The organism is Promicromonospora iranensis (genome assembly GCF_028994775.1).
In the GTDB taxonomy this organism is placed as follows: Bacteria; Actinomycetota; Actinomycetes; order Actinomycetales; family Cellulomonadaceae; genus Promicromonospora; species Promicromonospora iranensis_A.
This window is the reverse complement of the sequence record NZ_JAJQMN010000002.1, coordinates 1-57,671: the sequence shown is the minus strand read 5'-3', so window position 1 is coordinate 57,671 and position 57,671 is coordinate 1. Positions and strand designations below refer to the sequence as shown.

The 57,671-nt window shown below is 70.5% G+C and carries 48 protein-coding genes (1 of these 48 running past the window's edge); 32 read left to right on the top strand and 16 right to left on the bottom strand.

The annotated features are described in order from the left end of the window. On the bottom strand, positions 1-1,377 hold the 5' portion of the coding sequence (locus LUU90_RS03145) for a phosphoenolpyruvate carboxykinase (GTP) (protein ID WP_275001821.1). Its footprint begins 543 nt before the window's first position; 1,377 of the gene's 1,920 nt are visible here — the first part of the coding sequence; the start codon lies at positions 1,375-1,377; its stop codon lies off the left edge, out of view. A 193-nt stretch (positions 1,378-1,570) separates the two neighbouring features. Here LUU90_RS03145 and LUU90_RS03140 point away from each other — a divergent pair, with 193 nt between their 5' ends. Both LUU90_RS03140 and LUU90_RS03135 read left to right on the top strand, forming a co-directional pair. After that, complete coding sequence (locus LUU90_RS03140; RefSeq protein ID WP_275001820.1) at positions 1,571-3,058, top strand: XRE family transcriptional regulator; 1,488 nt, start codon at positions 1,571-1,573, stop codon at positions 3,056-3,058. Positions 3,059-3,113: 55 nt separating this feature from the next. Then, positions 3,114-3,791 (top strand): hypothetical protein, encoded by a 678-nt coding sequence (locus LUU90_RS03135; RefSeq protein ID WP_275001819.1) that lies wholly within the window; start codon positions 3,114-3,116, stop codon positions 3,789-3,791. A 35-nt stretch (positions 3,792-3,826) separates the two neighbouring features. Here LUU90_RS03135 and LUU90_RS03130 read toward each other — a convergent pair whose 3' ends face one another. Then, positions 3,827-5,122 (bottom strand): alpha/beta fold hydrolase, encoded by a 1,296-nt coding sequence (locus LUU90_RS03130; RefSeq protein ID WP_275001818.1) that lies wholly within the window; start codon positions 5,120-5,122, stop codon positions 3,827-3,829. Between the two features lie 73 nt (positions 5,123-5,195). Between LUU90_RS03130 and LUU90_RS03125 the strand changes: the two genes are divergently transcribed. Beyond that, positions 5,196-5,906 carry a YqeB family protein gene (locus LUU90_RS03125; protein ID WP_275001816.1) on the top strand — a complete coding sequence of 237 codons (711 nt, stop codon included), beginning with the start codon at positions 5,196-5,198 and terminating at the stop codon, positions 5,904-5,906. Continuing rightward, positions 5,890-6,483 (top strand): TetR/AcrR family transcriptional regulator, encoded by a 594-nt coding sequence (locus LUU90_RS03120; RefSeq protein WP_275001815.1) that lies wholly within the window; start codon positions 5,890-5,892, stop codon positions 6,481-6,483. Before LUU90_RS03125 ends, LUU90_RS03120 begins: the two co-directional genes overlap by 17 nt. A gap of 238 nt (positions 6,484-6,721) precedes the next feature. Here LUU90_RS03120 and glpK read toward each other — a convergent pair whose 3' ends face one another. From glpK to LUU90_RS03105, 3 genes are all read right to left on the bottom strand, one after another. Next, the gene (glpK, locus tag LUU90_RS03115) at positions 6,722-8,236 is read right to left on the bottom strand and encodes a glycerol kinase GlpK (RefSeq protein WP_275001813.1); all 1,515 of its coding nucleotides are present in this window, start codon (positions 8,234-8,236) and stop codon (positions 6,722-6,724) included. A gap of 75 nt (positions 8,237-8,311) precedes the next feature. Continuing rightward, entirely contained in the window at positions 8,312-9,043 is a 732-nt protein-coding gene (locus LUU90_RS03110; protein WP_275001812.1) for an MIP/aquaporin family protein, read from the bottom strand. Between the two features lie 108 nt (positions 9,044-9,151). Then, entirely contained in the window at positions 9,152-10,897 is a 1,746-nt protein-coding gene (locus LUU90_RS03105) for an FAD-dependent oxidoreductase (RefSeq protein WP_425596168.1), read from the bottom strand. Between the two features lie 195 nt (positions 10,898-11,092). Between LUU90_RS03105 and LUU90_RS03100 the strand changes: the two genes are divergently transcribed. Then, positions 11,093-11,626, top strand: a complete 534-nt coding sequence (locus LUU90_RS03100) for an amino-acid N-acetyltransferase (RefSeq protein WP_275001811.1) — start codon at positions 11,093-11,095, stop codon at positions 11,624-11,626. A gap of 16 nt (positions 11,627-11,642) precedes the next feature. Here the strand turns inward: LUU90_RS03100 and LUU90_RS03095 are convergent, their stop codons facing one another. Next, positions 11,643-12,539, bottom strand: coding sequence for an A/G-specific adenine glycosylase (locus tag LUU90_RS03095; RefSeq protein ID WP_275001810.1), 897 nt, complete (start codon positions 12,537-12,539; stop codon positions 11,643-11,645). A 215-nt stretch (positions 12,540-12,754) separates the two neighbouring features. Here LUU90_RS03095 and LUU90_RS03090 point away from each other — a divergent pair, with 215 nt between their 5' ends. Further along, positions 12,755-13,555: a hypothetical protein gene (locus tag LUU90_RS03090; protein WP_275001809.1), complete on the top strand. Its 801-nt coding sequence runs from the start codon at positions 12,755-12,757 to the stop codon at positions 13,553-13,555. A gap of 144 nt (positions 13,556-13,699) precedes the next feature. Here LUU90_RS03090 and disA read toward each other — a convergent pair whose 3' ends face one another. Continuing rightward, positions 13,700-14,782 carry a DNA integrity scanning diadenylate cyclase DisA gene (gene disA, locus LUU90_RS03085; RefSeq protein ID WP_275001808.1) on the bottom strand — a complete coding sequence of 361 codons (1,083 nt, stop codon included), beginning with the start codon at positions 14,780-14,782 and terminating at the stop codon, positions 13,700-13,702. A gap of 53 nt (positions 14,783-14,835) precedes the next feature. Then, complete coding sequence (gene radA, locus LUU90_RS03080; RefSeq protein ID WP_275001807.1) at positions 14,836-16,269, bottom strand: DNA repair protein RadA; 1,434 nt, start codon at positions 16,267-16,269, stop codon at positions 14,836-14,838. Between the two features lie 103 nt (positions 16,270-16,372). On the opposite strand from radA, the gene LUU90_RS03075 reads away from it, so the two are divergent. The 12 genes from LUU90_RS03075 (at position 16,373) to araA (ending at position 29,962) form a co-directional block, all read left to right on the top strand. Then, a complete protein-coding gene (locus tag LUU90_RS03075) occupies positions 16,373-17,368 on the top strand; it encodes a phosphatase PAP2 family protein (protein ID WP_275001806.1) in 996 nt (331 codons plus the stop codon). A 57-nt stretch (positions 17,369-17,425) separates the two neighbouring features. Further along, positions 17,426-18,079: a hypothetical protein gene (locus LUU90_RS03070; RefSeq protein WP_275001804.1), complete on the top strand. Its 654-nt coding sequence runs from the start codon at positions 17,426-17,428 to the stop codon at positions 18,077-18,079. Positions 18,080-18,137: 58 nt separating this feature from the next. Further along, entirely contained in the window at positions 18,138-18,905 is a 768-nt protein-coding gene (gene proC / locus LUU90_RS03065) for a pyrroline-5-carboxylate reductase (protein ID WP_425596191.1), read from the top strand. Positions 18,906-18,951: 46 nt separating this feature from the next. After that, positions 18,952-19,953, top strand: coding sequence for a LacI family DNA-binding transcriptional regulator (locus tag LUU90_RS03060; protein WP_275002282.1), 1,002 nt, complete (start codon positions 18,952-18,954; stop codon positions 19,951-19,953). 113 nt (positions 19,954-20,066) lie between these two features. Next, positions 20,067-20,873, top strand: coding sequence for a CPBP family intramembrane glutamic endopeptidase (locus LUU90_RS03055; RefSeq protein WP_275001802.1), 807 nt, complete (start codon positions 20,067-20,069; stop codon positions 20,871-20,873). Between the two features lie 293 nt (positions 20,874-21,166). Beyond that, entirely contained in the window at positions 21,167-21,970 is an 804-nt protein-coding gene (locus LUU90_RS03050) for a carbohydrate ABC transporter permease (protein WP_275002280.1), read from the top strand. Further along, positions 21,970-22,833 carry a carbohydrate ABC transporter permease gene (locus LUU90_RS03045; RefSeq protein WP_275001801.1) on the top strand — a complete coding sequence of 288 codons (864 nt, stop codon included), beginning with the start codon at positions 21,970-21,972 and terminating at the stop codon, positions 22,831-22,833. Before LUU90_RS03050 ends, LUU90_RS03045 begins: the two co-directional genes overlap by 1 nt. 58 nt (positions 22,834-22,891) lie before the next feature. Next, entirely contained in the window at positions 22,892-24,238 is a 1,347-nt protein-coding gene (locus LUU90_RS03040; protein WP_275001800.1) for an ABC transporter substrate-binding protein, read from the top strand. A 139-nt stretch (positions 24,239-24,377) separates the two neighbouring features. Further along, entirely contained in the window at positions 24,378-25,781 is a 1,404-nt protein-coding gene (locus tag LUU90_RS03035) for an RICIN domain-containing protein (protein ID WP_275001799.1), read from the top strand. Between the two features lie 241 nt (positions 25,782-26,022). Continuing rightward, positions 26,023-27,690 carry a xylulokinase gene (locus tag LUU90_RS03030; protein ID WP_275001798.1) on the top strand — a complete coding sequence of 556 codons (1,668 nt, stop codon included), beginning with the start codon at positions 26,023-26,025 and terminating at the stop codon, positions 27,688-27,690. Then, positions 27,687-28,451, top strand: coding sequence for an L-ribulose-5-phosphate 4-epimerase (locus LUU90_RS03025; protein WP_275001797.1), 765 nt, complete (start codon positions 27,687-27,689; stop codon positions 28,449-28,451). Before LUU90_RS03030 ends, LUU90_RS03025 begins: the two co-directional genes overlap by 4 nt. Further along, positions 28,448-29,962 (top strand): L-arabinose isomerase, encoded by a 1,515-nt coding sequence (gene araA / locus LUU90_RS03020; protein WP_275001796.1) that lies wholly within the window; start codon positions 28,448-28,450, stop codon positions 29,960-29,962. Before LUU90_RS03025 ends, araA begins: the two co-directional genes overlap by 4 nt. Before the next feature lie 81 nt (positions 29,963-30,043). On the opposite strand, the gene LUU90_RS03015 is transcribed toward araA, so the two are convergent. Further along, on the bottom strand, positions 30,044-30,733 hold the full coding sequence (locus LUU90_RS03015) for a GOLPH3/VPS74 family protein (protein WP_275001795.1): 690 nt from the start codon (positions 30,731-30,733) through the stop codon (positions 30,044-30,046). Between the two features lie 149 nt (positions 30,734-30,882). After that, positions 30,883-32,013 (bottom strand): arabinan endo-1,5-alpha-L-arabinosidase, encoded by a 1,131-nt coding sequence (locus LUU90_RS03010; RefSeq protein WP_275001794.1) that lies wholly within the window; start codon positions 32,011-32,013, stop codon positions 30,883-30,885. A gap of 98 nt (positions 32,014-32,111) precedes the next feature. Between LUU90_RS03010 and LUU90_RS03005 the strand changes: the two genes are divergently transcribed. Then, positions 32,112-33,215 (top strand): LacI family DNA-binding transcriptional regulator, encoded by a 1,104-nt coding sequence (locus LUU90_RS03005; protein WP_275001793.1) that lies wholly within the window; start codon positions 32,112-32,114, stop codon positions 33,213-33,215. On the opposite strand, the gene LUU90_RS03000 is transcribed toward LUU90_RS03005, so the two are convergent. The 5 genes from LUU90_RS03000 to LUU90_RS02980 all read right to left on the bottom strand — a co-directional run bounded on the left by LUU90_RS03000 (position 33,175) and on the right by LUU90_RS02980 (position 38,629). Further along, positions 33,175-33,861 carry a YesL family protein gene (locus LUU90_RS03000; RefSeq protein ID WP_275001791.1) on the bottom strand — a complete coding sequence of 229 codons (687 nt, stop codon included), beginning with the start codon at positions 33,859-33,861 and terminating at the stop codon, positions 33,175-33,177. The genes LUU90_RS03005 and LUU90_RS03000 overlap by 41 nt on opposite strands. Further along, a complete protein-coding gene (locus LUU90_RS02995) occupies positions 33,858-35,237 on the bottom strand; it encodes an arabinan endo-1,5-alpha-L-arabinosidase (RefSeq protein WP_275001790.1) in 1,380 nt (459 codons plus the stop codon). The genes LUU90_RS03000 and LUU90_RS02995 overlap by 4 nt, the downstream gene beginning before the upstream one ends. A gap of 1 nt (position 35,238) precedes the next feature. After that, entirely contained in the window at positions 35,239-36,174 is a 936-nt protein-coding gene (locus tag LUU90_RS02990; protein WP_275001789.1) for a carbohydrate ABC transporter permease, read from the bottom strand. Positions 36,175-36,277: 103 nt separating this feature from the next. Beyond that, positions 36,278-37,171: a carbohydrate ABC transporter permease gene (locus tag LUU90_RS02985; RefSeq protein WP_275001788.1), complete on the bottom strand. Its 894-nt coding sequence runs from the start codon at positions 37,169-37,171 to the stop codon at positions 36,278-36,280. Positions 37,172-37,279: 108 nt separating this feature from the next. Next, positions 37,280-38,629, bottom strand: coding sequence for an ABC transporter substrate-binding protein (locus LUU90_RS02980; protein WP_275001787.1), 1,350 nt, complete (start codon positions 38,627-38,629; stop codon positions 37,280-37,282). A 196-nt stretch (positions 38,630-38,825) separates the two neighbouring features. Between LUU90_RS02980 and LUU90_RS02975 the strand changes: the two genes are divergently transcribed. From LUU90_RS02975 to LUU90_RS02940, 8 genes are all read left to right on the top strand, one after another. Then, the gene (locus LUU90_RS02975; protein ID WP_275001786.1) at positions 38,826-40,337 is read left to right on the top strand and encodes an alpha-N-arabinofuranosidase; all 1,512 of its coding nucleotides are present in this window, start codon (positions 38,826-38,828) and stop codon (positions 40,335-40,337) included. After that, entirely contained in the window at positions 40,334-41,365 is a 1,032-nt protein-coding gene (locus tag LUU90_RS02970) for an arabinan endo-1,5-alpha-L-arabinosidase (protein ID WP_275001785.1), read from the top strand. The genes LUU90_RS02975 and LUU90_RS02970 overlap by 4 nt, the downstream gene beginning before the upstream one ends. Before the next feature lie 177 nt (positions 41,366-41,542). Next, entirely contained in the window at positions 41,543-42,553 is a 1,011-nt protein-coding gene (locus tag LUU90_RS02965; RefSeq protein ID WP_275001784.1) for an ABC transporter substrate-binding protein, read from the top strand. A 126-nt stretch (positions 42,554-42,679) separates the two neighbouring features. Next, positions 42,680-44,206 (top strand): sugar ABC transporter ATP-binding protein, encoded by a 1,527-nt coding sequence (locus LUU90_RS02960; protein ID WP_275001783.1) that lies wholly within the window; start codon positions 42,680-42,682, stop codon positions 44,204-44,206. Further along, positions 44,203-45,270 carry an ABC transporter permease gene (locus LUU90_RS02955; RefSeq protein WP_275001782.1) on the top strand — a complete coding sequence of 356 codons (1,068 nt, stop codon included), beginning with the start codon at positions 44,203-44,205 and terminating at the stop codon, positions 45,268-45,270. Before LUU90_RS02960 ends, LUU90_RS02955 begins: the two co-directional genes overlap by 4 nt. Continuing rightward, positions 45,267-46,265 carry a galactofuranose ABC transporter, permease protein YjfF gene (gene yjfF / locus LUU90_RS02950; protein ID WP_275001781.1) on the top strand — a complete coding sequence of 333 codons (999 nt, stop codon included), beginning with the start codon at positions 45,267-45,269 and terminating at the stop codon, positions 46,263-46,265. The genes LUU90_RS02955 and yjfF overlap by 4 nt, the downstream gene beginning before the upstream one ends. A 109-nt stretch (positions 46,266-46,374) precedes the next feature. Then, positions 46,375-49,989, top strand: a complete 3,615-nt coding sequence (locus LUU90_RS02945) for an alpha-L-arabinofuranosidase C-terminal domain-containing protein (protein ID WP_275001780.1) — start codon at positions 46,375-46,377, stop codon at positions 49,987-49,989. 128 nt (positions 49,990-50,117) lie between these two features. Then, positions 50,118-50,897: a GTP pyrophosphokinase gene (locus LUU90_RS02940; protein ID WP_275001778.1), complete on the top strand. Its 780-nt coding sequence runs from the start codon at positions 50,118-50,120 to the stop codon at positions 50,895-50,897. Positions 50,898-50,976: 79 nt separating this feature from the next. Here LUU90_RS02940 and LUU90_RS02935 read toward each other — a convergent pair whose 3' ends face one another. Next, entirely contained in the window at positions 50,977-52,506 is a 1,530-nt protein-coding gene (locus tag LUU90_RS02935) for an alpha-N-arabinofuranosidase (RefSeq protein WP_275001777.1), read from the bottom strand. A 117-nt stretch (positions 52,507-52,623) separates the two neighbouring features. Between LUU90_RS02935 and LUU90_RS02930 the strand changes: the two genes are divergently transcribed. The 5 genes from LUU90_RS02930 to LUU90_RS02910 all read left to right on the top strand — a co-directional run bounded on the left by LUU90_RS02930 (position 52,624) and on the right by LUU90_RS02910 (position 57,495). After that, positions 52,624-53,709, top strand: coding sequence for a LacI family DNA-binding transcriptional regulator (locus LUU90_RS02930; protein WP_275001776.1), 1,086 nt, complete (start codon positions 52,624-52,626; stop codon positions 53,707-53,709). Positions 53,710-53,715: 6 nt separating this feature from the next. After that, positions 53,716-54,096 carry a hypothetical protein gene (locus tag LUU90_RS02925; RefSeq protein WP_275001775.1) on the top strand — a complete coding sequence of 127 codons (381 nt, stop codon included), beginning with the start codon at positions 53,716-53,718 and terminating at the stop codon, positions 54,094-54,096. 161 nt (positions 54,097-54,257) lie between these two features. After that, positions 54,258-55,610, top strand: a complete 1,353-nt coding sequence (locus tag LUU90_RS02920; protein WP_275001774.1) for an ABC transporter substrate-binding protein — start codon at positions 54,258-54,260, stop codon at positions 55,608-55,610. 20 nt (positions 55,611-55,630) lie between these two features. Then, positions 55,631-56,578, top strand: coding sequence for a carbohydrate ABC transporter permease (locus LUU90_RS02915; protein ID WP_275001772.1), 948 nt, complete (start codon positions 55,631-55,633; stop codon positions 56,576-56,578). Then, entirely contained in the window at positions 56,578-57,495 is a 918-nt protein-coding gene (locus LUU90_RS02910) for a carbohydrate ABC transporter permease (protein WP_275001771.1), read from the top strand. The genes LUU90_RS02915 and LUU90_RS02910 overlap by 1 nt, the downstream gene beginning before the upstream one ends. Positions 57,496-57,671 lie beyond the last annotated feature (176 nt).

Sequence of the window (57,671 nt, the reverse complement as noted above, 5' to 3'; positions counted from 1 at the left end):
GAACGACTGCGCCACGAGCGGCACGTTCGTGGCGCGGCGCCCGCCGAAGACGATGGCGTCGACCGGCACGCCGGCCGGGTCCTCCCACGTGTCCGCGATGGTGGGGCACTGGGCCGCCGACACCGTGAAGCGCGAGTTCGGGTGGGCCGCGGGGCGCTCGTCGGCGTCGGCGGGCGTCCAGTCGTTGCCCTGCCAGTCGATCAGGTGCTCCGGCGGCTCGGGCGTCAGGCCTTCCCACCAGACGTCGCCGTCGTCGGTCAGCGCGACGTTCGTGAAGATGGTGTCGCGGTCGAAGGTCGCGACGGCGGTCGGGTTGGTGTCGATGCCGGTACCCGGCGCGACGCCGAAGAAGCCGGCCTCCGGGTTGATGGCGCGCAGTGTGCCGTCGGGGCCGGGGCGCATCCACACGATGTCGTCACCGAGGGTCTCGACCTTCCAGCCCGGGATGGTGGGCTGCAGCATCGCCAGGTTCGTCTTGCCGCACGCGCTCGGGAAGGCGGCGGCCAGGTGGTACTGGCGCTGCTCGGGCGAGGTGATGCGGATGAGCAGCATGTGCTCGGCGAGCCAGCCCTCGTCGCGCGCCATCGCCGAGGCGATCCGCAGCGCGAAGCACTTCTTGCCGAGCAGGGCGTTGCCGCCGTAGCCGGAGCCGTACGACCAGATCTCCCGGGTCTCCGGGAACTGCACGATGTACTTGGTGTCGTTGCACGGCCAGGCGACGTCCGCCTCGCCGTCCGCCAGCGGGGCCCCCACCGAGTGCACTGCCGGGACCCACTGCTGCCCGGCGTCGATGAGGTCCAGGATCTCGGCGGACACGCGCGTCATGACGTGCATCGAGACGACGACGTACGGCGAGTCGGTGATCTCGATGCCCACCTGTGAGATGGGGCCGCCGACGGGGCCCATCGAGAACGGCACCACGTACATGGTGCGGCCCTTCATCGAGCCCTCGAAGACGCCCTTCAGCTCGGCGCGCATCTCGTCCGGGGCCACCCAGTTGTTGGTGGGGCCGGCATCCTCCTCGTCCTGCGAGCAGATGAACGTGCGCGACTCGACGCGGGCGACGTCGGCGGGGTTGGAGCGCGCCAGGTACGAACCCGGACGCTTCTCCTGATTCAGCTCGACGAGGGTGCCCGCTGCCAGCATCTGGTCGATGAGGCGTTGCTTCTCCTCCGCGGAGCCGTCGCACCAGACGATCTCGTCCGGCTGGGTGAGCTCGGCGACGTTCGTCACCCAGGCGCGCACGTCCTGGTCTCCGACGGGCGGCACAGCGCGCAGCGGAGCCTGGGAGGACGTGCTGGAGCCCTGGCCGGTCGTCATCTCGGAGACGAGCTCGGCGACGAGCCGGGTTCGGCGGGGGTTCGCGAGGACGGACATGTGCGCTCCGATCGTCGTACGGCTGGCCACGTTGGCGGGCTTGTTTCCACTCTTGTGTGTTGATCCGTCCGAATTCCAGTCTCTGGGCTGTCAAGAATCGCCGATCTTCACGTAGTGTGAAGGAGTAGGTTCCTGTTGGCCTGTCCCGGGTGTCTCCGGGTGACGGCCGTCACACGATGGGACGGAGGACGACGTGCCCAGCTCGAACGAGGCGCCGTCGCGCGGCGAGACCGACCTGATCACGCTGGGGCGCCGTATCCGGCACCTGCGCACGGCGCAAGGCCTCACCCTCGACGCGCTCGGCGAGAAGGTGGGTTCGGCGCCCAGCCTCCTGTCGCTCGTGGAGAACGGGCGGCGCGAACCGCGTCTCGGGCTGCTGCGGTCGATCGCGGAAGCGCTCGGCGTGCCGATGAGCGAGCTGCTCAGCGCGGAGCCGCCGTCCCGCCGCGCGGCCCTGGAGATCGCGCTCGACCGCGCGCAGCGCGGCCCGCTGTTCACCACGCTCGGTGTACCCGCCGTCAAGCCCAGCCAGAAGCTGCCGATACCCGTGCTCGAGCAGCTCGTCGGCCTGCACGACGAGCTGGCGCGACGCGAGCAGCTCGCCATCGCGACCCCTGAGGAGGCGCGCCGGGCCAACACCGAGCTACGCCTCGAGCGGGAGGCCCGCGACAACCACTACCCGCAGTTCGAGGCGGTGGCGGAGCAGCTGGTCAGGGCCGCCGGGTACACCGGCGGCGCGCTGACGCACCGCACCGTGGCCCGGATGGCGGAGCAGATGGGCTTCACGCTGCTGCACGTGGACGATCTGCCGCGGTCCGCCCGCTCCGTGACCGACCTGCGCAACGGGCGGATCTACCTGCCTCCCGCGTCGACGCCCGGTGGTCACGGGCTGCGGTCGCTCGCCCTGCAGGCGCTCGCGCACCGCGTGCTCGAGCACGACCGGCCGCGCTCCTACGGCGAGTTCCTGCGCCAGCGCGTCGAGATCACCTACTTCGCCGCGGCGTGCCTCGCGCCGCAGTTCGTGGCCGTGCCGTTCCTGGAGGCGCGCAAGCGGGAGCGCGACCTCGCCGTCGAGGACTTCCGCGACGCCTTCGGCATCACGCACGAGGCCGCCGCGATGCGGCTCACCAACCTCGCGACGCACCACCTCGGTATCCCGCTGCACTTCTTGCGGGTCGGGGCCGACGGCGCGCTGTTCCGGGGCTACGCGAACGACGGCCTGCCCTTTCCACAGGACGTCACGGGCGCGATCGAGGGGCAGCTCATCTGCCGGCGCTGGGCGGCGCGCGAGGCGTTCGAGCGGCGCGACCGGGCCACCGAGTTCTACCAGTACACCGACACGCCCGCCGGCACCTTCTGGTGCTCCACCCAAACCGGCTCCATGTCGCCGTCGGGCGGGCCCGACGGCGGGTCCGGTGCGTTCTCCATCACAGTGGGCGTGCCCTACGCGCACGCCAAGTGGTTCCGCGGGCGTGACACGCAGGTGCGGCGCACCTCGACGTGCCCGGATCCCGCGTGCTGCCAGCGTCCGGCGCCGGAGCTCACCGCACGCTGGTCGGGCGAGGCCTGGCCGTCCGGGCGCATGCACCAGCAGATCCTTGCCGCACTGCCGCGCGGCGCGTTCCCGGGCGTCGACGATGCCGAGGTGTACGCGTTCCTGGACAAGCACGCGCCCGAATGACGGTTTCACGGTGTATCGCGCGTTCCGGGCAGCTGCCGGGTTAGCGTAGGCAACCGTGGCATCGAACCTGGCTTGCATCGGACTGGACGTCTGGCGACGTAGCGACTTTCGCGACATGGTGGCGGCGGCCCGCTCCGAGGCGGAGACCATCGCCAAGGACGGCGAGGTCGGCGTCCACATCTGGACCGACGCGTCGGGTGCCCGCCTGATCATCACCACTGAGGGCGACCTGGTCCGGGTGGTCACGCCCACGTTCTACGCGGCACCCGGCGCCATCATCTCCGAGCCGCAGGCCGTCGACGGCGGTCTGGTGCTCGCCGAGCTCGTGAATCAGGACGACGAGGTCATCACCGAGATCGCCTGCCAGCTCGAGGAGCTCGCGCTGCTCGGCTCGGCCGCACCACCCGTCGAGGGTCCGGTGTCCATCGTCGTGCTGGGCAACTCGGTCCAGGTGCTCGGCCGTGCCGACGCCGGCCCGTCCGACTTCGTCTTCGAACCCACCGGGGCGTACGCCCTGTCGACCGACGCCGTCGCGCACCTGACGGGCGTCGTCCTCGCGATCCAGCAGCGTGCCGTCAGCCGCACCGGTCAGACCTTCACCGCCGCGCGTGTGCAGACCGATGGCTTCCAGGTCACCCTCTGCGTCCCGGCGGGCAAGCCGGACCTGACCGCCGGCGACGTCGTCGAGGTGACCGGCTACGTGGTCGCCTCGATCCCGGCCCTCCGCGGCTGAGCGTCCAGCCGGGGTAGCTCTCTTCGAAGAAGGGGCTATCGGAGCGGGCCACCCCGGGCGTCCAGGCGGTCCAGCAGCCGGGACAGGACGTCGCCCAGGCGCAGGCCGTCGTGCTCGAACTCGTTGGTGACCCAGGGCTCGACGTTGCCCACGTGCGCCGCCGTCTCGAGCGAGAGGGCGGAGTCCACGAACATGTCGTCGAAGTACACGGCGGCCTCGACCGGGACCTCGTTCTCGGCGAGGCGGTGCAGGTCGTACAGGTCGCGCCAGTGCTGCCGCTGCGCGAGGGCGTGCGCGGCCGCCTCGAACGGACGCAGGGCGTTGATCTCGGCGAACATCCAGGGGTAGATCATCTCGCCGGTCATCAGCAGCGGGCGGGCGTCCTCGGCGAAGGCGGGGTCGGCGTCGCGCACGGACTGGGCGGCCCACGCGGTCGGGCCGGTGTGGGACTGGGCGTAGATCGACTCGTGCAGCACCGCGTACAGCGGGTTGGTCGCGAACGACGTCTCGGCCGCGACGGTGGCGAGGAACGTGTCGCTCAGCGCTCCGCCGTGAGGGGAGTCGAACGCCTCGTCGACGGCCCAGTGCACCCGTTCGAACCCGGGCTGCATGCCGAAGTCCATGCCGAGCGTCTGGAACCGGCGAGTGGTGAGCGTGTCGCCGTCGGGTGCGGCCACCTCGCCGGTGGCGAGGCGGTCGGCGATGCGGCCGAGCGTCGTCACGGCGTGCGGGTAGCGCGCGCGGAACCGCGCGTTCTTGGCGACCACCCGCGGCTGGGTGCGCTCGTAGACCTCGCGGGCCGACGCCGTGAGGCCGGGCAGGCCACCGGTGACCAGGCTCGCGTTCAGGCCCTCGGGCGCGAACGACAGGTAGGTCATGGTGATGAACCCGCCGTACGACTGGCCCAGGGAGGTCCAGCGCCGGCCATCGAACAGCGTCTTCCGGACGTGCTCGGCGTCGCGCACGATGTTGTCGGCGCGGAAGTGGCTGAGGTACTCCGCCTGCTCCTCCGGCGTGCCGACCGCGGCGAGCGAGGCCGCCCGGACCGCGCTGGAGCGCCCGGTGCCGCGCTGGTCCAGCAGCACCACGCGGAAGCGCTTGAGCGCGGTGCCGACCCAGCCGTCCGGGCCGGTCGGGCGCGGGCCCTTGCCGCCGGGGCCGCCCTGCAGGAACACGAGGAGCGGCAGGTCCTCGGTGCGACGGGCGGGATCCACGAGCTCGCGGGCGAACACGGAGAGGGTCGGGGAACCGTCGGGCTGGGACCAGTCGAGCGGGACGTCGACGGAGTGGTCGGTGATGTGGACGCCGGGAAGGGTGTAGCTGATGGGCACGGGCTCACGTTATCGCTGCCCGGACGACGATGGACCGTTGCATTGATGGAGTGACTGCTCTAATAATTGGGATATGACGACGACAGAGGTGCGGCAGGCACCGGCGCTACCCGTCCTGCTCGGCCTGGGCGTGCTCGTGATCGGCCTCGTCCTCGGCTGGTTCGCCGCCCCTCTGGCCGGCGGCCTGGCCGGCCTCATCGAGGCGTCGCCGCTGCCCGTTCCCGGGGTGCTCCAGCTCGTCGAGACGCTGCCGCCGGCCTGGACTCTCGGCATCCTGGGCGGGCTCGGGCTGCTCGGCGGCGGCTTCATCGCCTTCATGACCGTGGGTGAGGCGCCCGCCCTGACCGTCGCCGACGACCACCTCGAGCACCGGCAGGAGGAGCGCGAGGCGTGGATCGAGCGGTCCGACGTCGGCACCGCGTTCCGCGACACGAGGTACCTGGTGCTCCTGCGAGCGGACGGCGGACTCCGCGCCCGGCTCGACGCCGACACCCTGTCCTGGGCCAAGGTCCAGGCTGCCCTGGAGCAGCACCGCTGGCCGTGGCGGGACGCGGATCCCTACGAGGAGCGGTTCGAGCGCTGGCTCGACGGCCGCCCCAGCTTCACCGCCGCCGAGCACGAGGCGCTCCGCCGTCGGCTCGAGGAGCGCAAGGACGCCGCCGCCGCTCGCAAGGCGGACGACGACCTGGCCGCGCTCGGACTGGTGGCGCGCATCCGGGACGACCGGATCCAGGTGCGTCGGACGGCGTCGGCCGGCGAAGGCCCGCGTGGCACGGACCGTTGACCCGGCGCGCCATGAGGCGCGCAGGCTCGTCATCATCGACGCCGCACTCACCGTCTTCGCCGAGCGTGGGTACGACGGTGCCACGACTGCCGAGATCTGCCGGCGGGCACGTATCGGGTCGGGCACGTTCTTCCACTACTTCCCGACCAAGCTGGACCTGCTCCTCGCGATCCTGCGACTCGGCACGGACGAGACGCGCGAGCAGACGGAGCGGTATGCGGGGCGCACGGACGCCCTCGGTGTCCTGCTCGACATGGTGGCGAACGGCGCCGACGAAGCGGCGGAGCCCCGGATGCCCGGCTTCGTCCAGGCAGTGGCCGGCGTCATGCACCTGCCCGAGGTCGCCGCGGCCCTCGAGGAGGACACCCGGGCGCAGCGTGACGTGCTCCTGCCCTGGGTGCGGCTGGGCCAGCGGACGGGCGAGATCAGGACCGACCTCCCCCCGGCCCGGATCACCTCGTGGCTCTACCTGCTGACCGACGGCTTCCTCGGCCGCATCGCGACCGAGGAGGACTTCACGGCCCAGGAGGAGAAGGCGACCCTGATCGACACGGCCCGCCGCTTCCTGACCCCCTGACCCCCGCCACCCCAGCCAACCCCGCCACCCCAGCCAACCCCGCCCCAGCCAACCCACTTCAACGACTGGTGGACGCACCCCACGCCCAAGGCGACACGACAGACGAGCGGAGGGCGAGGAAGGCCTTGTCCGGCAGTAAGACGTTCCCGAAGTGGAGCGCCCCCTGGGGCGCGTGAACGCTGCCGGACAAGGCCTTCCTCGCCCTCCGCGGACGCAACACGAGCGCCCGAACAAGGACCTACGACACGTCCGAGTCCACCCAGTCGAACGTCTTCGTCACGGCCTTCTTCCAGCTCCGGTACTGCCGGTCGCGCTCGGCCTCCTCCATGGAGGGCTCCCACCGCCGGTCCTCGGCCCAGTTCGCGGTCACGTCCGCCTCCCCGTTCCAGAAGCCGACGGCGATGCCCGCCGCGTACGCCGCACCCAGCGCGGTGGTCTCCGCGACGACGGGCCGGATGACGGGAACCCCGAGCTGGTCGGCCTGGAACTGCATGAGCAGCTCGTTGGCGACCATGCCGCCGTCGACCTTGAGCTCGGTGAGGTCCACGCCGGAGTCGGCGTTCATGGCGTCCATGACCTCGCGGGTCTGGAACGCCGTGGCCTCCAGCGCGGCCCGTGCGATGTGGTTCCGGTTGACGTACCGGGTGAGGCCGACGAGCGCACCGCGGGCGTCGGGCCGCCAGTACGGCGCGAACAGGCCGGAGAACGCCGGCACGAAGTAGGCGCCACCGTTGTCCTCGACCTTGCGGGCATACCACTCGACGTCGGGCGCGTCGTGGAACAGGCCCAGGTTGTCGCGGAGCCACTGGACCAGGGATCCCGTGACGGCGATGGAGCCCTCGAGCGCGTAGATCGGAGCCGCGTCGCCGATCTTGTAGCAGACGGTGGTGAGCAGGCCGTTCTCGGACGGCACCTTCTCGGTGCCCGTGTTGAGCAGCATGAAGTTGCCGGTGCCGTAGGTGTTCTTCGCGGTGCCGACCTCGAAGCACGCCTGCCCGAACGTGGCCGCCTGCTGGTCGCCGAGGATGCCGGAGATCGGCACACCGGGCACCATCCCGCGCGGACGGCCCTTGCCGTACACCTCGGACGAGGAGCGGATCTCCGGCAGCATCGAGAGCGGGATGCCCATGTCCGCCGCGATGTCCTCGCGCCAGGAGAGCGTGTCCAGGTCCATGAGCATGGTGCGCGACGCGTTCGTCACGTCGGTGACGTGCACGCCGCCGTCGGGCCCGCCCGTCATGTTCCACAGGACCCAGGCGTCCGTGTTGCCGAACAGCAGGTCGCCGCGCTCGGCCGCCTCGCGTGCACCCTCGACGTTGTCGAGGATCCACTTCACCTTGGGGCCGGAGAAGTAGGTGGCGAGCGGCAGGCCGACGATCGACTTGTACTTGTCCGCGCCCTCGGACCCGCCCAGCTCGTCGACGATCGCCTGCGTGCGCGTGTCCTGCCACACGATGGCGTTGTAGACCGGCTTGCCGGTCGTCTTGTCCCACACGACGGTCGTCTCGCGCTGGTTCGTGATGCCGACGGCGGCGAGGTCGCTGTGGTTGAGGTTCGCCCTGGTCAGCGCGAGCCCGACAACCTGGCGGGTGTTGTCCCAGATCTGGTCGGGCTTGTGCTCCACCCAGCCGGCCTTCGGGAAGATCTGGTCGTGCTCGAGCTGGCCGGTGGACACGATGGTCCCGGAGTGGTTGAAGACGATCGCCCTGGTGCTCGTGGTGCCCTGGTCGATCGCGAGTACGTAGTCAGCCATCGGTGTTGACTCCCTTTGTCTGTGTCACTCTGCTTGTCTGTCGCCTGAGTCTGCGGCTCCGCCGCCGGCTCCGGCTCAGGCGACGGCCGCCGCGACCAGGCCACCGAGCGCGCCGCCCACCAGCGGCCCGACCACCGGCACCCACGAGTACGCCCAGTCGCTGGAGCCCTTGCCCGGGATGGGCAGGAGGAAGTGCGCGATGCGCGGGCCGAAGTCACGTGCCGGGTTGATGGCGTACCCCGTGGGGCCACCGAGGCTCGCGCCGATACCGACAACGAGGAGGGCTGCGGCGAGCGGGCCCAGGTCCACCGGCGAGTTGCCGAACGACAGGATCACGAAGACCAGCATGAACGTGGCGATGACCTCGGTGACGAAGTTCCACGTGTACGAGCGGATCTCCGGGCCCGTGGAGAAGACGCCGAGCTTGACGGCCGGCTCGGCCTCCAGGTCGAAGTGCTGCTTGTGCGCCAGGTACGCGAGGACGGCGCCCACGAAGGCACCGACGAGCTGCGCGACCCAGTAGAGGAGCATGTTGACGAAGTTGGCAGGGACGCCCTCGGCGAACTCCTCGGCCCCGCTGGACAGGATGCCGAGCGTCACGGCGGGGTTGATGTGCGCCCCGGACTTCATCGAGACGAACACACCGGCGAAGACCGCGAGGCCCCAGCCGAAGTTGATCAGCAACCAGCCGCCGTTGAACCCCTTGGTCCTGGGGAGGATGACGTTGGCCACCACGCCGGCGCCGCCGAGGATCAGGATCATCGTGCCGAGGAACTCCGGCACCATGATGTCCGTGAATGCGTTCATCGCTGACTCGCTTTCTGCCGACCACTCTGTCGGCGTACGGGGGTATACCCGGCGGCTCCTCTGGGGCAGGCCGTCGGCGGTCGCGTAGTAGTCGTTACCTCGGGGTTCTCAGCTACGGAGCGGCTGCATGGCCGCCACGTCGGGGGTGGTCAGGCGCGCCTGCTCGGCGGCCTCGTCGTCGGGTGCTTCCTCGGCATGGCGCTCGGCCTCTATCCGCTCCTGCCAGGCGCGGACCTCGCGCTCCGCGTCGGAGGCGTCCCAGTCGAGCAGTGGTGCGACGACGGACGCGACCTCCTCCGCCGCCGCCGTGCCCCGGTCCGCGATCTCGTAGACGAGGCGTGTGCGGTGGGCCAGCACGTCCTCCAGATGGAGGGCGCCCTCGTGGCTGACCGCGTAGTGCGCCTCGGCGCGGAGGTAGGCAGGGGCGTGCTCGAGCGGCTGCGCGAGCGTGGGATCGGCGTCGCACAGCTCGACGATCTCGGCGAGGTTGGCGCCGTACCGGTGCAGCAGGTGGTCCAGCATCGGGGGAGTCCAGCCGAACCGCTTGCCCCACGTGCGTGCCTGGCGCTGCACGGCCCGCAGCCCGACCGCGCCCGTGAGCGGGATCTGGTGCGTGATGGAGGGCAGGGCGGCCGAGCGCTGCCCGATCGCGAAGTCGACGGCGTCCTTGGCCATGACCCGGTAGGTCGTCAGCTTGCCGCCCGCGATCACGGTGAGGCCCGGCGTCGGCGAGGCGACGGTGTGCTCGCGGCTGACCTTCGCGCTGCTCGTGCCCGCCTTGGTGCCGGGCTGGAGCAGCGGGCGCAGGCCCGCGTAGGTGCCGATGATGTCTTCCCTGGTCAGGGGGTGTGCCAGGACGGCGTTGGCGTGATCGAGCACATAGTCGATGTCGGCGCTCGTGGCGACGGGATGAGTGGGGTCGAGGTTCCACGGGGTGTCGGTGGTCCCGATGATCCAGTACCTGCTCCACGGGATGACGAACAGCACGGACTTCTCCGTCTGCAGGATCAGCCCGGCGTGGCCGCGGATGCGTTCCCGCGGGACGACGAGATGCACACCCTTGCTGGCGAGCACCCGCAGCCCGCCCTCGGAGCCGGCGAGGGCCTCGGTGTCCTCGGTCCACACGCCGGTCGCGTTGATGACCGAACGAGCCCGGACGGTGATCTCCTTGCCGGTCTCCAGGTCGACGACCACCGCGCCGTTCACCGCGCCCGTCGCGCCCTGCGTCAGGTCCACCACCTGGGTGCGGCTCGCGGCGTGCGCCCCGTAGCTCGCGGCGGTGCGGATCAGGGTCGCGACCAGGCGGGCGTCGTCGACCGACGCGTCCCAGTACTGGACCGCGCCCACGGCGGCGTCGTGCGCCAGGTCGGGGAACTTGGCCTCCATCTGGTTCTTGCTCAGGTGCCGGTGGAACGGCATGGGGCGGCGGCCCGGCGTGAGCGTCGCGAGCACGTCGTACATCGCGATGCCCGCGCCCACGTAGGCGCGCTCCCAGACCCGGTGCTCCAGCGGATACAGGAACGGGACCGGTCGCACCAGGTGCGGTGCGAGGTCCCGTAGCAGCAGGTCCCGTTCGGTGAGGGCCTCGTGGACCAGCTCGAAGTCGAGCATCTGGAGGTACCGGAGTCCGCCGTGGACCAGCTTGCTGCTGCGGCTGGAGGTCCCTTGTGCCCAGTCCTGCGCCTCGACCACGGCGGTGGACAACCCGCGCGTGACCGCGTCCAGCGCTATGCCGGCGCCGGTGACGCCGCCCCCGATCACCAGTACGTCGAGCTCGGCCGAGGGACTGACACTGGCTTCGAGTGCGGCCAGTGCTTGCGTCCTCGCGTCTGCGGTCAGGCGAGTGGATGCCATGCGCCAAACTCACCACGCATTCCGCCACTTGGCAAGACCTTTGCCCTGTTGGTCGGGGTGTGTTGGGAGGTTCTCTTGCTCACATTCCGATTCGCCCTTCGATTCGTCTCGTCTGCCCGGCTGGAGTCTGTGTCTGGTATGCCCGTCTGGCGTTCGCTCCGGGCGTGCTCCCGGCCCCGGTCGTAGTGTGTCGGCGTGACGACACCCGAGGCGCGGCCGGCGCCCGTGATCCGCCCCGCCCTCCCCTCCGACGTGCGCACCATCCGCGACCTCGTCGAGCCGCTCAGCCAGGAGCGCATCCTCCGGCCGTACGAGATGGTGGGGTACTTCGAGGCGGTCCAGGAGTTCCTGGTGGCGACCGACCCCGCCGGTGCCGCGGGCGACACCGCCGTCGGCTGTGGGGCGCTCCACGTGATGTGGGACGACCTCGCCGAGGTGCGCACCCTGGCCGTGCACCGCGACTGGCGCGGCCGCCGGGTGGGGCACGCCCTGCTGGAGGCGCTGATCGAGCGGGCCCGCGCGCTGGGTCTGCGGCGCGTGTTCTGCCTGACCTTCGAGGTCGACTTCTTCGCCGCGCACGGGTTCCGGGAGATCGACGGTACGCCGGTCACGCCCGAGGTGTACGCGGAGCTGCTGCGCTCCTACGACGAGGGTGTGGCCGAGTTCCTCGACCTGGCGCGCGTGAAGCCCAACACCCTGGGCAACTCCCGCATGCTCCTGGAACTCTGACTACCTCGCCTGATGTCTACCTCGGCAGGTGGAGGCGGCCGACGTCGTCCTGCTCGGCCAGACCGTCCTCGACCAGGCCGGCGATGGCGCGGTCGAGCTGTTGCGGGTCGTGCCACACGCTCGCGAGCAGGGCGCGGTCCACGGGTTCGGTCGCCCGGCGGAGCTCCGCCATGACCCGGCCGCGCGCCTGCCGGTCGGTGCCCGCCCAGGCCTGGGCGCGGCGGCGGTCGGCGTGCGCGTCCGGCGGCGAGCCCGCCCGTCGCCACGCGCACAGCCCGGCGACGGGGCAGGCGCCGCACTTCGGTGCCTTCGCGGTGCAGACGAGCGCGCCCAGCTCCATCGACGCGGCGGCCCAGCGTGCGGCCTCGCTGTCGTCGGCCGGAGCGAGAGCCGTCGCCAGGGCCCGTTCGGCCGCCGTGTACGACGGCGCCGGGAGCGCCGTCCCGCCGACGGCTCGCGCCAGCACCCGGCGCACGTTGGTGTCGACCACCACCGACCGCTTCCCGTAGGCGAACGCCAGCACCGCGGCGGCCGTGTACTCGCCGACGCCGGGCAGGGCGCGCAGCTCGTCCTCGGTGCGCGGCACGACGCCGTCGTGCCGGTCGACGATCGCCCTGGCGCACTCCTGGAGCCGCAGCGCGCGGCGCGGATACCCGAGCCGGCCCCAGGCGCGCAGCACGTCAGCCGTGGGCGCCTTCGCGAGATGGGCGGGCGTGGGCCACTGCTCCAGCCAGGCGTACCAGGCCGGCTCCACGCGCACGACGGGAGTCTGCTGCAGCATGACCTCGCTGACGAGCACGCCCCACGGCGTCCGGTCGGGTGCGCGCCAGGGCAGGTCGCGCGCGGCGCCGTCGAACCACTGGACGACGCCGGAGCGCACCTCGGTGCGTCGTGTCGTTTCCCCTGCTGTCACAGGGACCCATCCTGCCGCACCGCCGCGGCCCCGCCGAAGCCGCGGGGACGCGGCGCCGCGAGCGACCACCGCACCGCGCGCGGCCCGTGAAGTAGGACACGTGACCGACTCGGCGGCGCGGCTGCCGCTGTGGTGCTCTGCGTCGTCGTATTTTGGTGGCGCGGGGTGTTGCCGCACGTCAGGCCATGTCCGAGGTTCAGCAGGGGGTTCAGCAGGTGGTCAGTGCGTCGGAGAAGGGCGAGCGGCCCCACGCGCGGGACGCGCAGGAGGAGCCCGTCGCGAGGCGCCCGCGTCGGTTCGGACGCGCGATCGCGGTGCTGACCGTCGTGGCGGTCAGCGGCGTGGGCGTGGCTGTCACATGGCCCCGGGCCGACCCGCCGATCGCGTCGGCGAAGGCGGACCCACCGGCTCCCGTCGACCCGAACGCCGCGGCCTCGCCGTGTACGCCCGAGGACCTCGACCTCACACTCGCCACGGACCGGGTCTCCGTGACGCCCGGTGTACCGGTCGGGTTCACTGTCTCGCTGCGGAACGAGGGCGACGTGCAGTGCCTCGTCGACGCCCCCCGGAGCGCCCTCGCCGTGACCGTGTACGAGGGCGAGGTGGGCGAGCCGGGTGCGGAGCGGGCGTGGTCGTCGGCGGACTGCGCCGACGAGGACGAGGAGCGGCTGCTCCTCCTCGGGTCCGGTGACGTCGACGTCACGGAGACGACCTGGTCCGACTCGCGGTCGATGCCCGGCTGCACGCCGGGCCAGCCCAGGCCCGCCGCCGGCGAGTACACGGCGCAGGCCACGCTCGCGGGCGTCGAGGGCCTGTCCAGCGACGTGGTGCGGCTGACGTACACGGTCCCGGAGCCGAGCGGTTCGCCGTCGCCGTCGGGCAGTCCGTCGGGTGACTCGTCCGCCGGACCGGGCAAGGGTTCGTCGGCAAGCCCGTCCGCGGACCCGAGCGCGTCGGGGGACGCGTCGGACGACGCGTCAGGAGACGCCTCGGACAAGGCGAGCAAGAAGCCCTGAACCGGCTCGGTGCCGGATGCGCGGATCGCCCGGGCGGCCCGGACGTCCGCCCGGTGGGGCCAGGTGTGCCGTGGCGTCGGCCGTACGACCGGGTCAGCCGTACAGCCGGGTCTGCCGTACGGTCGCGTCAGCCGTACCTCAGCGTCAGACGTACCGCTCGAGGATGCTCGACTCCGCCAGCCGGGAGAGGCCCTCGCGGATGGTCCGGGCGCGCTGCTCGCCGACACCGTCGACGGACATGAGGTCGTCCACGCTCGCGGCGAGGAGCTTCTGCAGGCTGCTGAAGTGGCCGACGAGCTGCTCGATGGTGGTGTTCGGCAGGCGAGGCACCTTGGACAGGAGCCGGTAGCCGTGCGGCGCGACGGCGGCGTCGAGCGCGTCCCCGCCGCCGGGCAGGTCCAGGATCCGGCCGATCTGGCTCATGTCGAGCAGCTCCTGCGACGTGAGCGCGGAGAGCTCGGCCTGCACGTCGGCGAGCGTGCGGTCCTTGCGGCCCAGCACGTAGTCGCGGATCACGAACTCGCGGTCCGAGCCGACGTCGCCGATCAGCTCGTCGAGCTGGAGCGCGAGCAGGCGCCCGTCGACCCCGAGCTCGATCACGTAGCCGGCGATCTCGTCGGAGATGCGGCCGACCATCTCGAGGCGCTGCACGACCGAGCACACGTCGCGCACCGTGACCAGGTCCTCGATCTCCAGCGCTGACAGCGTGCCCGACACCTCGTCGAGGCGCGCGCGGTACCGCTCGAGCGTCGCGAGGGCCTGGTTGGCGCGGCCGAGGATCGTGTCCGAGTCCTCCAGCACGTGCCGCTGCCCGCCCACATAGAGGGCGACGATCCGCATGGACTGGCTCACGGAGATGATGGGGAACCCGGTCTGCTTGGCGACCCGCTCCGCCGTGCGGTGCCGGGTCCCGGACTCCGTGGTCTCGATGGTCGGGTCGGGCAGCAGCTGCACCGCTGCCTTTCGGATGCGGGTGGCGGCCCGGTCGAGCACCACCGCGCCGTCCATCTTGGACAGCTCGCGCAGGCGCGTGGCGGAGAAGTCGACGTCGAGCGAGAACCCGCCCGAGCAGATCTGTTCGACGGTCGCGTCGAGACCGAGCACGATGAGCGCGCCGGTGCGACCGCGGAGGATGCGCTCGAGCCCGTCGCGGAGTTCGGTCCCGGGCGCGACAGCGGCCAGGGTCTCCCGGAGCAGCTCGTCAGGGTGCGAGGAGGTCGTGGCCACGAAGAAATCCTACGCTGTGCTCTGGGTCACAAGCAGTTCGTTTCACGAAGCGGTCATTCGTCGTCCACCGCACGGAGCGGTCTGCCGCCCGCCGACTGCGCCCACTCCACCGCATCGCGGATGTGCGCGGCCTCCACCAGCTGCAGCCCTTCGGGCGCCTTGACCCCCGTCCCGTGCGGCACGACGGCGCGTGCGAAGCCCAGACGAGCGGCCTCGCCCAGGCGTCGGTCCAGGCCTGTCACCGGACGGATGTCTCCGGCCAGGCCCACCTCGCCGATGGCGACGGTGGCCCCGGGGAGCGGCCGCCCGGTGCGAGCGGACACGAGCGCGAGCGCGGCCGCGAGGTCCGAGGCCGGCTCGGTGATCCGGGCGCCGCCCACCGTCGAGGCGTATACGTCCTGGTCGGCGAGGCGCAGACCGCCGTGCCGCTGCAGCACGGCGAGGATCATGGCGAGCCTGCTGGAGTCGACGCCGCTCGTGGCGCGGCGCGGGTTGTTCAGCGGGCTCGGCGCCACGAGCCCCTGCACCTCCACGGCGAGCGGACGCCGTCCTTCCAGCGTGACCGTGATGCACGACCCGGCGACCCCCGCGCCGGCGTGCGACAGGAACAGGCCGGACGGGTCGGCCAGCCCGACGATCCCGTTCTCGGACAGGTCGAAGCAGCCCACCTCGTCCGTGGGGCCGTACCGGTTCTTCACCGCACGGATCATGCGCAGGCGCGAGTGCCGGTCACCCTCGAACTGGCACACCACGTCGACCAGGTGCTCCAGCGTGCGGGGGCCGGCGACGGAGCCGTCCTTGGTCACGTGGCCCACGAGGATCGTGGGGATCTGCCGCTCCTTGGCCACGGCGATCAGCGCTGCGGCGACCTCCCGCACCTGCGAGACGCCGCCCGGCGCGCCGTCCACCTGACCGCTCGCGATGGTCTGCACCGAGTCCACGATGAGCATGTCGGGCTGGTTCACCTCCAGGTGGCCGAGCACCGTGCCGAGGTCGGTCTCCGCGGCGAGCAGGAGGGTGGCGGACAACGCCCCGATGCGCTCGGCCCGGAGCCGGACCTGGGCGGCGGACTCCTCGCCCGTCACGTACAGCACGGTGCGGGGCGACTCGAACCCGTCGGGCCCGAGGGCGCCGTCGGCCACGTTGCTCGCGACGGCGAGCAGCAGGGTCGACTTGCCCACGCCCGGCTCACCGGCGAGCAGGATGACCGCACCCGGGACCAGACCCCCGCCGAGCACCCGGTCGAACTCGCCGACGCCGGTCGGGTTGGCGCGCGCCGACTCGACGTCGATGTCGGCGATGGGCCGCGCGGGCTCACGCGCCGGCGAGACGGTCGCCGTGCGTGGCCCCGACGACGCCGGTCCGTCCTCGCTCACCGTGCCCCACGCCTGGCACTCCCCGCAGCGGCCGACCCACTTGACGGTGGTCCAGCCGCACTCGGCACAGCGGTATGCGGGCCGGGCCCGCTTGGAGGTCGATGAGGTCACGAGCGCCACCGTACGTGCCGCCACCGACACGCAGCCGAAGATCACCCGGGCCGTGTCCCGCTGCCGGCCGCTCCGGGCATCCCGAGCCAGGTATTTTTCGACCATGCCGACCTCCGGAGGGCGTGTGGCGCGCCACGACGGATCGCGTACCGGTCCCGACCACCGAACCTTCGTGTCCCGGCCCCGCCCTTCGCCGGCGCGACCGGCCGGCCTGGCCGTCGCCCTCGCGGCTGCGCTGGGCACCTGGCTCGTGTGGTGGGCGATGGTCACCACATGGCCCGGGCAGCGTGTCGAGGAGAGTGTCTTCGAGACGGCCGACAGGTTCCAGGACGTGGTGAACCACCTGGTCGAGCCGGTGCTGCTCCTCGGCTCGCCGCCCTGGCTCGCGGCCGGGCTCCTGGCGGTGTGCGGGATCGGGGTGCTGCGCCGGAGATGGGCTGCCGCGGCGCTGGCCGCCGCCGTGATCCTGGGTTCGAACGTGACCACTCAGCTGATCAAGGACGGGGTGTTCCACCGCACGGGTCTCGTCGGCGAGTGGAACCGGGACATCAACACCCTCCCGAGCGGCCACGTCACGGTGGTGGCCGCGGCCTGGGCAGCACTGCTCCTCGTCGTTCCACGGGGCTGGCGGCCGGCGACGGCGGTCGCGGGAGCCGCCGTGACCTGCGCCATGAGCCTCGCGACGGTCGCGGACCGCTGGCACCGCCCGTCCGATGTCGTCGCGGCGGTCCTCGTCGTGGTGTCGTGGACGGCGCTGGTCTGCGCCGTCGCCCCGGCCGGGTGGGCAGGCCCGGACGACGGTCCGGCACGGCGCGGCGACGCCGGGACACGCCTGGTCGTGGTGTCCCTCGGTGCGGTGGCCGTGCCGGCGGCCGTGCTCTCCGTCCTGGCCGCCGCCGCGACCGAGGAGCACGCCTGGGCGGTGCTGCCGTGGGCCGGCGGGCTGACGGCGTACGCGGGCGGTCTCCTCGCCGGGTGCGCGATCTCGGCGGCGGCCTTCGCCGTGCTGCTCGCGGTCTGCCAGGCGACCGCCCGAGCGGGTCGGACGCTTGTCCAGCACCGGGCGTGCCTCCGTCCGAATGTCAGTGCTCCGACATAAGGTCTTGGCTGAGCCACCGTGACGCATCCGGTGGACAGAGCACGGGGGAGCCAGGACATGACCGACCAGCGCGTGAACTCACCGCGCACCGGCGCGACCGCGTCGGTGGCCGCGAAGAAGGCATCGCCCGCCGTGTACCGCCGGCGACGGCTCGCGGCGGTCGTCGGTCTGCTCGTCGTCGTGCTCGCCCTGGTGCTCGTGACCGGTTTCGTGTGGCCGGGCTTCTGGCGCAGCGAGGCGACTCCGCAGCCCGTCCCCACGGTGACGGTGACCGCCCCGGTACCGACACCCACGGTCAAGGCGATGGAGCGGGCCGACGACGAGACCGCCTTCCAGAAGGCCCTCCCGTCCGCCGTGCTGCAGTTCGCGCTCGGCTCGCTGGCCGAGGCGAAGGAGCCCAAGGGTGAGGGTGCGCTGGAGGCCTGGAACGCCGAGTACTCCGACGGCGGCTCCGGTGAGGTGGCGGTCCTGGCCGGTCAGTGGGCGACGTCGGACGAGGCGGCCACCGCTGCCGCGGCCTGGACCAGTTCCGCCGGCGAGGCTGATCGCGAGGGCGACGTGAAGGTCGGCAAGAAGGTGGTGGGGCAGTACGCGATAGTCCCCGCCAAGGGCGGCAAGGCCGTCGTCGTCTGGCAGAACGGGACCGCGGTGATGCAGGCGACCGGCCCGGTCGACACGATGGAGGACTTCTACGCGGCGTTCCCGCTGTGAGCTCGCAGGGGAGAATGGCACCGTGAACCAGCGACTTGCAGTGCTCGGGGCCGGGAACATGGGCGAGGCGGTGCTCGCGGGCGCGCTCTCGGCGGGTTGGCAGGCGTCCGACGTCGTGGCCACCGTGCGGACCGAGGCCAAGGCCCAGCATCTCCGCGAGGCCTACCAGGTGGCCACCACCAGCGACAACGTGGCGGCGGTCCGCGGGGCGGGCCTCGTCCTCGTGGGTGTCAAGCCCAAGGACGTCGGTGCTCTGCTCGACGAGATAGCGCCCGGGATCGAGCCCGGCGCCGTCGTGGTGACGGTCGCGGCCGGCCACCCGACCTCGTTCTACGAGGAGCGGCTGCCCGCAGGCACCGCGGTGGTCCGGACGGTGCCGAACACGCCCGCGGCGATCGGTGCGGGCATCACGGCTATCGCGCCGGGTGCCGCCGCCACGGAGGCCCACCTGGAGGCCGTCGAGCACCTCCTCGCAGGCACGGGCGCCGTGGTGCGCGCAGCCGAGAAGGACCTGAACGCCGTGTCGGCCATCTCGGGCTCCGGCCCCGCCTACGTCTTCTACGTCGCCGACGCCCTGGCCGAGGCGGGTGTCCTGCTCGGCCTGACGCGCGACGTGGCACGCCGCCTCGCGGTCCAGACCCTGCTCGGCGCGTCGCGCCTCATGGACGAGTCGGGGGAGCACCCGGTTCTCCTGCGCGAGAAGGTCACCTCGCCGGGTGGCACCACCGCGGCGGCGCTGCGGGCACTGGACGACGGCGGCGTACGTGCCTCCTTCCTCGCCGCTGCGGCCGCGGCACGTGACCGCGCCCACGAGCTGGGTGGATGATCCTCCCGTGACGATCTCTCGACCCGCGATGACGCGGCCGCCGGCCATGGCCGACGTCGCCGCACTCGCCGGTGTGTCCCACCAGACCGTGTCCCGTGTGCTCAACGGGCATCGGAGCGTGCGCCCGGCGACACGGGAGAAGGTGCTGGAGGCGATCGCCACGCTCGGGTACCGCCGCAACAGCGCGGCGCGGGCCCTGGTCACCGCGCGGTCGGACACCGTCGGTGTGGTGACCACCGGGTCCCCGCTGTTCGGCCCGTCGAGCACGCTGATCGCCGTCGAGGAGGCCGCGCGCGAGCAGGGCTGGTACGTCAGCGTCGCGACGCTACGCCGGTACGACGCCGCCACCATGCACAACGCCATGGAGCACTTCATGGACCAGGCGGTCGAGGGCATCGTCGTCATCGCGCCGCACACCGACGTCGCCGACGCCGTGGAGTCGTTCCGGGCCCCGGTGCCGGTGGTCATCATCGCGGCCCGGGAGCTGCACCCCGATGTGCCGACCATCCCCCTCGCGGTGGACCAGCGTGCCGGCGCGCGGATGGCCGTCGAGCACCTGATCGAGCTGGGGCACCAGCGGATCCTGCACGTCGCGGGCCCGCCGGACTGGCTGGACGCCGTCGAGCGTGAGGAGGCATGGCGTGCCGTCCTCATCGAGCACGGCCTGCCCGTGCCCGAGCCGGTGGTCGCGGGCTGGAGCGCGGACCGGGGCTACATGGTGGGCCTGGACCTGGCGCAGCGGGTCAAGGCGGGTTCAGGCCCGACGGCGGTCTTCGCCGCCAACGACCAGCTCGCCCTCGGCCTGCTGCGGGCGTTCTGGGAGTGCGGCGTCTCCGTGCCCGACGACGTCTCGGTGGTGGGCTTCGACGACGTCGACGGCTCCGGCCACTTCATCCCACCGCTGACGACGGTGCGCCAGCCGTTCGTCGACCTGGGCCGGCGGAGCGTCGCGCTGCTGCTCGCGGCGGTCGACGGGGGCAAGCCCGCCGCGGAACTGATCGCACCCGAGCTGGTAGTGCGCCGGAGCGCGGCCGCGCCGCGCCGCTGAGACGAAGGAACCTGACCATCAGAAGCCTGCCGCGGAACGCCTCCCTCCAGATCGGTCCCGTCGACACCTGGCGCTGGCTCGGACCGGTCCTGCTGGTCCTGGCCGCTGCCACGGTGCTGGTGGGGGTGCTCGCCGGCCCGGCGGCCGTGCTGCGGGCCGGCGGCATCAGCCTGGCTGACGCCGCGCTCACGGTCGTCGCCGTCGGCCCGCTGCTGGCCATAGCGCTGTGGCGCCGGCCGGGCGCACTGCGGGTCGTGGCGGTCCTGGCCGTCCTGATCGCATGCAGCCGGTGGGCGCACAGCCTGCCCAGGGTCTTCGGGGTCGAGCTCGAGTACAACTGGCAGGGCAAGACGATGGAGCTGCTCTGGCTCGTCGCGCTCTTCCTGGCTCTCTGGCCGTGGGCGCGCGAGGAGGCGGGCCTCGGCCTGCGGCTGAAGCCGGGCTGGCGACCGGCCGGCTGGGTGGTGGTGGGGCTGTTCGTCGGGTTCACCCTCCTCTTCCTGTGGAACTATGCCGACGCCGGGGCGCCCCCCGACCCGATGGACACCGAACGCCTCCTGTTCGACGCGGCGCATCCCAACCTCGTCGAGGAGCTGCTCGTGCACGGAGCGATGCTCGCCGTGCTCGACCGGGCCTGTGGCACACCGTGGCGGTTCCTCGGCGCGGACGTCGGCTGGGGACTCGTGCTGACGTCCCTGTGGTTCGGCCTCTGGCACGGGCTGGTGCTCACCGCCGACGGGCTGGTCGTGGAGCCCGTGGCGATCCTCAGCACCGGGCTCGTCGGCCTGCTGCTGGGGTGGGTGCGGCTCCGCAGCGGGTCGGTCTGGCTCGCGTACGCGGGGCACTGCACGATCGAGCTGGGGCAGGACGCCGCGACGATGGTCTGGGCGATGCTGGGCGGAAACGTGCCGCTGGGCTGAGCGCAAGGGCGGCAGCGAGCCTCCCCGGCATGACCTGTTCCTGCCCTTGGCGAGGGGCGTTGACAGCCTTCTGCGGGGGTGGCAGAGTCACGGCGCACAGGGATGTTGACGTTCACATTCCGTCGCCGGGCAATGGTGTCCGGCGTGTTCCAGGACATTGAAGTCCAGGTGAATCCGGACACTGCCGTCCGGGGAAAGGGGTGCCGCCCGTGCCAGGCCGCCGCCCACCGAGCCTCCGCGTGTCCGCGGCAGGCTGGAGCTTCGTGACACCGTTCCTCGTGGTGTTCGCGCTGATGATCATCACTCCGCTGGTCTACTCGATGTACCTGAGCCTGTTCCGCAACCAGCTCATGGGCGGGACCACCTTCGCCGGGTTCGCCAACTACGTGACCGCGTTCAGCGACCCCAAGCTCTGGGACGGTGCCGGTCGCGTCGGCCTGTTCCTGCTGGTGCAGGTGCCGATCATGCTGGGCCTGGCGCTGATCGCCGCGCTCGCGATCGACAGCGGACGGCTGCACGGCAAGAGCTTCTTCCGAGTGGCGCTGTTCCTGCCGTACGCGGTGCCCGGCGTCGTAGCGGTCCTCATGTGGGGCTTCATGTACGACGACCGGCTGGGTCTCACCGGGAGCCTCAACGACCTGGTCGGCTTCGCGCTCGTCGACCCGTACACGAAGAAGTGGATCCTCACGGCGATCGGCAACATCGTGACCTGGGAGTTCGTGGGCTACAACATGCTGATCCTGTACTCGGCGCTGAAGACGGTGCCGAACGAGATCTACGAGGCGGCCGCCATCGACGGTGCCAACCAGTTCCGCATCGTCCGGTCCATCAAGCTTCCCGCCGTCCGCGGGGCACTGGTGATCGCGACGATCTTCTCGATCCTGGGCAGCTTCCAGCTCTTCAACGAGCCGAACATCCTCAAGGAGATCCAACCGGCCCTGATCTCGTCGTACTACACACCCAACATCTACGCCTACAACCTGACCTTCGTGGGTAACCAGGTGAGCTACGCGGCCACCGTCGCGATCGTGATGGGTCTGATCACCGCTGTCATCGCCTACGTGGTGCAGCTTCGTGGAACCCGGAGGGACGCGTGATGGCGGGCTACTCGTACCTCAGGCCACGCAAGTCGATCACGCTGACGGTCCTGCTGGGCGCCCTGATCGTCTACTCGATCCTGCCCCTGACCTGGATGCTCTTCAGTATCACCAAGACGCAGAGCGAACTGCTCAGCTCGTTCGGCCTGTGGTTCTCGGGTCCGTTCGCCCTGTTCGACAACCTGCAGCAGGTGGTGACGCACGACGACGGCATCTTCGTGCGCTGGTTCGCCAACACGATGCTCTACGTGGTGGTGGGCGCCGGAGGTGCCACGATCCTTGCGACCGCTGCCGGCTACGGACTGGCCAAGTATCGGTTCCGGGGCCGCAACGCGGTGTTCGCGACCATCCTCGGGGCGATCGCCGTGCCCGGTACGGCGCTGGCCGTGCCCACGTTCCTCCTGTTCAGCCAGGTGGGCCTCACCAACACGATCTGGGCGATCATCCTGCCGTCGCTGGTGTCGCCGTTCGGCCTGTATCTCATGTGGGTGTTCTCGGCGGAGGCCGTCCCCACGGAGATCCTGGAGGCAGCACGGGTCGACGGCGCGGGGGAGTGGCGCACCTTCTTCACGATCTCGCTGCGCCTGCTGGCGCCCGGCATCGTGACCGTGGCGCTGTTCGCGATCGTCGCCACGTGGAACAACTACTTCCTGCCACTGATCATGCTCAACGACCCGGACCTGTATCCGCTCACCCTCGGTCTGTACCAGTGGCTGGCGGACGCGTCCGGCATCGGAGCGCAACCGGTGTTCAACCTGGTCATCACCGGTTCGTTCCTGACGATCGTGCCGATCGTCATCGCGTTCCTGCTGCTCCAGCGGTACTGGCAGTCAGGCCTGAGCGCGGGCGGTGTGAAGGCATGACCGAGGCAGCGAGAACATCGGAAGACCTGAACTACGACGACGTGGAAGAAGGAAGACCATGACCATCACCCGCAACCGACGCGTAGCGCTCGGGGCTATGGCCGCGCTGCTGGCCGCATCTCTCACCGCCTGCTCGGGCGACGACGGGGGCGGCGGTGGAGGCGGTGGCGAAGGAGCGAGCGCTGAGGAGATCGAGGCCGCCCTCGAAGAGGGCGGCAGCATCACCTACTGGACGTGGACCCCGCAGGCCGAGAAGCAGATCGAGGAGTTCGAGAAGGCGTACCCGAACGTCGACGTGACGCTCGTGGACACCGTCGGAGCCGGCGAGGGCAACACCAAGCTGCAGAACGCCATCGCGGCGGGCGACGGCGTGCCCGACGTGGTGCAGATCGAGTACCAGTCCATCCCGCAGTTCCAGCTCCAGGGCCAGCTGACCGACCTCACGGAGTACGGGTTCGACGAGCTGGAGAGCCTCTACACGGCGTCGACCTGGGGCTCGGTGTCGCAGAACGGCGGCATCTGGGGCCTTCCGCAGGACTCGGGCCCGATGGCGTTCTTCTACAACCAGGAGGTGTTCGACGAGGTCGGCGTGGAGGTGCCGACCACGTGGGACGAGTACATCGAGGTCGCGCGTGCGATCAAGGAGGACAACCCTGACAGGTGCCTCGCCAACGACTCGGGCGACCCCGGCTTCACCACCAGCATGATCTGGCAGGCCGGCGGCACCCCGTTCCAGAACGACGGCGAGGCGGTCACCATCGACCTCGCCGACGAGGGCACCACCCGGTTCGCCGAGATGTACCAGCCGCTCATCGACGACGAGCTGATCTGCCAGCTCCCGGGCTGGAGCGACGAGTGGTACCAGGCTTTGGGCGACGGCACCATCGCGTCGGTCGCGCTCGGCGCATGGATGCCTGGCATCCTCGAGGACGGTGTGCCGGACGGCAAGGGCAAGTGGCGCGTGGCGCCGATGCCGACGTACGACGGCACCCCGACGAACGCCGAGAACGGCGGCAGCACGGAGTCGATCCCCGAGGCCGCGGAGAACAAGCTCCTCGCGGCGGGCTTCCTGAAGTGGCTCAACTCGAGCGACGAGTCGATCCAGGCCTTCATGGAGACCGGTGGGTTCCCGGCGACCGTCGAGCACCTCGAGTCCGAGGAGTTCCTGGGCTACGAGTCCGAGTACTTCGGCGGGCAGAAGATCAACGAGGTGCTCGGCGCCGGCGCGGCCGACGTCAACGAGGGCTGGCAGTACCTGCCGTGGCAGTCGTACGCGAACAGCATCTTCGCGGACACGGTGGGCCAGGCCTGGCTCGACAAGTCGTCGCTCCTGGAGGGGCTCGCCGCCTGGCAGGAGGAGAACGTCTCCTACGGCTCCGGCCAGGGCTTCACGGTGAACGGCTGACGCCCCGGCGTCGGCCCGCCGAAGTTGTGGGCGAGCGGGGCTCCCGAGGAACGGGACCCCGCTCGCCCCGCACCACCCGCACCACTCGCACCGCCCTGCACTGCCCCGATCCTGCACCGCGATGAAGGAGTGTGGTCCCGTGAGGCGTCTTCATGCTGCCCTCGCTGCCCTGGCCTGCGTACTGGCGACCGCCGTCGGCGCGGTCTCCGCGCAGGCCCAGCCCGAGACGGTGGTCAACGCCACCCAGTTCACCGATACGTCGGGCAACCCGCTGCACGCCCACGGCGGCGGCGTGGTCAAGGTGGGTCAGTACTACTACTGGTTCGGCGAGAACCGGAACGCCGACAACACGTTCCGCTACGTCTCGGCCTACCGGTCCACCGACCTCGTGCACTGGGAGTTCCGCAACCACGTGCTCACCGAGGCCAGCCACCCGGAGCTCGGCGTGGCCAACATCGAGCGGCCCAAGGTCATGTACAACCAGGCCACCGGCAAGTTCGTGATGTGGATGCACAAGGAGAACGGCAGCGACTACTCCGAGGCCCGCGTGGCGGTCGCCGTCAGCGACACCGTCGACGGCAACTACACCTACCAGCGCAGCTTCCGGCCGTTCGGACACATGTCGCGCGACATCGGCGTGTTCGTCGACACGGACGGCACCGGCTACATGTACTCGTCCGCCCGCGAGAACTACGACCTGCACATCTACCGGCTCACCAGCGATTACACGGATGTGGCCGCCCTGGTCGCCAACCCGTGGCCCGGTGGGCACCGCGAGGCACCCGCACTCTTCAAGCGGGGCAGCACGTACTTCATGCTGACCTCGGGCGCCACGGGCTGGAACCCCAACCAGCAGCAGTACGCGACGACCAGCAACCTGGCGTCCGGCTGGTCGACGATGCGGAACGTCGGCGACGCGACCGGCTACGGCTCGCAGACCACCTTCGTGCTGCCGGTGCAGGGCACGTCCGGCACGTCCTACCTGTACATGGGTGACCGGTGGGGCAACTCCATCGGTACCAACGTCAACGGCTCGCGCTACGTGTGGGCGCCGATCACGTTCCCGACGTCGACCTCCATGTCCTTCGCCTACTACCCGGAGCTCTCGATCGATGCGGCGGCGGGCACGATCACCGGGCGCGGCGGGCCGTTCGAGTCGCTCACCGCGCGGCACTCCGGCAGGTGCGCCGACGTGACCAGCCAGTCCGCCGCCGCGGGCGCCCAGATCAAGCAGTACGACTGCAACGGCGGCGGAAACCAGCGCTTCTGGTTCCGGAGCACGGGCACCGGCCACTACAACCTCGTGGCCCGGCACAGCGCGCTCTGCGTGCAGGAGAACGCCACGACGGTGACCCAGGAGGGCTGCGGCACGGGAACGAACCAGCAGTGGGCGGTCGTCGCGGCGTCGGGCAGCTTCGTGACCGTCCGGTCGCGCGCGACCGGTGAGTGCCTCGATGTCAACGGCGGCTCGACCGCGAACGGCGCGGCCCTGATCACCTACGCCTGCAACGGTGCGACCAACCAGCAGTGGACGCGCGGCTGAGATTCTGACGGTCCGCTCTGATCACGTCGTCGGGCATGGTTCCAGCTCCGGAACCGTGCCCGACGGTGTGATGGGGGCGGACCTTTCCCATGCTCGCGGGGTTGGGAAAGCCGCCTGTCGTAACGTATCGTGTGAGCGCTAACATCGCCGTGGACGGACTGTCGACGGCTTACCGTGACCAGCGACCGACGGTGACACGACGACGCCTCGCGACGATGCGGGCAGGACGGAGCGGCCCACGATGGTGGAGCGGCAGGATGAAGGAGCGGGACGGCTCGCGGGCCTCCGGGAGGCGATCGAGCAGGGGCGGACCGCTCTCGGCATCGAGCTCGGCTCCACCCGGATCAAGGCGTGTCTCGTCGGACCGGACAACGCGCCGCTGGCGAGCGGCAGCCACGACTGGGAGAACCAGCTCGTCGACAACGTGTGGACCTACTCGCTGGACGCCGTCTGGTCCGGGCTGCAGGAGTCGGTGACAGCGCTGTTGGCCGACGTCGAGCGCCAGTACGGCGTGCGGCCCACCACTGTCGGTGCGATCGGCGTCTCGGCGATGATGCACGGCTACCTGGCGTTCGACGAGGCGGACGAGCTGCTCGTGCCCTTCCGCACCTGGCGCAACACCAGCACCGAGCGCGCCGCGACCGAGCTGACCGGCCTCTTCCGGTACAACATCCCGCTGCGCTGGTCCGTCGCCCACCTGTACCAGGCGATCGTCGACGACGAGCCCCACGTGCCCCGGGTGCGGCACGTCACCACCCTGGCCGGCTACGTGCACTGGCGCCTGACCGGGCAGCAGGTGCTCGGTGTCGGCGACGCCTCCGGCATGTTCCCGATCGACCCGGCGACGAAGGACTACGACCGGCGGATGCTGGCCCAGCTCGACGAGCTGCTGGCTGACCGCGGCCCCGGCCGCGCTGTCGTGGACCTGCTGCCGCGTGTCCTCCCGGCCGGCGCCGACGCCGGTGCGCTGACCGCGGAGGGGGCGGCGCTGCTGGACCCGACCGGCACGCTCCGCCCGGGCATCCCGCTGTGCCCGCCCGAGGGCGACGCGGGGACCGGCATGGTCGCCACCAATTCCGTGGCGCCCCGCACCGGCAATGTCAGCGCGGGGACCAGCATCTTCGCGATGGTCGTCCTGGAGAAGCCGCTGGAGCGCGTGCACGAGGAGCTGGACCTCGTCACGACCCCGGCCGGCGACCTCGTCGCGATGGTGCACTGCAACAACGGGGCCAGCGAGCTGGGTGCCTGGGCCGAGATGTTCGGCCAGTTCGCCGCGGCGCTGGGCCGCCCGGCCGCGCCGGGCGCGGTCTTCGAGGCGCTCCTTCGGTCCGCCCTGGACGGCGACGCCGACGGCGGCGGCCTCCTCGCCTACAACTACCTGTCCGGGGAGCCCATCACCGGACTCGAGGCCGGGCGCCCGCTGTTCACCCGCACGCCCGACAGCCGGCTCACCCTGGGCAACTTCGCGCGGACCCAGGTCTACAGCGTGTTCGGCACCCTGAGCCTCGGTATGCGGGTGCTGGCCGAGGAGCAGGTCGAGCTCGACGCCATGTTCGCGCACGGCGGCCTGTTCAAGACCGAGGGTGTGGCCCAGCGCCTGCTGGCCGCCGCGCTCGGCGCGCCGGTGGCAGTGGGCCGGACGGCGGGGGAGGGTGGCGCCTGGGGCATCGCGGTGCTCGCCGCCTACCGGGCTTCCGCACGCGGTGCGGAAGCCCCCGAGCAGGACCTGGGCGCCTACCTGGGCGCCGAGGTGTTCTCCGACGCCGCGCTCGACGTCGTCGAGCCGGACGCCGAGGACGTGGCGGGATTCTCCGCCTTCCTGGAGCGGTACAGCGCGGGGCTCGCGATCGAGCGTGCCGCCGTCGAGACGCTCCGGACCCGAGACACGACGCAGGAGGCAGCACGATGACCACGAAAGCCCTGACCGACTACTCGCGGGCGGTCCAGGACGAGGTGGCGCGCGTCCGCGTCGTCGTCTCGGACCTGCATGCCGAGCTGCCGCGCTGGGACCTGGTGGTCTGGACGGCGGGCAACGTCTCGCAGCGCGTGCCGAACCCCGACGTGCCGGACGGCAGTGCCGACCTCTTCGTCATCAAGCCGTCGGGTGTCTCGTACGACGACCTGACCCCCGAGGGCATGGTCGTCTGCGACCTGGACGGCAACCTCGTGGACGGCACGCGGTCCCCGTCGTCGGACACGGCCGCGGCCGCGTACGTGTACCGGCACATGCCGGAGGTGGGCGGTGTCGTCCACACGCACTCCACCTACGCGACCGCCTGGGCCGCGCGCGGCGAGGAGGTGCCCTGCGTGCTCACGATGATGGCCGACGAGTTCGGTGGACCCGTCCCGGTGGGTCCGTTCGCGATCATCGGCGACGACTCGATCGGCCGGGGCATCGTCGAGACCCTGAGCGGCCACCGCAGCCCCGCCGTGCTGATGCGCAACCACGGCCCGTTCACCATCGGCAAGGACGCGCGCGCCGCCGTGAAGGCGGCGGTGATGGTCGAGGAGGTCGCACGCACCGTGCACATCTCCCGCCAGCTCGGCGAGCCCGTCCCGATCGAGCAGCAGCACATCGACTCCCTCTACGACCGCTATCAGAACGTCTACGGCCAGCCCGCGACGACGCCGTCGGGCACGGCCGGACAGAACACGGAAGGACAGGCATGAGCACCAAGCCCTACGCGGACCGTGAGGTCTGGTTCCTCACCGGGAGCCAGGACCTCTACGGCGAGGAGACCCTTGCCCAGGTCGCGGAGCAGTCCCAGGAGGTCGCCCGCGCGCTGGACGCGTCGTCGGACGTGCCGGTCAAGGTGGTGTGGAAGCCCGTCCTCAAGGACTCGGCGGCGATCCGCCGCGCGATGCTGGACGCGAACAGCGACGACAAGGTGCTGGGCGTCGTCACCTGGATGCACACCTTCAGCCCCGCCAAGATGTGGATCGCAGGCCTGGACGCGCTGCGCAAGCCGCTGCTGCACCTGCACACGCAGGCCAATGTCGAGCTCCCCTGGGACGACATCGACATGGACTTCATGAACCTCAACCAGGCGGCGCACGGCGACCGCGAGTACGCGTACATCGCCACGCGGCTCGGCGTCGCGCGCACCACCGTGGTGGGGCACGTCTCCAACCCGGCCGTCACGCGGCGGGTGGGCACCTGGGTGCGCGGCGCGGCCGGCTGGGCGGCGACGCACGAGCTCAAGCTGGTCCGCTTCGGCGACAACATGCGTAACGTCGCGGTCACCGAGGGCGACAAGACCGAGGCTGAGCTGCGGTTCGGCGTCTCGGTGAACACCTGGGGCGTGAACGACCTGGTCGCGGCCGTCGACGCCGTCGAGGAGCCCGCCATCGACACGCTGGTGGCGGAGTACGAGGAGAAGTACGACGTCGCCCCCGAGCTCCGGGCCGGTGGCGAGCGGCACGACTCCCTGCGCTACGCGGCGCGTCAGGAGATCGCGCTGGAGGCCTTCCTCGAGGCGGTCGGCGCCAAGGCGTTCACCACCAACTTCGAGGACCTCGGCGCGCTGCGCCAGCTCCCCGGCCTGGCGGTCCAGCGCCTCATGGAGAAGGGCTACGGCTTCGGCGCCGAGGGCGACTGGAAGACGGCGGTGCTCGTCCGCGCGGCCAAGGTCATGGGCGAGGGGCTGCCGGGCGGCGCCTCCCTGATGGAGGACTACACCTACGACCTCACCCCCGGCTCCGAGCTGATCCTCGGCGCGCACATGCTCGAGGTCTGCCCGTCGCTCACCACGTCGACGCCGCGCATCGAGGTCCACCCGCTCGGCATCGGTGGCAAGGAGGACCCGGTCCGCATGGTGTTCTCCGCGGACGCCGTCGAGGGTGCCGTGGTGGTCTCGCTCGCCGACATGCGGGACCGGTTCCGCCTCACGGCCAACGTGGTCGACGTCGTCACCCCGCCGCACGACCTGCCGAAGCTGCCGGTCGCCCGCGCGATGTGGGCGCCGCGGCCGTCGTTCGAGGTCTCCGCCGAGTCGTGGCTGACGGCGGGCGGCGCCCACCACACGGTCATGTCGACCGCTGCGGGCATCGAGGCGTTCGAGGTCTTCGCGAACATCGCGCGCACGGAGCTGCTCGTCATCGACGAGGACACGACGCGCCGCGGTTTCGCCGACCAGGTCCGCTGGAACCAGGTCTACTACCGCGTGGCCCAGGGCCTCTGACCCGCCCCTGGTTCGTTGAGTGCTGGCTATTTGCGGCCTGAAGGCCCTCCTGGCCGCAAATAGCCCGCACTCAACGAGGGGTTAGCTGCCGCCCGCCGTGGCTGCGCTCGTGGCCGCTACCGTCGCTGCGACCATCGCCGCGTTGACCTCGTCGATCGCACGCTTCACCGCGGCGCCGGACCACTCCGACTCGGCGATCTCCTTCGCCCTGCGCTTCAGCGCGCGTCGGTCCTGGTCGGGGAAGACCTTGCGGGTCAGGTCGGTCGCGAGCAGCAGGGAGACCAGGGCCGCCGTCCGCTCGTCCGCGTCGGCGCGCCCGGTCAGGGCTGCCAGAACACGCTCGCGGACGGCGGCCTCCGGCGTCGGATCGTGCGCCGGCCACGTGGTGCTGGGGAACAGCCCGAGAATCCTGACCTGCTCTTCGCGCAGCACGCCCCGCGCCCCCAGGCCCTGGTGCAGCGCGTCGCGCAGGTTCCGGGCGAAGCCGCCCTGCCCCACCTTCCGGATCGCGTCCTTGGGCCTGCGCTCGTGCATCAGCTCGAGGATCTCGCGCTGCATCGGGTCCGACGGCGTCGCCCGGCCGGTCACGCGGAACCGGCCTGCGCGGCCGCCGTCCGCGCCGGCGGACACCTCGAGCGCACCGCGCAGGGTGAGGTCCGCGACCGATGCCCCGGCCAGGGCGAACTGCAGGTGCTGCCCGCTGAGCAGCGGCCGGCCCGAGACGTCGTCGAGGGCGAGGAGCAGGTACTCCTCGGCGAGGGTGAGTTCCATGTCGGCTCCTCCAGGACGGTTGCGATGCCGGAACCAGCAGACCACGACCACCCGCCGAGGAGATCCACCCCAAGACGGATCCTCCCCTCTTTCGTTGAGTGCTGGCTATTTGCGGCCTGGAGGCCTTCCAGGCCGCAAATATCCCGCACTCAACGGGGGTTGATCACTGGCCAGCCCGCCTTCCAGCCCAGCCGGTACAGGCCGAGCGTGGGGAAGTACGGGTTCTGCTCGTTGGCGCCGTCGTAGTAGTGGTAGGCCAGAACGCCGTCGTGCACCGACTGGCCGCCCGGGCCGACCACCGGGCCGTTCGACTCCAGGAGCACCGTGCCCCCGCCGCCCACCATGTCGCGGCCCTCCTTGTCGAGGTACGGACCGGTCACCGCGCGCGACCGCCCGACGGCCACCTTGTAGGTGCTGTCCGCCCCGGCGCAGCAGGCGTCGAACGAGACGTACAGGTAGTACCAGCCGCCCCGCTTCTCGATGTACGGGGCCTCCACCCGGTTGCCGGGGGCGAAGCGGTCGACCAGGTGGACGGCGTTCTCCAGGGCGCCGGCCACGGGCTTGCCGCTGGGCCACGAGATCTCGACCAGGAAGATGCCGTACCAGTGCGAGCCGATCGCCATGTACGGCGTGCCGTCCTTGCCGGTGACGATGCCGGCGTCGATCGCGTTGAACTCCTTGCCGTCCTCGATCGGGGCGGGGGAGCTGATGACCGGCCCCTGGTCCACCCACTCGTAGTCCGGGTCGTCCGGGTCGAGGGTGGTGTTCGTGGCGAGCGCCGTGACCGAGTTGTTGGTCTCGAAGCGGGACGCCGAGTAGTACAGGTAGTACGTGCCGTCGTGCTCGTAGATCTCGGGAGCCCACAGGTTCTCCGGCAGGGCGCCGTCCGAGAAGTGCTCGTCGATCCAGGCGGGGATCTCGTCCCACACCGTGCCCTCGTAGGCCCAGGTGGCACCGCGGTCGTGCGACGACCAGATCTGCACCGTCCCGCCGTTCTCGCGGTTCACGAGGCCGGTCGAGTAGACCCACCAGGTGCCGTCGTCGTCGACGGTGAGGGCGGGGTCGTGGATCGGGGCGATGTCGCCGGCGACCTCGATCGCCCCGGGCGGGCCACCCTTCGCGCCGGACGGGCTGCCGACTGCCGCGCCGGCGGCGCCGGCCGTGCCGGACGCCGTCGCGCCCGGTGCTCCGGCCGCCGCGCCCGACGCCGGGGCGCCGATCGCGAGGGCCGCGGTGATCGCGAGCGCACCGAGCGCCGCGAGTGGTCTGCGTGGTGACATCTTTGTCCTCCGAGTTGGTCCGACCGTACTTCTACAACGATGTAGAGTATACGGGAGCGCTCGCGCCGAGCCACCATCCGTCGAAAGGGCGCGCACCCATGCCGGTGAGGATGCAGGACGTCGCGCAGCGCGCCGGCGTCTCGGTCAAGACCGTCTCGAACGTGGTGAACGGGTACCCCCACGTCCGCGAGTCCACCCGTCGCCGTGTCGAGGAGGCGATCGACGAGCTCGGCTACCGGATGAACGTCTCGGCCCGCAACCTGCGCACCCGACGCACCGGCATGATCACCCTCAACGTGCCGGAGCTGTCGCTGCCGTACTTCGCGGAGCTCGCCGACTCGGTGATCCGGGCCGCCGACGAGCGGGGCTGGTCGGTGCTCATCGAGCAGACCGGGGCCGAGCGGCAGCGGGAGCTCGAGGTGCTCGCGGGCCGTCGTCGCCACCGAGGCGACGGTGTGCTCTTCTCGCCCCTCGCGCTCGGCCAGGACGACCTCGACCAGTTCGACGTCGACTTCCCGCTCGTGGTCCTCGGCGAGCGCGTGTTCGGGGCGCGGGCCGACCACGTGACCATGAACAACGTGGAGGCCGCGCGGGCCGCCACCGCGCACCTCATCAGCACGGGCCGACGGCGCATCGCGGTGGTCGGCGCGCACGCGGGCGAGGTCATCGGCTCGGCGGCGCTGCGGCTCGCCGGTTACGAGCGGGCGCTCGCCGACGCCGGGATCCCGTTCGACCCGGCGCTCGTGGGGGAGGCGGGCCTCTGGCACCGGGCCACCGGTGCGGAGACGATGGGCCGCCTGCTCGACTCCGGGATCGGTATCGACGCGGTGTTCGCCCTGAACGACGCCATGGCGCTCGGCGCCCTCCACGCGCTGCACGAGCGGCGCATCGACCTCCCCGGCGACATCGCCCTCATCGGGTTCGACGACGTCGACGACGTCCGCTACTCCGTACCGACCATCTCGTCGGTCGACCCGGGCCGCGACGAGATCGCCCGGACCGCCGTCGACCTGCTGGTGCAGCGGATCGGCGGCACCACCGAGCCGTTCCGCCGCGTGGTCCCCGACGCACGGGTGGTCGGCCGTCAGTCGACGGGCGACGTGCGGGGGGACGGCGAGCAGGTGGTCGCGGTGATGCCGGGCAGGGTCGAGGACACCGAGGTCAGCCCGCTGCCGGTCGGCTGGCCTCGTCCGGTCGGCTGACCTCGTCGATGCGGTTCAGGCGGTCGTCGACCATCAACCCGCTGAGCCACAGCGGCACCGCGATCCCGGCGAGCAGTCCGAGCAGGGGGACCACGTACGCCACCAGGCCGCACGCGCCGAGCACCACCACGGCGCCCGCCGCCGTTCCGGGACCCAGCGGAGGGCTCAGCAGCAGGAAGCGCCACGTCTCGAACGCGGGCCGGTCGTAGCGCAGCACCACACGCGGCCAGTAGGCCAGCACGACGGCGGTCCACACCCCGACCAGGACGAGCCCGGCCTGCAGGGCCGCCCGCGCCGGACCGTCCAGCTGCCCGAGGACGAGGGAGTCCAGGGCCAGCGCCGCGCCCACCGCGGTCAGCGGAGCGCCGAGCAGGTTGGTCCGGCGCCAGTCGTCCCGCCACGCCCGCCAGAACGGCCGCCAGGGCGACTCGGCCGGGTCGGCGTCGAGCAGCAGCGCACTGGCTGCCCGGACCGCCGGCCACACGCCCAGCACGATGCCCCCGGCGAGCGCTCCCAGCAGGACCAGGACGTTGACCTCGACCAGGCGGGTGACCCGCCGGAGCACTCGCATCACCCCGCCGGTCCAGCCGAGCTCGTCCTCGGCCGAGGTGTCGCGCACCGGCCTGTCCGGCCTGAGCTCGGTCATCGGTCGTCCACCCTCGTGCCCGTCACCGTTCGGCCTGCGTCGTCCGTCGCCGCCAGGCACAGCGTGGCACGGTCGCGCACGGCGTCCCAGCCGGGAAAGACGACGGCGGTCCACCTGCGGCCGGCGGACGCCTCGTCGCCGGGACCCCAGGCAAAGCGTCCTGCGCCGAGCGGGCGTGCCGCGCCGACGCCGGCGAGCGCACCGTCCAGCACCTCGCCGAGCGGCCCGCTCTCGCCGTCGGTGACCTTGGCGGGCGCGGCGCCCACGTCGAGCACCTCCCAGGTGCCGTCGAGCGCGCCGGGTTCGGCGGGCCAGCCGCCGGTGTCGTCGTCCTCCCGGTCCGCTCCGGCCCAGGGCTGCGGCGAGACCACCGGCCAGCCGTCGTGGGTCCACACGAGCCGGCGCACCTGGACGCGGTGCTCGGTCGGTGCGTCGGCGTCGCGCACGTGGTGGACCAGGAGCTGGCGGCCCGGCTCGGTGAGCACGGAGGCGTGACCCGGCGCGAGGATGCCCGGACCGCCGGCCAGGCGGTGGCTCGCCAGGACCGGCACCCCGACCTGCCACGGGTCGACGCCGGACGCCGCCTCCTCGGTCCCGGCCGCGCCGTCGGTCATCAGCCGCCCGGCCCGGTCCCGGAACGGCCCCATGACGTCGTCCCCCACGGCTGCACGCAGGTGGTACGTCCCGGCCAGCGAGTCGTACGAGACCAGCAGTGCCCAGCCACCGTCGGGCCGGGGGAGGACGAACGCACCCTCGACGGCGCCGTCGGCGAGCCGCGAGCGGCGGGCCAGCAGCGTTCCCGGAGCGTCGCGTAGCGCGCCAGGTGCGGGTGCGTCGACGACGAACCCGGTGGCCGGATCGACCGGCAGCGCGTAGATGCCGCCGAAGAACGAGCCGTAGACCAGCCACTGGCGCCCGCCGGGCCGCTCGGTGACGAGGTTCGCGTCGATCGCGTTGGGGTGGCCGAGACCGGGCGGCCCGTCCACGTGGTCGCTCGCGACGACGATGCCGCGGTCGGTCCACGGACCCGACGGGTGCGGTGCGACCGCGAGCCCGATCGCGGACCGGCGTGACCCGAACGTCGACGCGGAGTAGTACATGCGCCACTCGGTGTCCCCGGGCGCACCCGCCCGGACGACGTCGGGTGCCCACAGGCCCTGTGCCCCGGACCAGTCAGCGGCCGGACCGGGAACGCCGTCGAGCGCCCAGCCGTGGAACGTCCAGCGCACCAGGTCCCGCGAGGTGCGCACCTGGACGCCGGCACGTACCGGCCCGTCCGACCGCGCGTCCGTGGAGAACATCCAGTAGGTGCCGTCGTCGTCACGGACGACGGTGGGGTCGTGGACGTGCCGGCCGCCCCAGGTGGAGGTGTCCATGTCAGCCCTTGGTCCCGGTGAGGGCGACCGACTCGATGATCTGCCGCTGGAAGATCAGGAAGACCGCGAGGATGGGCAGCAGCGCGACGAAGGACGCGGCCATGATCAGCGGGTAGTCCCGCTGGGTCGCGTACTGCACGTTCATGTTGGCGATGACCACCTGGAGCGTCTGCCGCTCCGGCGTGTTCAGGTACAGGATCGGCGCGAGGTAGTCGTTCCAGACCATCATGAACCAGAGGATGAACTGGGCGGCCACCGCCGGGCGGATGATCGGGAAGATCAGCCGCCAGAAGATCTGCCAGAAGGTGGCGCCGTCGATCTTGGCCGCCTCGATGATCGAGTTCGGCACGTTCTCGAGGTACTGCCGCAGGAAGAAGATCACGAGGATGTTGCCGAAGATCGCCGGGACGATCAGCGGCAGGAGCGTGTCCACCCAGCCGATCCGCGAGAACATCACGAACTGCGGGATCATCAGGGTCGGGTACGGGATCATGATCCCGGTCAGCATGCCGATGAAGATGAGGTTGCGGAACGGCAGGCGCATCTTCGCGATGGCGAACGCCGCCATCGAGCACGTGATCATGCCCAGCACCGTGACGGACGCCGCCACGATGAAGCTGTTCTGGAAGCCGGTCAGGATGTTGGAGTCCTGCCACATCCGCACGTAGGTGTCCCACTGCGGTACCTCGGGGATCCACACGGGCGGTAGGGCGAAGACCTCGTTCTTCGTCTTCAGGGACGTCGAGAGCATCCAGACCAGCGGTGCGATCATCACGATCGCTCCGGCGGAGAGCAGGACGAAGACCAGCCAGTCGCCGATCCGGGTGCTCGTGGTGCGGCTCATCGGGGTGCGGCTAGGGGCCTTGCGGCCGAGCGGGACACCGCCGAGAGGGGTGCCGTTCAGGGGGTCGCGGCTCTGTGCCGTGGTGAGACTCATGGTTCCTCCGCCTTTAGTCTCTGTTGGTGGTCGACTGAGCCTGCGGTTTCGCTTCGGGCGCGTGCCTCGTTCCTCGGCTCGCACCCTGCGCTGCACCTCCGGCTCAGTCGATGACGAAGCTGTTGCGCCGGTTCAGGCGGAACTGGATCAGGGTGACGACGAGGATCAGCAGGCCGAGCACGATCGCCATGGCCGTGGCGTACCCCATCTGCTGGTACTTGAACGCCTGTCGCCAGATGTGCCAGACGGCGGACGCGGTGCTGTACTCGGGCCCGCCGGTGGGCGTCATGATGTTGATCTCGGTGAACAGCTGCGCGCCGCCGATCACGTTGGTCACGACCAGGAAGAACGTCACCGGGCGGACCATGGGCAGCGTGATGGTGCGGAACCGCTGCCAGCCGTTCGCGCCATCGAGCTGCGCGGCCTCGTAGAGCGAGCGCGGGACCGACTGGATGGCGGCCAGGTACAGGATCATCGAGAACCCGAGGCCCTTCCAGATGGCCATCAGGATGATCGCGGGCTTGGCCCAGAACGTGCTCGCCAGCCAGTTGGGGCCGTCGATGCCGACGAGGGCCAGGGCCTGGTTGACCAGGCCGAAGTCACCGTTGTACGCCCACTGCCACAGGATGGCGATCGCCGCGAGGGACGAGATGACCGGCACGTAGTAGATGGTGCGGAACGCGGTAAGACCCACGATCTTGCGGTTCATCGCGACGGCCAGGGCCAGAGACACGGCCAGGCCGATCGGGATGCCGATCATGTAGAAGAACGTGTTGTAGAGCGACTCGAGAAAGTTCGCGTCGCTGAAGAGCCGGACGTAGTTGTCCAGGCCGACGAACCGCATGATCCCGAGGCCGTTCCAGTTCGTCAGTGACGCGTAGACCGCGAAGCCCACGGGATACAGCGTGAACAGCAGGTAGCCGATCACCGGGGCCGCGACGAAGGCGAGAGCCCAGCGATGCTCGGACCGGTGCAGGCGCGAAGCCGAGCCAGTCATGAGGTTCCTCTCTGCAGTGGCCGTGGGGTCGGGACCCGGTGGTCGGGCCGGCCGAGACCAGGCAGGTCCCGACCAGCTCGACCACCGGGTCCCGACCCCAGGGGAGGGCTAGTTGCCGGCGCTCGCGGCCGCGGCCTGCTCGGCCTGGGCGTTGGACTCGTCGAGCAGGGCCTGCATCCGCGGCTCCACCTCGGCCAGGTACTCGTCGGCGCTCTGCTGACCGTCCAGGACGGGCTGGATGTTGGTCCACATCTCGTCGTACCAGGCGGCGCCGTAGGTCATCGCGGCGGGCATGGGGCGGCCGTAGTTCTCGACGATGTCGAGGAACTCCTGGCGGTTGGCCGGGCTCGCGCCCTCCTCGGCCGCCCACTCGGCGGCCATGTCCTTGAGGTTCGGCACCTGGATACCGGCGTCGACCAGGGTCTGCTGGGCCGTCTCGTCCGCGGAGAGGTAGGTCACCAGCTCGGCGGCCTCCTCCGGCATGGCCGTGGTCGCCGAGACGCCGATGCCGAGCGAGCCGATCCATGTGGCGGGCTCACCGGTGGAACCCGCGGGGAACGGGATGAGGTCGTACTCGAAGTCGAGCTCGTTGTACGTGCTCACGTCCCAGGGGCCTACGGGGAAGAAGGCGATCTGGCCCTCCATCCACCGCTGGTACGTGTCCAGCGTGGCCGCCTGCTCGGCGTTCGGGGTGACCGCGTCCACCGTGGTCATGTCGGCGATGTACTGCAGCGCCTCGGCCATTTCGGGGGTGTCCACGGTGACCTCGGTGCGGTCCTCGTTGGTCCAGTCGGCGCCGTTGCTCCAGGCGAAGCCCTGCATGTTCCACTGGACGTTCAGGCCGGTGCCCCACTGGTCGATCTTCTTGTCGCCGTCGGTGTCCTTGGTGACCTGCTTGAGCACCTCGAGCCAGTCGTCCCAGGTGTAGGGCTCGTCGGGGCTCGGCAGCTCGATGCCCTCGGCCTCGAGCATCGTCTTGTTGTAGCCCATGGCGAACGGGCCGACGTCCTTCGGCAGACCGTAGAGCGCGCCCTCGGGCGTGCCCTGGAGCGTGCCGTCGTAGCGGTAGGAGTCGACGCCGTACTCCCACAGGTTGTCCAGGTCGACGCCGGAGGCCGCGACGTGGTCGGTGATGTCGAGCAGCACGCCCGACGTCACGTAGGACTGCAGGTTGGCCTGCTCGATGTAGAACACGTCGGGCACGTTGTTGCCCGAGATCGCTGCCTGGAGCTTGGTGGCGTACTGGTCGGCGTCGGTGACGATGACCTCGACCTCGACGCCGCTCTCCTCGGAGAACCTGTCGATGGCCTCCTGGTAGGCGGCCTTCTCGTCCTCGCCCCCGCGGAACATGAAGGTGAGCTTGCCGTCGTCGTCAGTTCCCGAACCAGCGCCGCAGGCGGCGGTGGAGGCCAGGACCAGGCCGGCGACGATGCCGGTGGTCAGGCGTGACTTCTTCATCACGGTTCCTCTCGTGAGCCGGGCTGCTGGGTGCGGGCCGTGCCGCCGGAAGTGGCGGGCACAACGTGTCGCGGAGCGTGCCGGTTATCTCTTCGACCTTGAAGTTACATCGATGGAGAATCGATGCGGCACACGGTAGCATCACTTCTACAACGATGTATACACGCGGCATCGCTGCCGCCACGAGAGGAACTCCATGCACTCCGTCACCGTCTCCCTCGACCCTGCTTTTGTCGTCGGACCCGTGCGTCGGCGCACCTTCGGCTCGTTCGTCGAGCACCTCGGGCGCTGCGTGTACACGGGCATCCACGACCCGGGGCACCCCACCGCCGACGCCGACGGCTTCCGTGGCGACGTCATCGAGCTCGCGCGAGAGCTCGGCGTCTCGACGGTCCGTTATCCGGGCGGCAACTTCGTCTCCGGCTACCGGTGGGAGGACGCGGTGGGGCCGGTCGAGCAGCGCACGCCGCGGCTGGACCTGGCCTGGCACTCGACCGAGCCGAATCTCGTGGGCGTCGACGAGTTCATGCGCTGGGCCGCCAAGGCCGACGTCGAGCCGATGATGGCCGTCAACCTGGGTACCCGCGGCGTGCAGGAGGCGCTCGACCTGCTCGAGTACTGCAACGTCCCCGGCGGCTCCTTCTGGGCGGACCAGCGCCGGGCCAACGGTGCCGAGGACCCGTACCGGATCAAGATGTGGTGCCTGGGCAACGAGATGGACGGCCCGTGGCAGATCGGCAGCAAGACGCCGCAGGAGTACGGCCGCCTCGCCGCGGAGACGGCCCGGGCCATGCGGATGATCGACCCTGGCCTGGAGCTCGTCGTGTGCGGGTCGTCCGGGTCGCAGATGCCCACGTTCGGCGAGTGGGAGCGCGTGGTCCTGACCGAGGCGTACGAGCACGTGGACTACATCTCCGCGCACGCCTACTACTGGGAGGAGGACGGCGACCTGGCGTCGTTCCTGGCCTCCGTGGTGGACATGGACCACTTCGTGGAGGCGGTCGCCGACACCGCCGACGCCGTGCGTGCCGCCCGCAAGCAGACCAAGCGCGTGCACATCTCGTTCGACGAGTGGAACGTCTGGTACCAGAAGCGCGCCGAGTCGCGGCCGCCGTCGGGCGACGACTGGCCCGTGGCGCCCGTGCTGCTCGAGGACCGCTACAACGTGGCCGACGCCGTCGTGGTGGGCAACATGCTCATCTCCCTGCTGCGGAACACCGACCGAGTGCACTCGGCGTCGATGGCCCAGCTCGTCAACGTGATCGCACCGATCATGACCGAGCCCGGCGGCCGCATCTGGAAGCAGACGATCTTCCACCCGTTCGCCCTCACCGCCCGGCACGCCGCCGGCGAGGTGCTCCGGCTGGCGATCGACTCGCCCGTGCACGAGACCGCCAAGTTCGGCGACGTGGACGTGCTCGACGCCGTCGCCACGCACGATGCCGAGTCCGGCGACGTCGTGGTGTTCGCCGTGAACCGGTCGCTGACCGAACCGGTGGCGCTCGACCTCGACCTGCGCGGCTTCCCGGGCATGCGCGTGGCCGAGGCGGTCACGCTGTCGAACCCCGACCACACCTGGCAGGCCACCGCGGACGACGACACCAGCGTGCTGCCGCAGCCCAACACGTCCGCGAAGGTGGCCGACGACCGGGTGCGGGCCGAGCTGCCCCCCGTCTCCTGGTCGATGCTGCGTCTGGAGCGCGAGTGATCCGGCGCCGCACCGCCGTCGTCGCGGTGGCGGCCGTCGGTGCCGCCGCCGCGGCGGCGGCACTGGTCGTGACCAAGCCCTGGGAGCCGCGTCCCCGGGTGCTGGACCTCGCGGGGGACCTCCGGGTGCACGATCCCGCCCTGGTCGCAGGGGGTGACGGCGAGCCGTGGTTCGTGTACTCCACGGGTGACGTGCACGTCGGGGCGGGCGCGCCCCAGATCCGCCGCTCGGACGACGACGGGCGTACGTGGGCCGACGCCGGCACCGCCTGGGACGCCGGCTCCGACCCCGAGTGGGTCAGGGCGAGCATCGACGGCGTGGAGAACTTCTGGGCGCCCGAGCTCTACGAGCACGACGGCACCTGGTACCTCTACTACTCGGCGTCGACGTTCGGCTCGAACCGCTCGGCGATCGGCCTGCGGACGGGTGCGACCCCGGACCCGGACGACCCGGGCTACGGCTGGACCGACCAGGGGTTGGTCGTCGAGTCGGTGCCGGGGCGGGACAACTTCAACGCCATCGACCCCGGCATCGTCGAGGACGCCGAGGGCAACCCGTGGCTGTTCTTCGGGTCGTTCTGGGGCGGGCTCCAGGTGCTCCCGCTGGAGTGGCCCGGAGGCAAGCCGGTGGCGGGCGCCGAGCCCGTCACGGTCGCGAGCCGGGTCGGCGTGCCCGACAACCCGATCGAGGCGCCCTACGTCGTCGAGCGGGACGGCTGGTACTACCTGTTCTTCTCCCGGGACCTCTGCTGCCGCGGCGCCGAGTCGACCTACAACATCGCGGTCGGCCGCTCGCGGGAGGTCACCGGCCCCTACCTGGACGCCGACGGGAAGGATCTCGCCCTGGGCGGCGGCACCCCGGTGCTCGCCACCGAGGGGGTGATGGTCGGGCCGGGCGGGCAGTCGGTCTCCCGTGGGCACCTCGCCTTCCACTACTACGACGGCGCGTCGGACGGCGATTTCCGGCTGGCGATCCAGGAGCTGGCGTGGTCCGCCGAGGGCTGGCCGATGGCTGCGGCGGTGCCCTGACTGGGGGCTCATGGGGCTTAAGTCCGATAGTTCCCCGGATGGGCGGGGCGGGCCGGACTCGTTACTGGACCGTGACGTGGTGCCCTATGAAAGGCCCCATGTGAGCGCTAACATTCGAGGCGGGCACAAACCCCGCTAGTCCTCGCACGAAGCCGTGCGGGATCTCAAGGAGGAGACATGGCACGCACGACCCTGACCCGCACCATTCTGGCCGCGGTGTCCGTAGCCTCGCTGTTCACGCTGGGCGCCTGCGCCTCGGACGCGGGTGGTGAGCCGGCCGGCGGAGGCGAGACCGACGCCGCCGCCCCCGACGACGGCGTCATCACCCTCGGTTTCTCGCAGGTGGGCGCCGAGTCCGGGTGGCGAGCCGCCAACACCAAGTCCATCCAGGACACGCTCACCGCGGAGAACGGCTTCGACCTCAAGTTCTCCGACGCGCAGCAGAAGCAGGAGAACCAGATCCAGGCGATCCGGTCCTACATCACCCAGGGCGTGGACGTCATCGCGTTCTCCCCGGTGGTCGAGACCGGATGGGACCCGGTGCTCCAGGAGGCCAAGGCGGCCGGGATCCCCGTGATCCTCACCGACCGTGCCGTCGACTCGAGCGACGAGACCCTCTACGAGTCGTTCATCGGCTCCGACTTCGTCAAGGAGGGTGAGATGGCCGGCGAGTGGGTGGTCGAGCAGTACGACGGCGAGGGGTACAAGGCCGTCGAGCTGCAGGGCACCACGGGCGCGGCCCCGGCGATCGACCGCAAGGAAGGCTTCGAGTCGGCCGTCGAGGGCTCGGACCTGGAGATCATCGACAGCCAGACCGGCAACTTCACGCGTGCCGAGGGCAAGACCGTGATGGAGGGCTTCCTCAACAAGCACGACGACATCGACCTCGTGTTCGCGCACAACGACGACATGGGGCTCGGCGCGATCGAGGCCATCGAGGCCGCCGGCATGACGCCGGGCGAGGACATCAAGATCGTCACGATCGACGCCGTCAAGGACGGCATGCAGGCGCTCGCCGACGGCAAGATCAACTACATCGTCGAGTGCAACCCGCTGCTGGGCCCGGACCTGGCGGAGATCGCCAAGAAGGTCATCGCCGGCGAAGAGGTCGAGAAGCGCATCGTCGTCGAGGACCTGGCGTTCGACCAGGAGTCGGCCAAGGAAGCGCTGCCGACGCGCGAGTACTGACGCCCCTGCCGCCGGCCCGTTCGGCTGTGAGCGCGATCGTCGGTCGAGCTTGTCGGGACCTGGGGTCCCGACAAGCTCGACCGACGACAGGCCACATCCAGGGCCACGCACGTTAGAAGGTCGAGGATGACCCAGCAGACAGCACCAGCCGTCGTCGAGATGACCGGCATCAGTGTCGAGTTCCCCCCGGTGAGAGCCCTCGACGGGGTCGACTTCCGCCTCCGCCCCGGCGAGATTCACGCCCTCATGGGTGAGAACGGCGCCGGAAAGTCCACCCTGATCAAGGCCCTGACGGGGATCCACTCGCCGACGGCGGGGACGATCCTGGTCGACGGCGTCGAGCGCCGGTTCACCGGCCCCGCCGACGCGCGGGCACACGGCGTGAGCACCGTGTACCAGGAGGTCAATCTCTGCGAGAACCTCACGGTCGCGGAGAACATCATGCTCGGTGCGGAGCCGCGCCTGCTGGGCGGCCTGCACTGGCCGGCGATGCGCCGGCAGGCGGCCTCCCACCTGAAGCGGATGGGTCTGGACATCGACCCGTCCTCGTCCCTGGGCTCGCACTCGCTGGCGGTGCAGCAGCTCGTCGCGATCTGCCGCGCCACGGTGAGCGACTGCAAGGTGCTCATCCTCGACGAGCCCACCTCCAGCCTGGACACCGACGAGGTGGCGCACCTGTTCACCGTGATGCGCCAGCTGCGCTCCGACGGTGTCGCCATCCTGTTCGTGAGCCACTTCCTCGACCAGGTCTACGAGGTCTCCGACCGCATGACGGTGCTGCGCAACGGCAGCCTGGTGGGGGAGTACGCCACCGCCGACCTGCCCCCCGCCGAGCTGGTGCAGCACATGATCGGCCGGTCCATGGAGGTGCTGGAGGCCGCCGAGGAGGTGGTCGAGCACGCCGAGCGGCCTGCCGGCGCGACGCCGCTGCTGCAGGTCGTGGGCCTCGGCCGCAAGGGCTCGGTGCAGCCCTTCGACCTCGACCTCTACGAGGGCGAGGTGGTCGGCCTCGCCGGCCTGCTCGGCTCGGGTCGCACGGAGCTGGCGCGCCTGCTCACGGGCGCCGACCGGGCCGACGTCGGGCAGACCCGCGTGGCCGGGCAGGTGACCCGCCTGCGGACACCGCGTGCGGCGATGGGCCACGGCATCGCCTACACGTCGGAGGACCGGAAGGGTGAGGGCGTCGTGGACGGCCTCACCGTGCGGGAGAACATCGTGCTCGCTCTCCAGGCACGGCGCGGCTGGATGCGGCCGCTGCCCCGCAAGCAGGTCGACGAGCTGGTCGCGTCGTACATCCAGCAGCTCGGGATCCGGCCCGCCGACCCCGAGGCGCTGCTGCGCAACCTCTCGGGCGGCAACCAGCAGAAGGTGCTGCTCGCACGGTGGCTCGCCACGGCGCCGCAGCTGCTCGTCCTCGACGAGCCCACCCGCGGCATCGACGTCGGTGCCAAGGCCGAGATCCAGAAGCTCGTGGCCGACCTGGCCGTCGAGGGCATGTCCGTCGTCTTCATCTCGGCGGAGCTCGAAGAAGTGCTGCGCATATCCCACCGCATCGCCGTGATGCGGGACCGCCGCAAGGTGGCGGAGATCGACGGAGGAGGAGCGACTATGGACCAGGTGGTCGACCTCATCGCCGGGGGTGGGACAAGGTGACGAACCTCCTGCGACACCACCTCTTCTGGCCGGTGGCGGCGCTCGTCGTCCTGCTGGTGGCCAACACGATCGCGCGGCCCAGCTTCCTCGCGATCACCGTCCGGGACGGGCACCTGTTCGGCGCTCCGGTCGACATCCTCCGGACCACCGCACCCCTGCTGCTCGTCGCCCTCGGCATGACCCTGGTCATCGCCACCCGCGGCATCGACCTCTCGGTCGGCGCGGTGGTCGCGGTCTCGGGTGCGGTCGCGCTGTCGCACATCGCGTCGTCGCCGAACCCGGACTCGCCGGTCACCGTGCTCACCGCCGTCGGCCTGGCCCTGGCGCTGTGCGTGGTGCTGGGCGTGTGGAACGGCTTCCTGGTCTCGGTGCTCGGCATCCAGCCGATCATCGCGACGCTGATCCTGATGACCGCCGGCCGTGGCGTCGCCATGCTCATCACCGGCGGCATGATCACCACCGTCAACAGCGAACCGTTCAAGGTGCTGGGCTCAGGGTTCTGGCTCGGCCTTCCCGTCGCGGCGGTCATCGCCTTCGGCGTGTTCGCGGTGGTCGCGTTCGTGGTGCGCCGCACCGCGCTCGGCATGCTGCTGGAGGCGACCGGCATCAACCCGGCGGCAAGCCGCCTCTCCGGCGTGCGGTCCAAGACCCTGACCTGGACCGTGTACACGGCCTCGGGCCTGTTCGCCGGCCTCGCTGGCCTGCTCATCAGCGCGGACACCATGGCGGCCGACGCCAACAACGCGGGCCTGTTCATCGAGCTCGACGCGATCCTGGCGGTGGTGATCGGCGGGACGGCGCTCTCGGGCGGCAAGTTCAACCTGTCGGGCACGCTGGTGGGTGCGCTGGTCATCGCGACCCTGGAGCGGACCGTGACGGTGCTCGGCATCTCGCCGCTGGTCACGCCCCTGTTCATGGCGCTGGTCGTGATCGCGGTGACCCTGCTGCAGTCGCCCCGGATGCGGGAGCGGCTCACCGCCGCCGCCCGTCGCCCGGTCGCCACGACGCCGCCTGAGCCGCAGCCCGCTGCGCGCCCCGACTCGACGGAGGTGAAGGCCCGATGACGACGTCGGCCCCCGCACGCGCCACCCGCGCGCTGAAGATCCCGACCCGGCTGGACCGGCGCTACCTCCCCGTGCTGGGCACGTTCGTCGTGCTGGCGCTCATGCTCGTTCTGGGCGGTACCCGGTACGAGAACTTCCTGACGCCCGCCGTGGTGTCCAACCTGTTCATCAACAACGCACATCTCATCGTGCTCGCGGTGGGCATGACCTTCGTGATCCTGACCGGCGGCATCGACCTGTCCGTCGGGTCGGTGCTGGCGCTCTCCACGGTGGTCACCGCTGCCCTGCTCCAGGCAGGCCTCCCGCCCGCCGTGGTGATCCCGCTCGCCGTCGGCGCCGGGACGGTGATCGGCCTGGCGCACGGCGTGATGGTGCACTACTTCCAGGTGCAGCCGTTCGTGGCGACGCTCGCGGGCATGTTCTTCGCCCGCGGGCTGTGCTTCCTCATCGCGCCGGAGTCCATCGCCATCGAAAACGCGTCGTTCGTCGAGCTCGCGAGCTGGGTCCAGATCTTCGGCGGCTGGCGGATGTCGTCCAGCGTGCTCATCGCGCTGGTCGTCGTGGGCCTCGGCTTCCTCGTGCTGCACTTCACGCGGTTCGGCCGCACGGTGTACGCGATCGGCGGCGGCGAACAGTCCGCGCTGCTCATGGGCCTGCCCGTGGCCCGCACCAAGGTGCTCGCCTACATGGTGAGCGGCACGTGCGCGGGGCTCGGCGGCCTGCTGTTCGCCATGTACTCCCGGTCGGGCTACTCCCTGACCGGTGTCGCGATGGAGCTCGATGCCATCGCGGCCGTCGTCATCGGCGGAACGCTGCTGACGGGTGGCACCGGCTTCGTGCTCGGCTCCGTGCTGGGCGTGCTGGTGCTCGGTCTGATCCAGACCATCATCACGTTCGAGGGCACCCTCAGCTCCTGGTGGACCAAGATCGTGATCGGCGTGCTGCTGCTGATCTTCGTGGCCCTCCAGCGAATCCTGACCCTCAGACGTACGTAACCGCACCACCCCCTGACCCGCCGTACCCGGTACGGCGGGTCAGGACCGCACAACCGGGTACCGCACGACGACCCACTCCACAGTGACGTGACGAAGGGATCGACAGGACATGGATCTACAACGATATAGAAGAGGCGCGCTCGCCATCGGCGCGGCGCTCGCGGTGAGTCTGGCGGGAGCTGTCGCGCCCTCCGTGGCCGCGCCGGGCGCCGCTCCGGCGTCGTCCACGGCGGCGTCGGCAGAGGGAGAGTATGCCGCCTATTTCTTCCCCTACTTCACCGGTGAGTCGACCGCCGACGGCGAGACCATCTCCTTCGCTGTCTCGAACGGTCCCGACCCGCTGGAGTGGACGACGCTGAACGGCGGCGAGCCGGTGCTCTCCTCCACCCTCGGCACCGAGGGGCTGCGCGACCCGTTCCTGATCCGCGGCGGTGACGGCACGTACTACCTGCTCGCGACGGACCTGAAGATGCACGGCGGCGGCAGCTTCGGCGACGCCCAGGAGACGGGCAGCCGCTCGATCATGGTCTGGGAGTCCACGGACCTCGTGAACTGGGGTGAGCAGCGAGAGATCGAGCTGGCCCCCGAGAACGCCGGCAACCTGTGGGCGCCCGAGGCGTACTGGGACGAGGCGGCCGGCGAGTTCGTCGTCTACTGGGCCTCCGCCCTGTACCCGGCCGACGTCCCGCCCGCCGAGCGCGACATCCGTACCTCGTACCAGCGCATGATGTACGCGACCACCACCGACTTCGAGACGTTCTCGGAGCCCCGGGTGTGGATCGACGAGCCGCAGGGCGACGGCCTCGGCATGATCGACTCGACGGTCCAGGAGGAGGACGGCGTCTACTACCGCCTCACCAAGGACGAGTCGTACATGGGGATGCGCCAGGAGTCGTCCACCGACCTGCGCCGTACGCAGGGTGTGTCCGAGGGCGACGGCTGGGACCTGATCACCGAGCGCGTCGGGTTCGGGCAGCCGAACCCCTGGGGTGGCACGTTCACCGGCGGTGAGGGACCCACGCTGTTCCCGTCCCTCACGGACGACCGCTGGTTCCTGCTCCAGGACCAGCCGAGCTACCACGGCGGCCAGGGCTACATGCTCTTCGAGTCCGACGACCTGAGCAGCGGCGAGTGGACGGCCAACCTCGACGCGGTCCTCCCGGCGAGCCCGCGGCACGGGACGGTCCTGCCGATCACCGCCGAGGAGCAGGCGGCGCTGCTGGCGGCGTACCCGCCGGCCGAGGCTCCGGTGCAGGAGCACACGCTCGACGTCGACGCCGCGGCAGCGGGCACGGAGATGAGCGACGACCTGTACGGCGTCTTCTACGAGGACATCAACTACGCGGCCGACGGCGGGCTGTACGCCGAGCTGGTCCGCAACCGGTCCTTCGAGTTCGCGCCCACGGACAACCAGAGCTTCACCGGTATGACCGGCTGGGACGTGGTGCAGCGGCGTGGGTCGAGCGGCTCGGCCGAGGTCGAGTCCGAGCGCACCGAGTGGCTGAACGACGCCAACCGGGCGTACCTCACCGTCGAGTCCGACGGACCCGGCGTCGGCGTGCGCAACGCGAGCTACAACGAGGGCTTCGCCATCGACAAGGGCAAGAAGTACGACTTCTCGGTCTTCGCCCGGGCCGAGCGCAAGCAGTCCCTGCGGGTGAGCCTCGAGTCCCCGGACGGCAGCACCACCTATGCGTCGACCACCGTGCAGGTGAACGGCAGCGACCGGTGGAAGAAGCACACGGCCAAGCTCACCGCGAAGGGCACCGCCAACGACGCACGGCTCGTGGTCACGGGCGGCGCGGCCGGCACGCTGCGCCTGGACATGGTCTCCCTGTTCCCGCGCGACACGTGGGAGGGCCCCGTCAACGGGCGCTCGGTGCTGCGCGAGGACCTCGCCCAGAAGGTCGCCGACCTGGAGCCGTCGTTCCTGCGGTTCCCCGGCGGCTGTGTCACCAACGTCGGCACGTTCGACACCTACCTGGAGTCGGACGGCGCGGACCGCCGTCGGACCTACCAGTGGAAGGAGACCATCGGGCCGGTCGAGGAGCGCCCGACCAACTGGAACTTCTGGGGCTACAACCAGACCTACGGCCTGGGCTACCTCGAGTACTTCGAGTTCGCCGAGGACCTGGGGGCGACGCCGCTGCCGGTGCTGTCGGTGGGTGCCAACGGCTGCGGCAGCCCCATCCCCGAGATGACCGACGACGTCCGCATCGACCGCTGGGTGCAGGACACCGTCGACCTGATCGAGTTCGCCAACGGGTCCGTGGACACCGAGTGGGGCGCCAAGCGCGCCGCGCTGGGCCACCCGAAGCCCTTCGGCCTGAAGTACATCGGCCTGGGCAACGAGGAGAACACCCGCACGTTCGAGGCCAACTTCCCACGGTTCCGCGACGCCGTCGAGGCGGCGCACCCGGACGTCACGGTGATCTCGAACTCGGGCCCGGACGACACCGGCGCCCGGTTCGACGAGCTCTGGGAGTTCAACCGCGAGCAGGGCGTCGCGATGGTCGACGAGCACTACTACAACGACCCGTCGTGGTTCCTCAGCAACACGGAGCGCTACGACTCCTACGACCGCGAGGGGCCGCACGTCTTCCTCGGTGAGTACGCGTCGCGCGGCAACGCGTGGTCCAACGCGCTGTCCGAGGCCGCGTACATGACCGGGATCGAGCGCAACGCCGACCTGGTCGAGCTCGCGTCCTACGCCCCGATGTTCGCCAACGAGGACTACGTCCAGTGGTCCCCGGACATGATGTGGTTCGACAACGACGAGTCCTGGGGCTCGACGTCGTACTACACGCAGCAGATGTTCATGACGAACACCGGCGACCAGGTGGTCCCGTCCACGCACGACGGCCCGGAGGAGACGCCCGAGGACATGTCGGGCGGCGTCTTCCTCTCGACCTGGAACACCCAGGCGGCCTACGACGACGTCAAGGTCACTGACAACGAGTCCGGCGAGGTGCTCTTCTCCGACTCGTTCGACGACGGGTCGCAGTGGGACCCGAAGGCGGGTTCGTGGGCGGTGTCCGACGGCGAGTACGTGCAGTCGGCGGGCGACGTCACCGACGCCCGCTCGATCATCACCGACGCGTACACGAAGGACTGGGACAACTACACGCTCGAGCTCGACGCCCGGAAGCTCGGCGGGAGCGAGGCGTTCCTCGTCGGCTTCGCGGCCGGCGGCCAGGACGACTTCTACTGGTGGAACCTGGGCGGCTGGAACAACACCCGCCAGGCGCTGCAGCGGGCCGACGGTGGCCCGGCGGGTGAGGTGGCGGCCGTCGAGGGGCACCGGATGGAGACCGGGCGGGACTACCGCGTGAAGGTGGTCGTCTCCGGGCGCACGGTGGAGCTCTACCTCGACGGGGAGCTGCAGATGAAGTACACCGAGCCGACCACCGAGTCGCTGTACCAGGTGGTCACGCGGGACGCCGAGACCGGTGAGCTGGTGCTCAAGGTCGTCAACCCGTTCGAGTCGGTGGCGCGCACGGCGGTCACCGTCGACGGGTACGCGGTGGAGCCCGACGCCGAGGTCATCGAGATGAGCGGGGCGCCGGCAGCCATGAACACCAAGGCGCAGCCGGAACGGATAGTGCCGGTGGAGGACACTGCCACGCTCGACGTGTCGTCGTCCGACGGCGGCTCGGCGTTCAGCTACGACTTCCCGGCCCACTCGATCACGTTCCTCCGGCTGAAGGAGTCCGACGGCAGCTGAGCTGATCGCCTCTCGCCGGTCGAGCTTGTCGAGACCCGGGTCCCGACAAGCTCGACCGGCGGTGGGGCCGCTCGACCGGGGTGTCCTTGGAGCCCACAGCGGGGCGCCCAACCCGTACCGTGGTCCCCGTGAGCAAGCTGCCCCAGGACGTCCGGGACCACCCGATACCTGACCCCGCCGAGCTCCGGAAGCTCGTCAGCGAGCTGCGCAGGCTGGTGCTGACCTACAAGTTCGGGATCGACGAGGTCATGACCAAGGTCTCGATCCTGCGCGACGAGTTCCGGCACATGCAGAACTACAACCCCGTCGAGCACGTGGGGTCACGGCTCAAGTCGTTCGAGTCGATCGTCGCCAAGTGCCGCCGCAAGGGCATCCCGCTGACGCCGGACGGCGTCCGCGCGAAGATGTTCGACATCGCCGGCGTGCGGATCACCTGCAGCTTCGTCAACGACATCTACCTGGTGCGCGACATGCTGCTCAAGCAGGCAGACCTGACGCTGCTGGAGGAGCGCGACTACATCAAGCACCCGAAGGCGACCGGGTACAAGTCGCTGCACCTCATCGTGCAGATCCCGGTGTACCTGTCCGACCGGGTCGAGGACGTCATCGTCGAGATCCAGCTGCGCACCATCGCGATGGACTTCTGGGCCAGCCTCGAGCACAAGATCTACTACAAGTACGACGGCGACGTGCCCCGGCACCTCACCGACTCGCTCAAGCTCGCGGCCGACGTCGCCTGGTCCCTCGACACCTCGATGGAGCGGATCCACGACGAGGTCAAGGCGATCTCGGGCGACGAGGAGCCCGTGGCGAGCAGGCACAACCTCCACACGCCGGAGGAGATGCTGCGCGACTTCTGGCGGGCCGCCGAGGCGGACGGCGGGTTCGACTTCGGCAACGACGCCTGACTCACCGCTGGTCGAGCCGCCCCACCGCTGGTCGAGCTTGCCGAGACCGGTCTCGGCAAGCCCGACCAGCGGCCGGAGATCACAGGGACGTGAGCGTCCCCGACAGCGCTGTCCATGACTCCGGGGCCAGCGTGACCTTCGTCGACGTGCCGTCACCCGCGACGCGCCCCGCGACGTCGAACGCGCCCCAGTGCTCGGCGGCCACCTTCTCGGCATGCTCCGGCCCGACGACCGCGGCCTCGTGGTCGGCCGTCATGGCCCAGCCCTCGGCGACCTCGAGCGCGGCGCCCAGGTGCGCCAGCTCCACCTCGACGGGCTCCGCGGACCGGTTGGTCAGGAACAGCGCGACGGCGCCGTCCGCCAGGGTGGCCGCCGCCGTGACCGCCGGCACCTCGCCGTGGGCCTTGGTGGTGATGCTGGGCGCGGTCACGCGCAGGTCGAGCGCCTCGCCCCGCGCCAGGCGGGCCGTCGTCGCGAAGGGGTGGAACGTCGGCTGCCGCCAGGCCTCCCCGCCGGGCTCGGTCATGATCGGCGCGATCACGTTGACGAGCTGGGCGAGGCACGCGACGGGGACCCGGTCGGCGTGGTTCAGCAGGGTGACCAGCAGGTCACCCACGACCACGGCGTCGAGCCCGGAGTAGACGTCCTCGATGATGCGCGGCGCGTCCTTCTGGATCGGCAGGTTCGCCTCGCCGGGGAACCGGCTCTGCAGGTACCAGACGTTCCACTCGTCGAACGAGATGGTGATGCGCTTGTCGGAACGACGCTGGGCGCCGACGGCGTCCGCCGAGGCCACCACCCGCTCGATGAACCGGTCCATGGCCGTGCCGGACCCGAGGAACGACGCGCGGTCGCCGTCCAGCTCCTCGTAGTAGGCATGCATGGAGATGTGGTCCACGAGGTCGTACGTGTACTCGAGGACCGTGCGCTCCCACTCGCCGAACGTCGGCATCTGCATCGACGACGACCCGCAGGCGACCAGCTCGATGGACGGGTCCACGAGCTTCATCGCGTGGCCGGCGTTCCGGGCGAGCTTGCCGTACTCGTGGGCGTCCTTGTGGCCGATCTGCCAGGGGCCGTCCATCTCGTTGCCCAGGCACCAGAGCTTGACCCCGTAGGGCTTCTCCCGGCCGTTGGCGATGCGCAGGTCGGCCCAGCGGGTGCCGGCCTCGCCGTTGCAGTACTCGAGGAGGGCCACCGCCTCCTCGACGCCGCGGGTACCGAGGTTGACGGCCATCATCGGCTCGATGCCCTCGCGCTCGGCCCACTGCAGGAACTCGTCGGTGCCCACGAGGTTGGGCTCCACGGTGCGCCACGCGAGATCGAGGAACGGCTTGCGCTGCTCCACGGGCCCGACGGCGTCCTCCCACCGGTAGTTCGACACAAAGTTGCCGCCCGGGTACCGGACGGTGGTGACGCCGAGCTCGCGCGTCAGGTCGGCGACGTCGCGGCGGAAGCCGTGGCTGTCGGACGTCGGGTGGCCCGGTTCGTGGATGCCCGTGTAGACCGCACGCCCCAGATGCTCCACGAAGGAGCCGAACAGGCGGCGGTCAACGGTGCCGACGGTGAAGTCGGGGTGCAGCAGCACGCGGGTGCGGGAGGTCGTCATTGTTCCTCGCTGGATCGGTCGACGGCTTTACATCGTTGCACACTAGTCGATCGACGACGCGGGGGCGACGGTGGTCCTCTACTCTGTGGGAAAACTAGGGGACCGGAGGCTGGCAGCGTGGCTGTGACGATGCACGACGTGGCGCAGCGCGCAGGCGTGTCGATCAAGACCGTGTCGAACGTGGTGAACGGTTATCCGTACATCCGTGCCGAGACGCGGCAGCGGGTCCAGTCCGCCATCGAGGACCTGGGCTACCGCGTCAACATGTCCGCCCGGAACCTCCGCACGCGCCGCACGGGGCTGATCACGCTGGCGGTTCCCGAGCTGTCGCTCCCGTACTTCGCGGAGCTCGCCGACTCCGTCATCTCGGCCGCGGACGCCGCTGGGTGGACGGTGCTCATCGAGCAGACGAGCGCCAGCCGGGAGCGGGAGACCGAGGTGCTCTCGGGGCGCCGCAGGCACCTCACCGACGGCCTGATCTTCTCGCCCCTGGCGCTCGGACCCGACGATCTCGGCCTGTTCACGGTGGACTTCCCGATGGTGATCCTCGGCGAGCGGGTCTTCGGGGCGCCCGCCGACCACGTGACGATGAACAATGTGGCCGCGGCCAAGGCGGCGACCCTGCACCTCGCATCACTCGGCCGCCGGCGGATCGCGCTGATCGGGGCGCACGAGGGGGAGCAGGTGGGCTCCGCCGCGCTGCGTACCACCGGCTACCTGGAAGGGCTGGCGGAGGCCGGCCTGCCGCACGACCCGGCCCTGGTCGGCGAGGCGGGCCTCTGGCACCGCTCCACCGGTGCGGAGGCGATGCGCCGCATGCTCGACGACGGCACGGAGATCGACGCCGTCTTCGCGCTCAACGACGCGCTCGCCCTCGGCGCGCTGCACGCCCTGCACGCCCACGGGATCGACGTCCCGGGCCAGGTGGCGCTCATCGGGTTCGACGACGTCGACGACGCCAAGTACTCGGTCCCCGCGCTGTCCTCCGTGGACCCGGGGCGGGACCAGATCGCGCGCACCGCCGTCGAGCTGCTGCTGGAGCGCATCGGCGCGACCGGTGACCCGGCGCCGTTCCGTCGGGTGGTGCCGGACTCGCGGATCGTGGGCCGTGAGTCGACGGGTGACGTCGCGCAGGGCCAGGAGGGCCGGCTGGTGAGCGTCCAGGAGGGCGGTATCGAGACGGTGGAAGTCGCTTCCGGGTGACTGAGAATGCCTGTTCTGTGCTCCGAGAGGCCTTTTTCCGGAACCGATAAAACCGTCGACCCCGGTCTGACTGTGGCTTTTCTGGCGGTCCTCGGGACAGCTTCGGTGATCAGTGCGGTTCTCGCCGGAGCGCGCGCAGGAGCCGAGGCGTTCCCGGTGATCGCGAGCCGGAAGGCGGGGCGGTCCAGGGCTTCCCCGTTCGCTCTCGCCGGCCTCGTCATGATCGCCCTGGCATTGTTCTGTCGTTCGCACCGGGCGCGAAGAATCGTTCCCGTCGTTGTTCTGCTGATTCTTGTGGTGGGGTACGGATCTCTGTGGGAAGAGCATCTGTTCGATATTTTGTCCGGACCCGCTCCGCTCTGGTTCGCCGAGCGCTCGGGGCAGTAGGAGCGGGTGGAAGGCTGCGCCGACTCCGGCTCCGGTCTTGCCACGGAGTCGGCTACGGGGTAGAACGGTGGCGAGCGTTCCTACAACGTTGAAAGGGCCCGGCGACGACGCGGGGCGACCCTCGGCCTCTCGGCCGCGGTACCGAATCAAGGAGGACTCGGATGCGCACATCAGCCCGACGCCGAGGCGTGGCTGCCGCAGCCGCCATGGCCGTATCCGCCGTCGGCCTCACGGCCTGTTCCGGTGGTGGTGGGGGCGCCGCGGAGGCGACCTGCACCAACGAGATCAAGCAGCCGGACGCGACCCAGGTGACGGTGTGGGCGTGGTACCCGTCGTTCGAGACGATCGTGGATCACTTCAACGAGACCCACACCGACCTGCAGGTCTGCTGGACCAACGCGGGTCAGGGCGCCGACGAGTACAACAAGTTCCAGACCGCCATCGAGGCGGGTACCGGCGCGCCCGACGTGATCATGCTCGAGGCCGAGGTGATCCCGACCTTCACCATCCTCGACTCGCTCGTCGACCTGTCCGAGTACGGCGCCGGCGAGCTCGAGAGCGACTACACCCCCGGCTCCTGGTCTGACGTCTCCAACGGTGACGCCGTCTATGCGATCCCCGTCGACGGCGGCCCCATGGGCATGCTGTACCGCGCCGACATCTTCGAGGAGTACGGCGTCGACGTGCCGACCACCTGGGACGAGTTCGCCACGGCGGCCCAGGACCTGCGCGACGCCGGCTTCGAGGGTCACATCACCGACTTCCCGACCAACGGCAACGCGCTCAACTACGCGCTGTTCGCGCAGAACGGCTGGGAGCCGTTCCAGTACGACACCGCGAAGCCGACGGAGATCGGCATCAACGTCGACAGCCCGGAGGCCGAGGAGGTCCTCGGCTACTGGAAGGGCCTGATCGACGACGACCTGGTGGCCACCGAGGACGCGTTCACCACCGACTACAACGCGGCGCTCGTCGACGGCACCTACGCCGTCTACCTGGCGGCCGCCTGGGGCCCCGGCTACCTGCAGGGCCTGTCCGAGGCCGACGCCGACGCCGAGTGGCGTGCCGCCCCGCTCCCGCAGTGGGACCCGGAGAACCCGGTCCAGGTGAACTGGGGCGGCTCGACCTTCGCCGTGACCACCCAGTCCGAGCAGCCGGAGGCCGCGGCGACCGTGGCCAAGGAGCTGTTCAACACCGAGGAGGCCTGGAAGCTCGGTGTCGAGGAGGCGGCCCTGTGGCCGCAGTGGAAGCCGATGCTCGAGTCGGACTGGTTCACGCAGCGTGAGGCGCCATTCTTCGGTGGCCAGAAGATCAACGAGGAGGTGTTCCTCGACGCGGCCAACGGGTACGAGGGCTTCTCGTTCAGCCCGTTCCAGGTCTACGCCTACGACCAGCAGACCCAGGCCCTCTACGACATGGTCGAGAAGGACACCGACGCGGGGACCGCGCTGAGCACCGTCCAGGACGGTCTGGTGCGGTACGCCACCGAGCAGGGCTTCACGGTCACGGAATGAGCCCGGGGAAGAGGTCGGGGATGAGCTCGGGGACCAGTACGAGCGAGAGCGTCGTCGTGCCTGCCACGGCCCGCCCGACCAGCAAGATCGCCAGCCGGCGGCAGCGCTGGGGATACGTGTACGTGGCGCCGTTCGCCATCGTGTTCGCCGTGTTCCTGGTGCTGCCCCTCGGCTACGCCCTGTGGATGAGCCTGCACAACAAGGGCATCGCCACCGCCGGGCGCAACGTGTTCGTGGGGACCGACAACTACGTCAAGGCCTTCACGGACCCGGTGTTCCTGGAGGGGCTCTGGCGGGTGCTCCGGTTCGTGCTGGTCATGGTGCCGGTCCAGATACTGGTCGCGCTCGTGGCGGCGCTCCTGCTCGACACCCTCGCGACGCGGCTGAGCCGGGTCTCGCGGCTGCTCATCTTCGTGCCGTACGCCATTCCGGCGGTGATCGGTGCCCTGATGTGGGGCTTCCTGTACAGCCCGCGGTTCGGCCCGGCGCAGGACCTGTTCGGCCTGGTAGGCCTGACCGCGCCGAACTTCCTCAGCTCCGCCAACATCTTCGGGTCGCTGGTCAACATCGTGACCTGGCAGTGGGTGGGCTACTACATGATCATCATCTACGCGGCGCTCCGATCGATCGACCCGTCGATCTACGAGGCCGCGGTGCTCGATGGCGCCGACCGCCGGCAGATCGCGCTGCGGATCAAGGTGCCGATGATCTCGTCGTCGATGGTGATGATCGTGGTCTTCGCGCTCATCGGCACCCTGCAGTTCTTCACGGAGCCGCAGGTGCTGCGGTCCTCCGCGATGGGCGCCATCCCGACCGACTACACCCCGAACATGTACGCGTTCGCCACGGCGTTCAACTACAGCCAGTTCAACTACGCGTCGACGCTGGCGTTCTCGCTCGGCTTCCTCGTGTTCGTGGGCTCGTACCTGTTCCTGTTCCTGACGCGCAAGCAGAGCGGGCTGAAGTGATGGCGAACTCGAATATTCTCGCGCGGCCCCGCGCCGAGCGGGCCGCGGCGGAGCGGACGACGGGGGAACCCGTGGGCCAGGGCCGCCGCCTCGGCTCCCACGTGGTGCTCGTGCTGCTCGCGCTCTACTTCGTGGTGCCGCTGTGGTGGTTGGTGGTGGCGTCCACCAAGACGAACGCGGGCCTGTTCGGCGGCGCGCCGCTCTGGTTCGGCTCGGACTTCGCTCTGTTCGACAACATCGCCGGCCTCTTCAGCCACCAGGGCGGCATCTACTGGGTGTGGTTCCGCAACTCGTTCGTGTACGCGATCGCGGGCGGCGTCGGTGCGACGGTGCTCTCGGTCCTGGCCGGCTACGGTCTCGCCAAGTACCGGTTCCGGGGCCGCAGCGCGTTCTTCGCGCTGCTGCTCGGTTCCGTCATGGTGCCGATGACGGCGCTCGTGATCCCCACCTTCGTGCTCCTCAGCGGTCTGGGTCTGCTCAACACGATGTGGGCGGTGATCCTGCCGTCGCTGCTCAGCCCGGTGGGCGTGTACCTGGTGCGGGTCTACGCCCAGGGCGCGGTGCCCGAGGAGGTGCTCGACGCCGCACGGGTCGACGGAGCGGGTGAACTTCGTCTCTTCTTCCAGGTGGTTCTACCGCTCCTCCGGCCCGCGATCGTCACAGTGCTGCTCCTCACCACGGTTGCCACGTGGAACAACTTCTTCCTGCCGCTGGCAGTGCTGCGCGACCCGAACCTGCTCCCCGTCACGGTCGGGGTCTACAACTGGCAAGCCCTTTCCAACGCCGGTGCCGGCGGCGAGCAGGTCTGGAACCTCATCGTCACCGGGTCGTTCATCTCGGTGGTTCCGCTGGTCGCAGCGTTTCTGTCGCTGCAGAAGTACTGGCAGGGCGGGCTCTCGCTCGGGAGCGTGCGCTGAGGCGGACTACCCAGGACGCCGCTTCCTGGATTCAAGAGTTGACTGTATCGATGCCGTAACCATCCAGTAAGTTCTCCTTACTTGCCCTCGACCACCGCTACGGTGAGCACTGTCGCCGGTCGGCAGTGGCGAAGTTCAGCCGACTCGGTTTTGACCAACGGACGTGTGAGCGTTCA

What these genes read in the sequence shown, in the direction of transcription:
- LUU90_RS03125 (WP_275001816.1), top strand. Translation starts at nt 5,196, where the DNA reads ATGACGACGACAGAGGTGCGGCAGGCACCGGCGCTACCCGTCCTGCTC.
- glpK (WP_275001813.1), bottom strand. Translation starts at nt 8,236, where the DNA reads ATGGCTGACTACGTACTCGCGATCGACCAGGGCACCACGAGCACCAGG.
- LUU90_RS03110 (WP_275001812.1), bottom strand. Translation starts at nt 9,043, where the DNA reads ATGAACGCATTCACGGACATCATGGTGCCGGAGTTCCTCGGCACGATG.
- LUU90_RS03105 (WP_425596168.1), bottom strand. Translation starts at nt 10,897, where the DNA reads ATGGCATCCACTCGCCTGACCGCAGACGCGAGGACGCAAGCACTGGCC.
- LUU90_RS03075 (WP_275001806.1), top strand. Translation starts at nt 16,373, where the DNA reads ATGCCGACCTCCGGAGGGCGTGTGGCGCGCCACGACGGATCGCGTACC.
- LUU90_RS03070 (WP_275001804.1), top strand. Translation starts at nt 17,426, where the DNA reads ATGACCGACCAGCGCGTGAACTCACCGCGCACCGGCGCGACCGCGTCG.
- proC (WP_425596191.1), top strand. Translation starts at nt 18,138, where the DNA reads ATGGGCGAGGCGGTGCTCGCGGGCGCGCTCTCGGCGGGTTGGCAGGCG.
- LUU90_RS03060 (WP_275002282.1), top strand. Translation starts at nt 18,952, where the DNA reads ATGGCCGACGTCGCCGCACTCGCCGGTGTGTCCCACCAGACCGTGTCC.
- LUU90_RS03050 (WP_275002280.1), top strand. Translation starts at nt 21,167, where the DNA reads ATGATCATCACTCCGCTGGTCTACTCGATGTACCTGAGCCTGTTCCGC.
- LUU90_RS03045 (WP_275001801.1), top strand. Translation starts at nt 21,970, where the DNA reads ATGGCGGGCTACTCGTACCTCAGGCCACGCAAGTCGATCACGCTGACG.
- LUU90_RS03040 (WP_275001800.1), top strand. Translation starts at nt 22,892, where the DNA reads ATGACCATCACCCGCAACCGACGCGTAGCGCTCGGGGCTATGGCCGCG.
- LUU90_RS03030 (WP_275001798.1), top strand. Translation starts at nt 26,023, where the DNA reads ATGGTGGAGCGGCAGGATGAAGGAGCGGGACGGCTCGCGGGCCTCCGG.
- LUU90_RS03025 (WP_275001797.1), top strand. Translation starts at nt 27,687, where the DNA reads ATGACCACGAAAGCCCTGACCGACTACTCGCGGGCGGTCCAGGACGAG.
- araA (WP_275001796.1), top strand. Translation starts at nt 28,448, where the DNA reads ATGAGCACCAAGCCCTACGCGGACCGTGAGGTCTGGTTCCTCACCGGG.
- LUU90_RS03015 (WP_275001795.1), bottom strand. Translation starts at nt 30,733, where the DNA reads ATGGAACTCACCCTCGCCGAGGAGTACCTGCTCCTCGCCCTCGACGAC.
- LUU90_RS03010 (WP_275001794.1), bottom strand. Translation starts at nt 32,013, where the DNA reads ATGTCACCACGCAGACCACTCGCGGCGCTCGGTGCGCTCGCGATCACC.
- LUU90_RS03005 (WP_275001793.1), top strand. Translation starts at nt 32,112, where the DNA reads ATGCCGGTGAGGATGCAGGACGTCGCGCAGCGCGCCGGCGTCTCGGTC.
- LUU90_RS03000 (WP_275001791.1), bottom strand. Translation starts at nt 33,861, where the DNA reads ATGACCGAGCTCAGGCCGGACAGGCCGGTGCGCGACACCTCGGCCGAG.
- LUU90_RS02995 (WP_275001790.1), bottom strand. Translation starts at nt 35,237, where the DNA reads ATGGACACCTCCACCTGGGGCGGCCGGCACGTCCACGACCCCACCGTC.
- LUU90_RS02990 (WP_275001789.1), bottom strand. Translation starts at nt 36,174, where the DNA reads ATGAGTCTCACCACGGCACAGAGCCGCGACCCCCTGAACGGCACCCCT.
- LUU90_RS02985 (WP_275001788.1), bottom strand. Translation starts at nt 37,171, where the DNA reads ATGACTGGCTCGGCTTCGCGCCTGCACCGGTCCGAGCATCGCTGGGCT.
- LUU90_RS02980 (WP_275001787.1), bottom strand. Translation starts at nt 38,629, where the DNA reads ATGAAGAAGTCACGCCTGACCACCGGCATCGTCGCCGGCCTGGTCCTG.
- LUU90_RS02975 (WP_275001786.1), top strand. Translation starts at nt 38,826, where the DNA reads ATGCACTCCGTCACCGTCTCCCTCGACCCTGCTTTTGTCGTCGGACCC.
- LUU90_RS02965 (WP_275001784.1), top strand. Translation starts at nt 41,543, where the DNA reads ATGGCACGCACGACCCTGACCCGCACCATTCTGGCCGCGGTGTCCGTA.
- LUU90_RS02960 (WP_275001783.1), top strand. Translation starts at nt 42,680, where the DNA reads ATGACCCAGCAGACAGCACCAGCCGTCGTCGAGATGACCGGCATCAGT.
- yjfF (WP_275001781.1), top strand. Translation starts at nt 45,267, where the DNA reads ATGACGACGTCGGCCCCCGCACGCGCCACCCGCGCGCTGAAGATCCCG.
- LUU90_RS02945 (WP_275001780.1), top strand. Translation starts at nt 46,375, where the DNA reads ATGGATCTACAACGATATAGAAGAGGCGCGCTCGCCATCGGCGCGGCG.
- LUU90_RS02935 (WP_275001777.1), bottom strand. Translation starts at nt 52,506, where the DNA reads ATGACGACCTCCCGCACCCGCGTGCTGCTGCACCCCGACTTCACCGTC.
- LUU90_RS02925 (WP_275001775.1), top strand. Translation starts at nt 53,716, where the DNA reads ATGCCTGTTCTGTGCTCCGAGAGGCCTTTTTCCGGAACCGATAAAACC.
- LUU90_RS02920 (WP_275001774.1), top strand. Translation starts at nt 54,258, where the DNA reads ATGCGCACATCAGCCCGACGCCGAGGCGTGGCTGCCGCAGCCGCCATG.
- LUU90_RS02915 (WP_275001772.1), top strand. Translation starts at nt 55,631, where the DNA reads ATGAGCTCGGGGACCAGTACGAGCGAGAGCGTCGTCGTGCCTGCCACG.
- LUU90_RS02910 (WP_275001771.1), top strand. Translation starts at nt 56,578, where the DNA reads ATGGCGAACTCGAATATTCTCGCGCGGCCCCGCGCCGAGCGGGCCGCG.